The sequence below is a fragment of the Acinetobacter sp. SK-43 genome (assembly GCF_015351505.1).
Classification (GTDB): Bacteria; Pseudomonadota; Gammaproteobacteria; order Pseudomonadales; family Moraxellaceae; genus Acinetobacter; species Acinetobacter junii.
In genome coordinates this window covers 1-57671 of the sequence record NZ_JADKPY010000049.1, presented here as the reverse complement: position 1 = coordinate 57671, position 57671 = coordinate 1, and the positions used below count along the sequence as shown (strand labels likewise).

At 38.2% G+C, this 57671-nt stretch carries 52 protein-coding genes, 1 pseudogene and 1 riboswitch (1 of these 54 running past the window's edge); of the genes and pseudogenes, 24 read left to right on the top strand and 29 right to left on the bottom strand.

The window, feature by feature from the left end; translation table 11 throughout:
• The 4 genes from glnG to IRT38_RS10350 all read left to right on the top strand — a co-directional run.
• Positions 1–873, top strand: partial view of a nitrogen regulation protein NR(I) gene (glnG, locus tag IRT38_RS10365; protein ID WP_004915619.1) — the 3' portion only. The gene continues 627 nt to the left of window position 1, outside the view; only the last 873 of its 1500 coding nucleotides appear in the window; the start codon falls outside the window, past its left edge; it ends in the stop codon at positions 871–873.
• A gap of 132 nt (positions 874–1005) precedes the next feature.
• Positions 1006–1647 carry a TetR/AcrR family transcriptional regulator gene (locus tag IRT38_RS10360; protein ID WP_130575594.1) on the top strand — a complete coding sequence of 214 codons (642 nt, stop codon included), beginning with the start codon at positions 1006–1008 and terminating at the stop codon, positions 1645–1647.
• Between the two features lie 113 nt (positions 1648–1760).
• On the top strand, positions 1761–2681 hold the full coding sequence (argF, locus tag IRT38_RS10355; RefSeq protein ID WP_099948737.1) for an ornithine carbamoyltransferase: 921 nt from the start codon (positions 1761–1763) through the stop codon (positions 2679–2681).
• A 138-nt stretch (positions 2682–2819) separates the two neighbouring features.
• Positions 2820–3344, top strand: a complete 525-nt coding sequence (locus IRT38_RS10350) for a protein tyrosine phosphatase family protein (RefSeq protein WP_194597638.1) — start codon at positions 2820–2822, stop codon at positions 3342–3344.
• Here IRT38_RS10350 and ispF read toward each other — a convergent pair.
• Positions 3332–3823 carry a 2-C-methyl-D-erythritol 2,4-cyclodiphosphate synthase gene (gene ispF, locus IRT38_RS10345; protein WP_004915605.1) on the bottom strand — a complete coding sequence of 164 codons (492 nt, stop codon included), beginning with the start codon at positions 3821–3823 and terminating at the stop codon, positions 3332–3334. The genes IRT38_RS10350 and ispF overlap by 13 nt on opposite strands.
• A 98-nt stretch (positions 3824–3921) precedes the next feature.
• On the opposite strand from ispF, the gene IRT38_RS10340 reads away from it, so the two are divergent.
• Positions 3922–4569 carry a hypothetical protein gene (locus IRT38_RS10340; protein ID WP_194597637.1) on the top strand — a complete coding sequence of 216 codons (648 nt, stop codon included), beginning with the start codon at positions 3922–3924 and terminating at the stop codon, positions 4567–4569.
• A 47-nt stretch (positions 4570–4616) separates the two neighbouring features.
• Here IRT38_RS10340 and IRT38_RS10335 read toward each other — a convergent pair whose 3' ends face one another.
• From IRT38_RS10335 to IRT38_RS10320, 4 genes are all read right to left on the bottom strand, one after another.
• Positions 4617–5861 carry a D-amino acid dehydrogenase gene (locus tag IRT38_RS10335; RefSeq protein ID WP_194597636.1) on the bottom strand — a complete coding sequence of 415 codons (1245 nt, stop codon included), beginning with the start codon at positions 5859–5861 and terminating at the stop codon, positions 4617–4619.
• A gap of 180 nt (positions 5862–6041) precedes the next feature.
• A riboswitch (glycine riboswitch) is annotated at positions 6042–6131 on the bottom strand.
• Between the two features lie 137 nt (positions 6132–6268).
• Complete coding sequence (locus IRT38_RS10330) at positions 6269–6760, bottom strand: hypothetical protein (RefSeq protein WP_194597644.1); 492 nt, start codon at positions 6758–6760, stop codon at positions 6269–6271.
• 115 nt (positions 6761–6875) lie between these two features.
• Complete coding sequence (gene fumC, locus IRT38_RS10325) at positions 6876–8270, bottom strand: class II fumarate hydratase (RefSeq protein ID WP_194597635.1); 1395 nt, start codon at positions 8268–8270, stop codon at positions 6876–6878.
• Positions 8271–8387: 117 nt separating this feature from the next.
• Positions 8388–9395 (bottom strand): SDR family NAD(P)-dependent oxidoreductase, encoded by a 1008-nt coding sequence (locus IRT38_RS10320; protein WP_194597634.1) that lies wholly within the window; start codon positions 9393–9395, stop codon positions 8388–8390.
• A gap of 63 nt (positions 9396–9458) precedes the next feature.
• On the opposite strand from IRT38_RS10320, the gene tusD reads away from it, so the two are divergent.
• The 4 genes from tusD to IRT38_RS10300 are packed head-to-tail and all read left to right on the top strand — an operon-like array spanning position 9459 to position 10861.
• On the top strand, positions 9459–9827 hold the full coding sequence (gene tusD, locus IRT38_RS10315) for a sulfurtransferase complex subunit TusD (protein ID WP_004954585.1): 369 nt from the start codon (positions 9459–9461) through the stop codon (positions 9825–9827).
• 44 nt (positions 9828–9871) lie between these two features.
• Positions 9872–10222 (top strand): hypothetical protein, encoded by a 351-nt coding sequence (locus IRT38_RS10310; RefSeq protein WP_194597633.1) that lies wholly within the window; start codon positions 9872–9874, stop codon positions 10220–10222.
• Between the two features lie 13 nt (positions 10223–10235).
• Positions 10236–10520: a hypothetical protein gene (locus IRT38_RS10305; protein WP_004915591.1), complete on the top strand. Its 285-nt coding sequence runs from the start codon at positions 10236–10238 to the stop codon at positions 10518–10520.
• A 29-nt stretch (positions 10521–10549) separates the two neighbouring features.
• Entirely contained in the window at positions 10550–10861 is a 312-nt protein-coding gene (locus IRT38_RS10300; RefSeq protein WP_004915588.1) for a TusE/DsrC/DsvC family sulfur relay protein, read from the top strand.
• A 109-nt stretch (positions 10862–10970) separates the two neighbouring features.
• Here IRT38_RS10300 and IRT38_RS10295 read toward each other — a convergent pair whose 3' ends face one another.
• The 7 genes and pseudogenes from IRT38_RS10295 to IRT38_RS10265 form a co-directional block, all read right to left on the bottom strand.
• Complete coding sequence (locus tag IRT38_RS10295; RefSeq protein ID WP_075696448.1) at positions 10971–11453, bottom strand: winged helix-turn-helix transcriptional regulator; 483 nt, start codon at positions 11451–11453, stop codon at positions 10971–10973.
• A 178-nt stretch (positions 11454–11631) separates the two neighbouring features.
• On the bottom strand, positions 11632–12861 hold the full coding sequence (locus tag IRT38_RS10290; RefSeq protein WP_194597632.1) for a molybdopterin molybdotransferase MoeA: 1230 nt from the start codon (positions 12859–12861) through the stop codon (positions 11632–11634).
• Positions 12861–13784 (bottom strand): bifunctional molybdenum cofactor biosynthesis protein MoaC/MoaB, encoded by a 924-nt coding sequence (moaCB, locus tag IRT38_RS10285; protein ID WP_087539268.1) that lies wholly within the window; start codon positions 13782–13784, stop codon positions 12861–12863. Before moaCB ends, IRT38_RS10290 begins: the two co-directional genes overlap by 1 nt.
• A 15-nt stretch (positions 13785–13799) precedes the next feature.
• Positions 13800–14342: a molybdenum cofactor biosynthesis protein MoaE gene (locus IRT38_RS10280; protein ID WP_194597631.1), complete on the bottom strand. Its 543-nt coding sequence runs from the start codon at positions 14340–14342 to the stop codon at positions 13800–13802.
• Between the two features lie 2 nt (positions 14343–14344).
• Positions 14345–14596, bottom strand: a complete 252-nt coding sequence (locus IRT38_RS10275) for a MoaD/ThiS family protein (protein ID WP_004638937.1) — start codon at positions 14594–14596, stop codon at positions 14345–14347.
• Positions 14597–14617: 21 nt separating this feature from the next.
• Entirely contained in the window at positions 14618–15655 is a 1038-nt protein-coding gene (gene moaA, locus IRT38_RS10270; protein WP_409514095.1) for a GTP 3',8-cyclase MoaA, read from the bottom strand.
• Positions 15656–15926: 271 nt separating this feature from the next.
• Positions 15927–18209, bottom strand: a pseudogene (locus IRT38_RS10265) (molybdopterin-dependent oxidoreductase).
• A 406-nt stretch (positions 18210–18615) separates the two neighbouring features.
• Here IRT38_RS10265 and dsdA point away from each other — a divergent pair.
• A complete protein-coding gene (gene dsdA / locus IRT38_RS10260) occupies positions 18616–19947 on the top strand; it encodes a D-serine ammonia-lyase (RefSeq protein ID WP_194597629.1) in 1332 nt (443 codons plus the stop codon).
• Between the two features lie 42 nt (positions 19948–19989).
• Here the strand turns inward: dsdA and IRT38_RS10255 are convergent, their stop codons facing one another.
• The 5 genes from IRT38_RS10255 to IRT38_RS10235 all read right to left on the bottom strand — a co-directional run bounded on the left by IRT38_RS10255 (position 19990) and on the right by IRT38_RS10235 (position 29271).
• The gene (locus tag IRT38_RS10255) at positions 19990–20619 is read right to left on the bottom strand and encodes an NTP transferase domain-containing protein (RefSeq protein ID WP_099948751.1); all 630 of its coding nucleotides are present in this window, start codon (positions 20617–20619) and stop codon (positions 19990–19992) included.
• Positions 20616–23396, bottom strand: coding sequence for a nitrate reductase (locus tag IRT38_RS10250; protein WP_194597628.1), 2781 nt, complete (start codon positions 23394–23396; stop codon positions 20616–20618). Before IRT38_RS10250 ends, IRT38_RS10255 begins: the two co-directional genes overlap by 4 nt.
• 316 nt (positions 23397–23712) lie before the next feature.
• The gene (gene nirD / locus IRT38_RS10245) at positions 23713–25332 is read right to left on the bottom strand and encodes a nitrite reductase small subunit NirD (RefSeq protein WP_004761324.1); all 1620 of its coding nucleotides are present in this window, start codon (positions 25330–25332) and stop codon (positions 23713–23715) included.
• Between the two features lie 11 nt (positions 25333–25343).
• Complete coding sequence (gene nirB / locus IRT38_RS10240; protein ID WP_005402691.1) at positions 25344–27890, bottom strand: nitrite reductase large subunit NirB; 2547 nt, start codon at positions 27888–27890, stop codon at positions 25344–25346.
• A gap of 28 nt (positions 27891–27918) precedes the next feature.
• Positions 27919–29271 carry an MFS transporter gene (locus tag IRT38_RS10235; protein ID WP_409514094.1) on the bottom strand — a complete coding sequence of 451 codons (1353 nt, stop codon included), beginning with the start codon at positions 29269–29271 and terminating at the stop codon, positions 27919–27921.
• Between the two features lie 528 nt (positions 29272–29799).
• Here IRT38_RS10235 and IRT38_RS10230 point away from each other — a divergent pair.
• The 5 genes from IRT38_RS10230 to accC all read left to right on the top strand — a co-directional run bounded on the left by IRT38_RS10230 (position 29800) and on the right by accC (position 34388).
• The gene (locus IRT38_RS10230; RefSeq protein ID WP_004915545.1) at positions 29800–30390 is read left to right on the top strand and encodes an ANTAR domain-containing response regulator; all 591 of its coding nucleotides are present in this window, start codon (positions 29800–29802) and stop codon (positions 30388–30390) included.
• Complete coding sequence (locus IRT38_RS10225) at positions 30391–31404, top strand: ABC transporter substrate-binding protein (protein ID WP_194597626.1); 1014 nt, start codon at positions 30391–30393, stop codon at positions 31402–31404.
• 704 nt (positions 31405–32108) lie between these two features.
• Positions 32109–32558, top strand: coding sequence for a type II 3-dehydroquinate dehydratase (gene aroQ / locus IRT38_RS10220; RefSeq protein WP_004954622.1), 450 nt, complete (start codon positions 32109–32111; stop codon positions 32556–32558).
• Positions 32559–32584: 26 nt separating this feature from the next.
• Positions 32585–33007, top strand: coding sequence for an acetyl-CoA carboxylase biotin carboxyl carrier protein (accB, locus tag IRT38_RS10215; RefSeq protein ID WP_194597625.1), 423 nt, complete (start codon positions 32585–32587; stop codon positions 33005–33007).
• Positions 33008–33023: 16 nt separating this feature from the next.
• On the top strand, positions 33024–34388 hold the full coding sequence (gene accC / locus IRT38_RS10210; protein WP_194597624.1) for an acetyl-CoA carboxylase biotin carboxylase subunit: 1365 nt from the start codon (positions 33024–33026) through the stop codon (positions 34386–34388).
• A gap of 49 nt (positions 34389–34437) precedes the next feature.
• On the opposite strand, the gene IRT38_RS10205 is transcribed toward accC, so the two are convergent.
• Positions 34438–34914, bottom strand: coding sequence for a hypothetical protein (locus IRT38_RS10205; protein WP_194597623.1), 477 nt, complete (start codon positions 34912–34914; stop codon positions 34438–34440).
• Positions 34915–35118: 204 nt separating this feature from the next.
• On the opposite strand from IRT38_RS10205, the gene IRT38_RS10200 reads away from it, so the two are divergent.
• Positions 35119–36609 carry an amidase gene (locus IRT38_RS10200; protein WP_194597622.1) on the top strand — a complete coding sequence of 497 codons (1491 nt, stop codon included), beginning with the start codon at positions 35119–35121 and terminating at the stop codon, positions 36607–36609.
• Between the two features lies 1 nt (position 36610).
• Here the strand turns inward: IRT38_RS10200 and IRT38_RS10195 are convergent, their stop codons facing one another.
• Together IRT38_RS10195 and IRT38_RS10190 are read right to left on the bottom strand one after the other, a co-directional pair.
• Positions 36611–37783: an MFS transporter gene (locus IRT38_RS10195; RefSeq protein WP_194597621.1), complete on the bottom strand. Its 1173-nt coding sequence runs from the start codon at positions 37781–37783 to the stop codon at positions 36611–36613.
• A 180-nt stretch (positions 37784–37963) separates the two neighbouring features.
• Positions 37964–39352, bottom strand: a complete 1389-nt coding sequence (locus tag IRT38_RS10190; protein WP_194597620.1) for an amino acid permease — start codon at positions 39350–39352, stop codon at positions 37964–37966.
• A 354-nt stretch (positions 39353–39706) separates the two neighbouring features.
• Here IRT38_RS10190 and fahA point away from each other — a divergent pair, with 354 nt between their 5' ends.
• The 4 genes from fahA (at position 39707) to IRT38_RS10170 (ending at position 43301) form a co-directional block, all read left to right on the top strand.
• Positions 39707–41014 carry a fumarylacetoacetase gene (fahA, locus tag IRT38_RS10185; protein WP_194597619.1) on the top strand — a complete coding sequence of 436 codons (1308 nt, stop codon included), beginning with the start codon at positions 39707–39709 and terminating at the stop codon, positions 41012–41014.
• Positions 41001–41633 (top strand): maleylacetoacetate isomerase, encoded by a 633-nt coding sequence (maiA, locus tag IRT38_RS10180; protein WP_194597618.1) that lies wholly within the window; start codon positions 41001–41003, stop codon positions 41631–41633. The genes fahA and maiA overlap by 14 nt, the downstream gene beginning before the upstream one ends.
• A gap of 19 nt (positions 41634–41652) precedes the next feature.
• Complete coding sequence (locus IRT38_RS10175) at positions 41653–42201, top strand: VOC family protein (protein ID WP_004954640.1); 549 nt, start codon at positions 41653–41655, stop codon at positions 42199–42201.
• 320 nt (positions 42202–42521) lie between these two features.
• Positions 42522–43301: an IclR family transcriptional regulator gene (locus IRT38_RS10170; protein ID WP_125298634.1), complete on the top strand. Its 780-nt coding sequence runs from the start codon at positions 42522–42524 to the stop codon at positions 43299–43301.
• Positions 43302–43352: 51 nt separating this feature from the next.
• Here the strand turns inward: IRT38_RS10170 and hppD are convergent, their stop codons facing one another.
• Positions 43353–44408 (bottom strand): 4-hydroxyphenylpyruvate dioxygenase, encoded by a 1056-nt coding sequence (gene hppD, locus IRT38_RS10165; protein WP_004954650.1) that lies wholly within the window; start codon positions 44406–44408, stop codon positions 43353–43355.
• 512 nt (positions 44409–44920) lie between these two features.
• Between hppD and IRT38_RS10160 the strand changes: the two genes are divergently transcribed.
• Positions 44921–46591 (top strand): FMN-binding glutamate synthase family protein, encoded by a 1671-nt coding sequence (locus tag IRT38_RS10160; protein WP_194597617.1) that lies wholly within the window; start codon positions 44921–44923, stop codon positions 46589–46591.
• A 46-nt stretch (positions 46592–46637) separates the two neighbouring features.
• On the opposite strand, the gene IRT38_RS10155 is transcribed toward IRT38_RS10160, so the two are convergent.
• The 7 genes from IRT38_RS10155 to IRT38_RS10125 form a co-directional block, all read right to left on the bottom strand.
• Complete coding sequence (locus IRT38_RS10155; protein WP_194597616.1) at positions 46638–47276, bottom strand: hypothetical protein; 639 nt, start codon at positions 47274–47276, stop codon at positions 46638–46640.
• A 17-nt stretch (positions 47277–47293) separates the two neighbouring features.
• Positions 47294–48022, bottom strand: coding sequence for a hypothetical protein (locus IRT38_RS10150; protein WP_194597615.1), 729 nt, complete (start codon positions 48020–48022; stop codon positions 47294–47296).
• Positions 48023–48069: 47 nt separating this feature from the next.
• Entirely contained in the window at positions 48070–48594 is a 525-nt protein-coding gene (locus IRT38_RS10145; RefSeq protein ID WP_194597614.1) for a DUF4124 domain-containing protein, read from the bottom strand.
• A gap of 81 nt (positions 48595–48675) precedes the next feature.
• Complete coding sequence (locus IRT38_RS10140; RefSeq protein WP_194597613.1) at positions 48676–49704, bottom strand: alpha/beta hydrolase; 1029 nt, start codon at positions 49702–49704, stop codon at positions 48676–48678.
• Positions 49704–50840, bottom strand: coding sequence for a YdcF family protein (locus IRT38_RS10135; RefSeq protein ID WP_004915475.1), 1137 nt, complete (start codon positions 50838–50840; stop codon positions 49704–49706). Before IRT38_RS10135 ends, IRT38_RS10140 begins: the two co-directional genes overlap by 1 nt.
• Before the next feature lie 7 nt (positions 50841–50847).
• Positions 50848–51894 carry a UDP-N-acetylmuramate dehydrogenase gene (murB, locus tag IRT38_RS10130; RefSeq protein WP_260523782.1) on the bottom strand — a complete coding sequence of 349 codons (1047 nt, stop codon included), beginning with the start codon at positions 51892–51894 and terminating at the stop codon, positions 50848–50850.
• Between the two features lie 4 nt (positions 51895–51898).
• On the bottom strand, positions 51899–52411 hold the full coding sequence (locus IRT38_RS10125) for a low molecular weight protein-tyrosine-phosphatase (RefSeq protein WP_075696433.1): 513 nt from the start codon (positions 52409–52411) through the stop codon (positions 51899–51901).
• Between the two features lie 117 nt (positions 52412–52528).
• Between IRT38_RS10125 and IRT38_RS10120 the strand changes: the two genes are divergently transcribed.
• The gene (locus tag IRT38_RS10120) at positions 52529–53689 is read left to right on the top strand and encodes an iron-containing alcohol dehydrogenase (RefSeq protein ID WP_194597611.1); all 1161 of its coding nucleotides are present in this window, start codon (positions 52529–52531) and stop codon (positions 53687–53689) included.
• On the top strand, positions 53686–54126 hold the full coding sequence (locus tag IRT38_RS10115) for an acyl-CoA thioesterase (RefSeq protein WP_194597610.1): 441 nt from the start codon (positions 53686–53688) through the stop codon (positions 54124–54126). The genes IRT38_RS10120 and IRT38_RS10115 overlap by 4 nt, the downstream gene beginning before the upstream one ends.
• A gap of 39 nt (positions 54127–54165) precedes the next feature.
• Here IRT38_RS10115 and dnaX read toward each other — a convergent pair whose 3' ends face one another.
• Positions 54166–56211 carry a DNA polymerase III subunit gamma/tau gene (gene dnaX, locus IRT38_RS10110; RefSeq protein ID WP_194597609.1) on the bottom strand — a complete coding sequence of 682 codons (2046 nt, stop codon included), beginning with the start codon at positions 56209–56211 and terminating at the stop codon, positions 54166–54168.
• Between the two features lie 197 nt (positions 56212–56408).
• On the opposite strand from dnaX, the gene IRT38_RS10105 reads away from it, so the two are divergent.
• On the top strand, positions 56409–57569 hold the full coding sequence (locus tag IRT38_RS10105; protein WP_035338679.1) for a cupin domain-containing protein: 1161 nt from the start codon (positions 56409–56411) through the stop codon (positions 57567–57569).
• Positions 57570–57671 lie beyond the last annotated feature (102 nt).

Sequence of the window (57671 nt, the reverse complement as noted above, 5' to 3'; positions counted from 1 at the left end):
GAGTTATTTGGACATGAGAAAGGTGCTTTCACAGGCGCTAACACTCAACATCAAGGACGTTTTGAACAAGCAAATGGCGGCACACTATTCTTAGATGAAATTGGCGATATGCCATTTGAGACTCAAACTAGATTACTCCGCGTACTCGCTGATGGCGAGTTCTATCGTGTAGGCGGGCATGTTCCAGTAAAAGTCGATGTGCGTATTGTTGCTGCAACGCACCAAGACCTTGAAAAATTAGTGAATGAAGGTCGCTTCCGTGAAGACTTATATCATCGTCTAAATGTTATTCGCATTCATATTCCAAAGCTTGCTCATCGCAGCGAAGATATTCCGATGCTTGCTCAACACTTCCTTGCTCGTGCAGGCAAAGAACTTGGTGTAAGCCCTAAAATTCTTAGATCTGAAACCACAGATTATATGCAGCAGTTACCTTGGCCGGGCAACGTCCGTCAATTAGAAAATACCTGCCGTTGGTTAACTGTCATGATCACAGGTCGTGAAGTCTATCCTGAAGATCTGCCTGCTGAATTGAAGCAAGTTCCTCTCCAAAAATCGAACAATGATCCAACTGCATCTGTTGCAACGACTAGTCCTGCAATAGTAGACCGAATTGCTGTTCATCACTGGGATGAGTTATTAGGTCAATGGGCAATTCAAAAACTTAAAAATGGCGAAATGAAACTTTTAGACATCGCCACCCCAATGTTTGAGAAAACATTGATTAATGCAGCACTTCAACAAACTCGTGGTCGTAAACGTCATGCGGCTGAACTTTTAGGTTGGGGACGTAATACCTTGACCAGAAAGTTAAAGGAGCTTGGTATGGACTCTGCTGATGACGAGGATGATGACGACGTCCGCAGTGCATAAACCATAAAAAGCGAGTCAATATGACTCGCTTTTTATTTGAGACGTTTTGAAACATTGATCTAGCTCATAACCATACTTTACATAGGGTTTTTGATATACTATTAAAAATCCCGCTATATCTAAGCCAGAGTAATGACTGATCTTTGTTATCCAAGTTGTGAACAACCTCAAACTCGTCGTGGACAAGAGCGTCGACTTGCACTGCTGATTTGTGCAACTGATCTGTTCTTAGAACGCGGTTATGATGCTGTTTCTTTAGATGATATTGTTCATCATGCTGGCGGTTCAAAAACATCAATTTATAAGTATTTTGGCAATAAAGAAGGGCTTTTCACTGCGATCTGCGATTACCGCCGCGAAGTCTTCTTTAAAGATATATGTTTACCATACATTTGTAATGTTACAAACTTAAGAAATTACCTTGTACAAACGCTGCAAAGATTTTATCAACACATCATACAGCCTAAAAATATTGCATTCATGCGTATGTTTCTTGAGCAATCACAGAACAATACCGACCTTGCCCACTATCTTTATAATAAATGTGCGATGAACATTCAAAATAGTGTTTCACTTGCGCTAGAACAAGCTCATCATTCAGGTGAAATTTTTTGCGAAAAGCCACAATTTTCAGCCACGATGTATTTTGGAATTCTTCGGGATGTTGAATGGCGTATTTTGATGGGTCTAGATGCACCCGCTGAAGACAAAGAAATATTTGATTATATTGATTTTTCTGTTGATTTGTTTCTAAAAGCTCATCAAAAAGTCTAATTCTTTTGCTTTTTCTTGAGCGTATAGTATAGTAGTCAATTCCTTTTTTGTTCACCACCCATTAAACAACAATTAATTATTGTTTTTATTCAATAATTATTGTGGGAGTAATTATGGCGCTTCGGCATTTCCTGACTTTAAGAGACCTGTCTTCTTTAGAATTGCAACGCATTTTAGATCGTGCTCATGAACTTAAACGCATGCAACATAGCAATACGGTATTCCAGCCTTTTGTTGGTAAAGTTTTGGGAATGATCTTCGAAAAATCAAGTACACGTACTCGTATTTCATTCGAAGCTGGAATTTGCCAATTCGGTGGTAATGCCATTTTCCTATCTCCGCGCGATACCCAGCTTGGTCGTGGCGAACCAATTGAAGATTCAGCTCGTGTAATTTCAAGCATGCTAGATATCGTTATGATTCGTACATTCGGTCATGACATCGTAGAGCGCTTTGCGTCTTATTCTACTGTACCTGTAATCAACGGTCTCACTGACGATCATCACCCTTGCCAACTTCTTGCAGATCTGCAAACTTATGAAGAGCATCGAGGTAGTATCAAAGGTCGAACAGTTGCATGGATTGGTGATGGCAATAACATGTGTAATTCGTATATCGAAGCTGCTCACATGATGGGTTTCAAACTCAAAATTGCATCTCCAGAAGGTTACGAACCGAAACCTGAATTTTTAGCTGAATTTGCCGACTGTGTTGAAGTTTTCAATAAAGCTGAAGATGCAGCAGTGAATGCAGATCTGATCGTGACAGACGTCTGGGCAAGCATGGGGCAAGAAGAAGAGCAAAAATTAAGAGAAAAAGCATTTGCTGACTTCCAAGTAAATGAAGAACTCATGGATTTAGCACATCCAGACTGTTTGTTTATGCATTGCTTACCTGCTCATCGTGGCGAAGAGATTTCAGAAAATATGCTTGATCACAAAAACTCTGTGGTTTGGTCTGAAGCAGAAAACCGTTTGCATGCACAAAAAGCATTAATGGAATTCTTGCTTAATGAAAATTTAAAGAAAGACTAAATGAAAAAAACAGCATCAATTGATGCTGTTTTTTTTGACAAAAATTGAAGACTTGAAGTAAAAGACGTATATTAGATTAAATACTTTAGTGTAAATTTCTCATATTTTGAGAAGCAAACTAATTAAATAGTAGATATTATGACTTCCTTAGAACAAGCTTTATCACAAGTACCACACTTTTCCTTTGTCCATGAGCACTTATTTAACTCGGCGCAACCCACTATAGATCAACTTCATCATATTAAAGAATATGGGTGCAGTACCGTTATTAATTTATCTACTAGTAAATCTGCAGATCATCTCAATCACCAAGATCAAATTTGCTTAGATATCGGGCTGAATTACATACACATTCCAATTGACTGGGAAGTTCCAAGCTCTGATCAATGCTTACTTGTTTTAGATTTAATCGACCATCTTGTTAAAAATGAAATTGTCTGGCTACACTGCACGGAAAATATGCGTGCGAGTTGTTTGATCTATTTATACCGTCAGTATTATATGAATATGGATATGCCAACTGCCCAAGAGTTACTTCATCAGGTATGGGAACCTAATGAAACTTGGACTGGTCTAATTCACAGTGTTTCATTACAGCTACAAGGAAGAAAATCAACATTAGAATTAGAACAGTCACTGATTAACACAAATCATTTTACTTGATGAGAAATTAAAACTGTTGCTGTCGCTAAGATACCCTCTTGACGACCAGTAAATCCAAGCTGTTCTGTTGTTGTTGCCTTAATACTAATTTGCGTCACATCCACATCTAATACATCCGCGATAGATTGGCGCATTTCTAAATTATGCTTAGCAAGCTTTGGACGCTCACATGCAACTGTAATATCTGCATTATTTAGATGATAACCTCGATCTAAGATTAACTGATACACATGCTTGAGCAAAACTCGACTATCAGCACCTTTGTATCGTGGATCAGTATCTGGGAAATGCTGGCCTATATCGCCTAATGCTAATGCACCTAATAACGCATCGCAAAGCGCATGCAATACAACGTCACCATCTGAATGTGCTTTTAAACCCTGAGTATGTGGAATTTTAATACCTGCTAGAGTTACAAAGTCACCTTCTTCAAACGCATGTACATCGATCCCTTGTCCAATACGAATTTGAGCAACCATATGATTTTCCTTTTACAATATACCGAACAAATCTTGTATTCAGGCTTTCTATTTCGCTATAGTACGTTGAGCAAATTAGACTGAAAGTATAAGTGATTATGCTGTTTAACACTGTAAGAAATCAATTAAAGAAAACGGGTTACATTATTACATTGAGTTGTTTTTGCTCAACATTTGTGTACGCGAAATCTATCGATTGCACTAATAGCAAATTTCAAGGAAAGAAAATTTGCTTACAGCAACATTCGGATAATGTTCAAAAGCTAAATAATAAGTTTTTAACAGCTTATCTTGTTACAGATGCACCTTTGCAACTTTTACACGACACGCAAAAACTCTGGCTTAATCAAATTCAACAATGCAAATCAAAGACATGTTTTCAGCAACAATTTGATTTGCGTTTTGATGATTTGAACTTTTATACATCGATGAATCAAACACTCACGCAACATTATTTAAAATTTGAGAATGGTAGATTGTCTGAGCTTCCTGTGCATTTACAGATTCATCAACTTGATAAAGATAAGCTAAAAATTGAAGGTATAGCCTACCGCAATCCAAACAATCGCATTGAAACTCAAACTATGTCTCTGCTTGCATACAGCACACCCGAAAAAAAGAACCAAATTATTGATAATGAAAAGAAATGCCAATATCAGTTTGATTTTCAAAAAGCTCTACTTGTTATTAGAAGTGATCAAAAAGGATGTGAGCGTTTTACAGGAATATATCGTCTATACGATTAAGAAGAATTATGAAAAAATGCCGATGTATAAACATCGGCATTTTTAATTTAGTTTGGAAATTTTTGTGAGATTTCTTGACTAATAATCACAGCAGTAGCTGCCGATAATGTCCACCCTAAATGTCCATGTCCCGTATTGAAGAAAACACGTGATTGTCGACCTTGCTTAACGACAGGCAGCATATTAGGCATCATTGGACGCAACCCCGCCCAAGGTACTGAGTGCTCTGTAGAAATATCAAAATTTTGGTTAACCCAATTGATTAACGGTTGAATCCGATCAGCACGTATATCACGGTTATAACCATTAAATTCAGCTGTACCAGCCACACGGAACCGGTCTGCACCCAAGCGTGATGTCACAATTTTTGCACTTTCATCTAACAGACTGACCCAAGGTGCATTCTTCACACTACGTTCATCTTTGAGTTGCACTGTGATCGAGTATCCTTTCACTGGGTATATATTAACGCTATCTCCAAGCATATCTGCTAACTGATAACTTCCGACACCACCACACACAACAATCAAATCCGCTTCAATTTCAGTACGCGCTTCAGATTCAGCATCCATATTTTCAGAGCTTTTTTTACATTGAATAATCACTTTGTCTTGTAAACATTTTACGTCTACAACATCTAATCCAAAGCGATAATTAACACCATATTCTTCAGTTTTTTGTGCTAAGCCTACTGAATATTTATGGATATCTCCAGTCGCATCTCCAGCTGTGTAATATCCACCATAATAATCTCCAGTCAACGTAGGCTCTATTGCTCTCATTTCCTCTGGAGTAATTGCATTACGCTCAAGTTTTCCTTCTACTAAGATATCATTCACTTTTTTTGCAATTTCGAAATCTTCTTTTGTATGGTACATGTGCAAAATGCCACGCTTTTCAAGATCAAATGACAGATTCTCTTTTTCAGCCACCTCAAAAAGACGTTGTCTAGCCATAAGTGCTAAACCCACTGTTTCAATGGTATTTGCTTTGTAGTTTTTAATATGTGTTAAGAATTCGACCAACCAACGATATTTATGCACACTGAAAGAAGGATTGAGCAACAATGGTGCATCTTTTTTACTCATCCATTTAATGCCCTTTAGCACGGTTGCTTTTTGATTCCAGACTTCAGCATTACAAGCGGATAATTGCCCCCCATTCGCAAAAGAGGTTTCCATCGCTGGAAATAGATGACGATCAATTACCGTCACTTGATAACCTAATTTTATTAATTCATATGCAGACGTTACACCCGTAATCCCCGCACCAATAACAACAACATGAGGCATAGCTAACTCCTAGAAATGCAAAGCATTCCTTTTTTGTATAGCCCCATCTGTAATGGTACCTGAGAGTTTCGGCAGATGATTACCAATTAATCATTAAGCCTTCCCCTTCGGTGAGTGTTTTGTGTAGAAAAATAGATTGTGTTGTTTCTACATTAAGAGCACTGCTCTCCAGATTGTATTTATATTATTACAGTCCTTTTGCCTGAGAGTTTCCGGGGTCGTTGCTCCTTCGGCGAGTTCATTGAAGAACTTCTCTCCCGCAATAATATTTATATCCCTATAAGCAATATATATGCCGTAGTGAAATACGGACATGAATATGTTGTAATTCTTTGTAGCTCGTTCTTTATTCTACTCTAAATTTGCTCAAGAATAAAAAAAGCAGACGATTTGTCTGCTTTAGATTTTTAGAATTTGCATTGCAAAATTTGTTCAGAGAAATTTCCTTTCCAAAGTTCTCTTAACTTAGGTAAATAAAATTTTTCTCCAATCATTACTAATTCAGCATCAATCATAGCATGGATTTCGTGCATTAAAATATAATCAAGCTCAATCAATGATAACTGAGGATGCTTTTGGGAAATTTGCTTACGTCTGATCTGCGCTTTCTTCACTAAATCATTCGCAAAATTTTTATCTTTATATGTTGTGATTGCACTTAGGCGTAGCTCAATAATTCCCCAACCTTCAACAAGCTTTTTAAATACATCGAAATCACTCGATGTAGCTTCCCATGTTACGTTTTCTAAATTGTTGTCTTCAGGTAGTACAGGTAATAATAAATCGGCTGTACTAGGAAATATTTTTTTTAAATTTAACAGAAACTTAACAGGATTTTCATTTGGAATATCTGAAAATTGGATATGAGTTTGAGTATCTGTTAAATAGATTTTGAGCATAACAAAGCAACAGTCAAATAAATCAAAAGCGTATTGTACGCAGTTCACTTTATAAAAACTACTCATAAAAAACCTCAGCAAAGTGAGGTTTTCTTCTTGATATATTTAAAGTGCTTTATTTTGTGTTTGGAGAGACCATATTTTCTGGCTTAACTACCTCATCAAATTGTGCTTCGGAGACTAAACCAAGTTCTACAGCGACCTGCTTAAGGGTTTTATTTTCTTTATATGCTGTTTTAGCTACTTTGGCTGAATTTTCATAACCAATCACAGGATTAAGTGCTGTGACTAACATTAATGAATTATGCAAGAAATAATCAATTTTTTCTCGATTTGGTTCAATTCCTACTGCACAATGATCGTTAAAACTATTACAAGCATCGCCAAGCAATTGAATAGATTGTAAAAGATTATAGGCAATCACAGGCATAAAAACATTTAGCTCAAAATTACCCGATGCACCTGCGACATTGATTGTCGTATCATTTCCTAACACTTGAGCAACAACCATCGTCATAGCCTCACTTTGAGTTGGATTGACTTTGCCAGGCATAATGCTAGAGCCTGGTTCATTTTCAGGAATCAGCAACTCCCCAAAACCACAGCGAGGTCCACTGGCTAACCATCGAATATCATTGGCGATCTTATTTAGGCTGACAGCTAGCGTTTTTATAGCACCTGAGGCAAATACCGCAGCATCTCTTCCTGCCAATGCTTCAAACTTATTGGGTGCTGTTATAAAAGGTAGTCCCGTCAAACCACTTAATTGTTCAGCTGCTTTAACTGCATAATCTGGATGAGTATTCAGTCCAGTGCCAACAGCCGTTCCACCAAGTGGCAATTCATACAAACCAGCTAATGCTTGGTTTAAACGCTTAAGTCCATGTTCAAGCTGTGAGACATACCCACTAAATTCTTGACCCAATGTAAGCGGCGTTGCATCTTGTAGATGTGTACGTCCAATCTTCACGATGTCATTAAACTCTTGTGATTTAGCGTGCAGCGTATATTTTAACTTCTCAACGGCAGGGATTAATAATTCATTAATTTGAAGTGCGGCAGCAACATGAATTGCTGTAGGAAAAGAATCATTTGTAGATTGAGCTCGATTTACATGATCATTTGGATGTACAGGATTTTGGGCACCTAAAGCATGACCAAGCTTCTGATTTGCAATATTTGCAATCACTTCATTGCAATTCATATTACTTTGCGTTCCCGAGCCCGTTTGCCACACTACAAGTGGAAATTGATCATCCCACTTGCCTTCAATCACCTCTTCAGCAGCATCTACGATATATTGGCTTAACTCTTGAGGCAGTTGTTTTAACTCAGCATTAGTTATTGCTGCGGCTTTCTTTACAAGCCCCATCGCACGAATCATTGCTCTTGGTAATCTTTCATGTCCTATTTTGAAGTTTTGCAAACTTCTTTGAGTTTGCGCCCCCCATAAAGCATTGTTTGGAACTGCAACCTCACCCATCGTGTCATGTTCAATTCGCATTTGCATAAAACACCTCAAATTCAATCAATAAACTTTTATAAATGGGCTAGAGCGAATGGAGCTTTGGCTAATATTTCTATCCTAATGAAAGCAGTCATAAATGTAAATAAGAATCATTATTTATTAGTTACCCTTCAAAATATTGAGATAAAATCTCCATTCATCCTCAATCATCTGGGTTAAAGAACGCTTAGGAGTCCAATTCAATATTTTCGCAGCCTTATCGATATTCGCCCCAAGCTGACTAAGCTCCTCATGTTGATAAACAGCCGGCTGCACGCGTATCTCCATTTTGGTTACTTTACTAATTTCTTCAATTAATTTGCTTATTGAAGTTAAATCATTATGGGCGATATTAAAACTCTCTAAACATCCTTGTTGAGTTGATAACCAATGTAAAGATGCTGATACAGCATCACAAGCATCCAATACATGCAAAAAACTTCGCTCAACAGTACCATCAGTAGTATTTGCCTGATTTTGGAGTTCAATGCACTCTCTTTGCATCGCGGCAACCTGCAAAGCGAGTGGTACGATATTTTTGGGCAATTGCGGAACGTATTCCCCTAAAACCCCATGTTCAAATGCACCAACAATATTAGATAGTCTTAGATTTACCATTTTCCAATCATGGTCGACTTTGTAAGTGTCAGCAATAATGTCTTCAACCATTTGTTGCGAACGAATATAAGGATTTGAATAGGTATAATTAAATTCCGTATCCTCAATCAATTGATCATCTGATTTACCATAAACGGCTAAACTGGAAATATTAACTAGTTGCCGAACACCCATCCGTTGCATCGCACGGAGTAAACTCATAATACTACTAACATTATCGTTATAATATTCAAGTGGTTTTAACACGGATTCTTCTAAAGATTTAAAACTCGCCGTGTGAATAACAGTATCTATTGAGTATTGTTCAAAGACTTTATTTAATGCAGGTGTATTTCGGACATCGAGCTTGGCAAATGGTATATACATACCTGAGATATACTCTAGGCGTTCCAAAGTTTGCAATGTAGAATTAGCTAAGTTATCAACAATGACGATCTCATGACCTCGAGCCAATAAACTCAAGGCAATGTGGGAACCAATAAAGCCTAAACCACCTGTCACCAAAATCATTGTATACTTACCTTCTTTTTAATATGTCCATCATTTGCCGACTATAGCTATAGTGAATGTTCAATGAGTACACTACTATTAATTACCTCAGCACCAACGTCTATCATCGCTTGGCATGCTTTTGGTTTAGCTCAAGCATTGCAAGACAAGCATGAAGAGTTTCGTGTTTTCTTTTACCAAGATGGTGTTCAAGTCGCGAATGATTTTCAGTGGTTTCCTGATGATCAACGTAATTTGAAACATGAATGGCAAAAACTTGGTATTCGACTCCCTGTCTGTGTCAGTGCTGCTCTCGCTAGAGGAATCACTGATGCGGACAATGCGCAACGTCATTCGCTACAACATCACAACTTAGCTCAAGGATTTGAGTTAGTCGGTCTCGGTGAATTAGCTGATGCTGTGCAAAGCTGTTCGCGGTTAATTCAATTTTAATTCTAAGTTCTTTATTAGAGTGTTGCTTTTAAAAGGTAAATTGTGTGAAAACTGTACTCGTCATCCTAACGCAGCCTAATTTGACCAATTTGCAAATCAACGAAAGTTTATCTGCTACTATGGTTTTAGCAACCTTTGGTATATCTGTCAAAGTATTATTCAAAGACGCTGCAATTAGCCTACTAAACAATAAGCTACAATTTAATCAATTCCGTGATGCTTTTAAAATTGCATCCAATATGGTGGAAAGTTTTGAATTTTATGATTTGACACCAATTCTGATTGAAGAAAAAAATAAAGATCGTCATGAGGTTCAAAATTCTGATCAAGATATAGAACTGGTTAACCTGCTTCCTGAATTCGTTCGATCATTTGATCATGTCTTATATTGGTGATTGAGATTTCCCCATGAACAAAAAAACATTAATTATCATTCAGGCGCCATATAGCAATCTGGCGAAAGTTTGGAGCGAACTATATCAATTTGCATTAGTTGACGACCCGATCGTGATCATGGGTGAAGCTTTGTTAACTGTACCTGATGAAATTTTTAATAATTATCGGAACATATATTGTTTAGATTCAGATGTTAATTTACTAAATCAGACTAATCACACCCAAATCAAAATTTTGCAATACTCTGATTTTGCTGATTTAATTTTAGAATTTAATCATTGTATTACACTTAAATAAGATATTTTTAATTTTGCTTAGGCTATTTTATGCAATTAGAGCTAGATCAAGACGGACATTTAGTTGACTATACCGTTTGGAACCATGAAGTTGCTAAGGAGCTTGCTAAATCATTAGATTTGGAGCTTACAGAATGGCATTTTGAGGTTTTAAATGCTGTACGTCAGTTTTATCAACAGTTTGGACATTCTCCAGCTACCCGACCACTAATAAAATTTTTAATGAAAACGGTAAGCCCTGAGATTAACAATGCTGAACTACAGCAGAAGTTCAATACAGGTTTAGTTGCACGCCACTTAAGCCGATTGGCGGGCGTTCCCAAACCTGCAAATTGTTTGTAAACACTTATGATTAAAGATTTTTTTAGCATAGATAACAGATTAAACCCTAAATTTTTTGAAGTTCTATCTCACGTAATAAAACATGAGATAGAACAAGAAGAAACTTGAATTAAGCTGTCTTCTTCTTTTGCTCCACGAAAGCGAAATACCCTGGTCCAGCTGCAACTCTTACATCTTTTACATGAATAGGCTCTTCGCATTCAGAACAAACTACTTTGGGGCTTATTTTCTTGCCACAACTTTTATGTGTAAATTCTATCGGCTTACCCAACCCTTTATCCATCCACTTATCAGCCCACTGTACCATCGAAAGAATGATTGGATACAAGTCTAGTCCTTTTTCAGTAAGTTGATATTCAAACCGCTCTTGGCGTTCTACATAAGGAACTTTAACTAAAATTTCATGCTCTACAAGTCGTTTTAAACGTTCTGATAACACATGACGTGTTAGCCCTAAGCTGCGCTGGAAATCATCAAAACGGCGTATACCCATAAAAGCATTTCGTAGAATCAACATTGTCCAACGATCACCTAGAACCGAAAGTGTTCTAGCAACAGAACATGGTTGCTCACCGATTTCTTCCCATTTCATTATTATCACCTAATTATTTTTTAAAGTATTAAAAGACACCATCCATGTCTTGAACCGTATTATTTATAAGAACAACAATACTGACATTACACTAAACCAGTTTATTCATTAGATGCAATATCAGAACTCGTCAACAGCACCTAAAAAATAAATCTAGTTACATAATGTAATCAAAAAATTAAGTCACTATAAATACACCTGTTAATTCTTGTCCAATCTCAAGTTTAGTATTTGCAGGAACTCGAACCAAACAATTGGCTTGCATTAAATTACTGAGCATATGTGATTGTTGCTTAGCTAGACTTTTTAATTTTAATTGTCCATGTTCGTAATAAGCCTGCATTCTTAAAAAACGCTCACGTGCATCAGATTTAAGCTCGTGTGTTAATGTTCCACTAAACCAATTGATTGATTGATCTTGATTTTGTAATGCATCTAATAAAACCTTGCCATAGATTTGCATGCAAACATAAACTGCAGCTGGATTTCCAGGCAAGCCAAGTAAAAAACAGCGATGCTCATCTTCAATATATTGGGCGAAGAAAAGTGGTTTACCTGGTTTTTGTTTAACTTTCCAAAATATTTGTTCGAAACCTGCGTCAAATGAACAAGGACGGACAAAATCATAGTCCCCAACAGATACACCACCTGTGGTGATGATCACATCATATTGTTGTTTTAATTGGTTAAAACATTGAGTAACACGTTGAGACTCATCTGCAATGTGCAGAATATTTACCTCTATGCCGTAATCTTCAAACCATGCTTTTAATAAAGGTCCATTTGCATCAAAAACTTTGCCAGCTTTTAAATCTTCTGGTGTTTCAGCAACTTCATCACCAGTGACGAGTACAGCGACTTTAGGTAGTTGATATACAGCAATACTTCGTACACCGATCATACTCAATGCTGCAAGCGCACCAATATTAATTTTCTGACCACATTCAGCGATCTTCTGACCTAATTGAATTTCCTCGCCTGCAAAACGAATATCTGCTTGTTGCTGAATATGTTCAACTAAACGAATTTTATTATTTGATTCGATCTTTACAATTTCTTGTCTAGCGACATGTGTCGTTCCAGTTGGAACCTTACCCCCAGTAAAAATACGTATGGCTTGTCCCTGCAGAAGTTGATGATCAAGTTCACTTCCTGCTTTTATCTCTCCAATAACTTCAAATACTGAATCTTGAAGATTTTCAGAGGATGAACATATTGCATACCCATCCACAGCACTTTGTGAAAAAGTGGGTAAATCTACTCCTGAATACACATCTTGAGCCAAATAACGATTCAGACATTCGGTTAATGGTAATTGCTCTGCCGTCAATGCGCTAGGCGTTGACTGAATCAACGCCAAAGCCTCATCAATACTGATCAACCCTTTCTCAGCACCACATCCTGACATTACTCATATCCCCCTGGATGTGGCAAATCACGGCAAACATCAAAAATATGCACCAAGGCTGGCAAAATTGCAGCCATTGATTCACTTGCACCGCCACGACTACCAGGTAAAGTCACTACTAGCGAACGATCAATAAAACCAGCCACCCCACGCGACATAGCCGCATATGGCGTACGTTTCTGTCCAAAAGAACGTGCCGCTTCCATCAAACCATCTAATTTTCTTTCTAACAATGGCTCAAGCGTATCTACCGTTATGTCACGTTTCCCGATTCCCGTACCACCAACAGTCATAATGCATGCATAAGATTTGCTTAGCTCTAACACTAGATCCTTTAACTGATCAGATTCATCAGGCAGAATTTGATAATGAATTGGATCAAAACCAGCTTCTGTCAAAGTATCAACAACTGACTTTCCTGCCGTATCAGGTTTTCGACCAGCTGCCACAGTATCTGAGAGAACAATCACTGCAGCAGAAACAGGTTGACGTAAGGTACGTTTGAAATGTGATTTTCCGCCTTTTTTCTTGAGCAATTTACATTGATCTAAACAAAGCTCTTCTGGCTCACAATGCGGTTTTAACATGTCATATAACGTTAAACCTGCAAGACTAGCAGCTGTGAGTGCTTCCATCTCAACACCTGTAGGACCAATCGTTTCTACCGTGGTTAAAATTACGACATGATCATCATTTAATTCATATTCAACATCGGCACGATAAATCGGTAATGGATGGCAAAGCGGAATCAGCTCATCCGTTCGTTTCGCTGCCAATATACCTGCAATACGTGCAGTTTTCAGCGCATCACCCTTTTCAGTATTTCCGTCACGTAGGAGTTGAATACAATGTGCAGGTGCATGTAAGACAGCTTGTGCTTCAGCTACACGATAACTTTCGGGTTTCATCCCAACATTTTTCATTTTTACGTCCTAAATTTAATCGTGTGTATGGTCATGTGCACAATGTTCATGGTGCTGATGCATTGTTGATTCTGCTTTTGATAAAGGAGAACTCAAGGGCTTTTTCGATTGAAGATTATCAGTAGTATCTTTTCGAATACAACAGCCTTCAACGTAATGGCTTGTTCCATCTGTGAAAAACTCCTCTTTCCAAATTGGAACTTCATGCTTGACTCGTTCAACAGCTTCTTCGCAAGCTTGAAATGCTTCACGGCGATGCGCAGCATACGCAATTGCAATAATTGCGGTATCACTCACATCCAAAAAACCAATACGATGAATCACTCGAACATAAGAAACTTGATATTTATCTTTAATTTCCTGTTCTATCTCACGAATCATCTTTTCTGCGACAGGCGTGTAAGAGGTATATTTAAGAGCTTTTACCGCTTTTCCTTCATGATGGTTTCGTACTGTTCCAATGAAAACATCAATCCCGCCACATTCAGGAAATGACTGAATAGGATCAAAAATATCTAAACTTAATGCTTGATCTTGAACTCTTGAAAACTCACGCATTTCTAACCTCCAGCAACAGGTGACAAAAGCACCACTGTGCATGATGAATTTAGTACGGTCTGACGTGTCACAATATCTTCACCTATCGCGCAAGCACATTTATCCATCGCCTTTGTAGCATCTGGATAACGATCTACAATATGATTTAAAACATCTAAAATTAAACTTTCTTTAGCAAACTCAAATTGAAGTGGTTTGGGTAGTAATCTTTCTATCTCTCCAAAAGCTTCTATTTTAATTTCTATGGTTTGCATACCCTCTCCATATTTTTCAATCTAACCTCCAAGCATGTGCATACTAATTTTACGTACTTGTTGGTTTTGTATCGCGTGATAACCTTTAGCCTTATGCCAGATATAAGGTTTAATTTTTTGATCTAACATTTGATATGACACCTCAGATAAACCAACATGTTGTTTAATGGTGTTCAACAAATCGTTTTTAATATTCAAACCTTGTTGAGCAAATAAACAATTGAATAGTTCACCTTGTGCAGTTAGACGAATACGATCGCACTCACCACAAAATGAGTGGGTAATCGTCGAAATGATGCCAATTCGATAATCATCATCTAATCGATATTGGCGTGCTGGTTCATGATTTTGTTGAAGTAGCTCAATAGCATAATGAGGCTTTAATCGCGCTAATATTTCTGCTTCGCTCACTACAGCATCTTTTGTCCAATGTTGATCACCGTCTAGCGGCATAAACTCAATAAAACGTAATGGAATATTTTGATCTTTTGCCCATTTCACCATCGGTAGAATTTGATCATCATTGTGATCTTTCATTAAAACACAATTAATTTTAAAAGGGATTTCAGCTTTTTGAGCGGCTTTTATTCCTTCTAGTACAGGATTAAGTTCTTTCTTGGTTAGTGCTTTGAATTGTTTTGCATCAAGACTATCGAGGCTGATATTTAAATCATCCAAACCAGCAGCTTTTAATTGATCAGCGTACTTCGCTAGGTAATGACCATTAGTCGTCATTGAAATACGTTTTAAACCAATTTTTTTTAGTTGCTGTAAGTCACGGATGAAATGAACAACTCCTTGTCGCATTAAAGGTTCCCCACCTGTAATACGAATATTCTCAATGCCTTGTTTCACCATATAAGTACAAAAAACCAAAAGGGATTCGAAACTTAATAAATCTTGCTTTTTCATCCATTCAGGATGTTCAGGCATACAATACACACATTTAAAATTGCAACGATCCGTCACCGAAATACGTAACTTACGCTTAATACGACCATACTGATCTTGTAAGATCGGTAAATTCGTTTCAGGTATTTCATGCTTCATCATATGCACTCATATTGTGAATTTTCTCATCTTGTTCAGCACAAGTTGTGTGCGTATCTATTTTCCTGAACATATGAGAATTTTACTTAAGCAATTATTATTCCAATTTCTAAAATTCATCAATCATATAGTCTGTGTTTAGTTGAATGAACTTATCATTTTAATACTAGAACAAAATCTGATGATTTATAGCAGATTATGGTTAAATGAAATTGCACTATTTCAAAACATATATAAATTTAAATGCAATAAAATAGTGCAAAACAACTCAATCTATCAACTATGCCGCAGGCTTCTCTAGTCGTACCGGCACATATTTATGATATGGGGTTTTCGATAAAGGATCGCAATGCTTTAACGAAGTTAATCGATTCAATTCAGGTCCGATCGCCTGCCCCCCGTTATAACGTAAACCATAGCCATGTGGCAGCGAAACAACCCCTTTTCGCATTCCCTCATCGATCTCTACAACCACTGCAATCTGCCCATGTTCCGAAATACACTGTAATGAGTGACCTGTCTCTACGCCAAAATGAACTGCATCTTCAGGATTCATTCTCAAGCGACCTTCTGCATCAACCTTACGCCATGCTGGATCACGGTAGATTTGGTTTGCGTTATAGCTACGGCGCTCACCTGCCAATAAAACAAATGGAAACTGATCACTTGTACCTTGAGTTTGTTGATTCAATTGTGCTAACTCAATCAACATTTCAGGGATTGCTAAATGAATCTTTTTATCTTTATAAGCAACCAAATCCCAGACATCATCATAGTTGTGTTTAGAGAGAATTACGCCTGAACGTTTCTGCAATATCGCTTGGAATAGGTTTACGCCTAGAGTTAAACGATTCCCTTTATAACCCGCTTGTTTGACTGCTTTATAGTGTTGAGCCGAATACTGCATACATAGAGGCAATAATAAAGCCGTTGATGCGGCGTCATTTGGTAATGTCTGCCCAAGTGTTCGATAAAAAATAGATGCCGCAAATGGGACTAACTTTTTATTTTTCACAAAACTGGCAGCAAGTGCAGCAAAATAACATAGATATGCTGTTTTAGCGGAATCCTTTTGCGCGATCTTATTCAGTAAAGGAAACTGTTTTGGAATAGCACCCATGGCTTCAAGTAGGCGAGTATAGATTTCCGATTCTGGCAGCGTATTGCCTTGAGCTTTAAAAAGCGGATGAAGTAAATGGAAACCATTTTGTGGGAATTCCAAATTAAAGCCCGTAAATTCCCACTTTTCAAATTGACTATGCGCTGGCAATACATAATGGGCTAATCGCGCTGTTTCTGTCATCGCAACATCAACCACAACTAGCAACTCCAATGACTGGAATGCCTGTTCATAAGCTGCGGTGTCTGGATAGGTGAGCAATGGATTGCAACTATCTACAAAGACTGCACGTACTCGCTTATCACCTGCTTTTAAAATTTCGTCAGGTAAAATATTTGGTGGGAAAAAACCTGATATTGGAAACATCTTATGATGAACCGTACGACGATATTTAGGATTACGCTCATCAGTATTGGTCAAGATCGGAATAAACATAGTATGTAAGTTATTCGTTCCCTGTTTACCAAAATGCCCTACGAGTAAATAAAGTAGTTTTTCCAAATATCCGTTTAAGGTTGTGTTTAAAGTATGCTGAATCCCTAAATCAATACGAACACAACCACGCTTAGCTTTGGCAAAATCACGGACAATTTGATAGATCAATTCAACTGAAACATCTGCCTTCTCAATATATTACTCAATTGGGACGGCTGAAAATGCTTGTTTAACTTGCTCAAACCCATGCGTATGCTTTTGAATAAATGCTTGATCATACAAATCTTCGCGCAACATGATTGCAATCATTGCAGACATCAAATAGGAATCTGTACCTGGTTTTAATTGCACATGGATATCAGCTTGCTTAGCCGTTTCAGTAACACGCGGATTAAAAACCACCATTGTTCGGTTTGGATCTTTCTTGATATGTTTTAAAGTATCACGAGCATTTGGAATACCATGTGCTTGAAACGGATTAGTTCCAATAAATAAAACATAATCCGCATGTTCAACATCTTCAGTTGTGTGACAGGCTTGACTACCAAACAAACGTCCATTTACCCAGAAATCACCAGTTTTCTCTTGAGCAAGTGAGTTATAGGCATAAAAGCTTTTCATTGCATACAATAGTTGGCGACCATAAGCCGCCCCTAGATGATTGCCTTGTCCACCACCACCAACCGACGCAAATGCTGTTCCGCCATGTGCATCACGAATTTCAACCAATTGATCTGCGATTTCTTGGATCGCTTGATCCCAAGGAATTTCTTGAAATGAACCATCAGCTTGTCGCTTCAAGGGATGAGTTAAACGATCTGCATGTTGTTGATAATGCTGTAAACGCGCTGCTTTTTGACAAATATAACCTTGTGAAAATGGATGCTGCTCATCACCTTTAATTTTCTTAAATTGGTTGTTTTCAACTTCAACACTTAAACCACAGTTTCTCGAACATAAAATACAAGCAGTCACATCCTGTCTTGCAGCGCTAGTCGACATTGGCATTTTATTCTCCCTATGATTTGCAGTCTTATTCACTAAAGGTCTTTTGATTTTTAAAAGCGAATAAGGCTCAAATTACAAATGATGAAATAAGCAAGACAAGCACTTATCTCGATTATTTTTCTAAATTTTAATTGCCCAAACATGATCTTAAATCCTAATAAATTATTTGGACAACCACTTAAAATCCTATTAGTTCCAAAATAGAACTTATTTACTAGAAGATCAAGTACACTCACCCGAAATAAAACTAAAACTTGACTTAGCAGAGTTCTGATAAATGAATAAGATTATTGTCATAAAAATATAATTTTTATTGATCCAATCCCCTTAATACATGAATATCTAAAAAGAATGGAATTTCTTTAACGATTCCTCACCATAATAGAAAGATCTTATGAATAATCCAATGAACTCGAAACAAATTGAAGCCCTTGTTGCACAACACCCTGTTGTTGATGATCTCATTCAGCTTAAAGAAACAATTTGGTTGAATCCAAATTTTACGACCCTTGAAATGGGGCTACCTTTTGTTGGTCTTAATCAAAATGATATTGATGATGCCCGTGATCGTTTAACTCGCTTCGCTCCTTATCTGATGTCTGTATTTCCTGAGACTAAGATAAGCAAAGGAATTATTGAGTCTGAACTGGTTTCTATTCCAAAGATGCAGCAAACGCTTGAAGCTCATTTCAAACAAGATATCACTGGAAAATTATGGCTAAAAAAAGACTGTCATTTGCCAATCTCAGGATCGATCAAAGCACGTGGCGGTATTTACGAGGTGCTCTATCAGGCTGAAAAACTTGCCCTTCAAGCAGGTTTATTAACAATTGAAGATGATTATTCAAAATTAGATAGTGCAGAATTTAGAGATTTTTTTAGTCAATACAGTATTGCCGTTGGCTCTACAGGAAATTTAGGACTTTCGATTGGTATCATGAGTGCAAAACTTGGCTTCGATGTCACTGTGCATATGTCAGCAGATGCGCGTCAGTGGAAAAAAGATAAATTAAGATCACATGGTGTTACCGTTATTGAATACGCACAGGATTATGGTGTTGCAGTTGAAGAAGGTCGTAAAGCAGCATTAAAAAATCCAAATTGCTTTTTTATTGATGACGAAAATTCAAAAACTTTATTTTTAGGATATGCCGTTGCAGGTGAACGCTTAAAAGCACAATTAGAATCTCAAAATATTACGGTTGATCATGACCATCCTTTATTTGTTTATTTACCTTGTGGGGTTGGTGGTGGCCCTGGTGGCGTTGCATTTGGACTAAAAATGGCTTTGGGTGATCACGTACATTGTATTTTTGCAGAGCCAACTCATTCACCATGCATGTTGCTAGGTGTAGCAACAGGCTTACATGATCAAATCTCAGTACAAGACCTAGGCATTGATAACATTACCGCAGCAGATGGTTTAGCTGTAGGACGCGCATCTGGATTTGTGGGTCGAGCGATGGAAAGACTACTCGATGCTTTCTACACACTGGATGATCAAAGCATGTATAAATTATTGGGTCTACTCAATCAATCAGAAGATTTAAAACTGGAACCATCTGCCTTAGCTGGAATGTTGGGTCCAATCTTAATCAGTCAGCATCAAGAATATGCTGCTATGCATCAACTGACTGCACAACAAATGAATAATGCTAATCATATTGTTTGGGCAACTGGTGGTGGTATGGTTCCAGTTGAAGAAATGGAAATTTATCTGCAAAAATCCATAATCTAAACATCCATATCAACATCTAAATAAGAGAGCTTTTTTAACCGATCAGTTTGAAACAAACATCTGTTTAAAAGCTTTCATCTGCTTGTATTGTTGAAGCTCATCCAATGAATTGATGCTATGACAAAACAGGCTTTGCTTTTGAAAGACAACGTGTTGAGCGTGTAGTTGCCTAAAAGTTTCTCTTAAACTTAATTTATTTGCAGCGAGCTGGTGTTCTAATATCGACAAACTGGCTCTTTTTAACAAGCAAAATGGATACAAGGCATCGCCATTGATATTTACATACGCCACGGATGCTTGCGGATTTTTCTCTAAAGCTCTATGCAGCTTTGCAAGCACTTGATTTGGGATATAAGTCACATCACAAGGAATAAATAATGCATATTCTGCTTCTACACGCGACCATGCACTTTTCATTCCCATCAACGGCCCTAAAAAGCCGTTTTGATCATCAGAAAAACATTCAACAGTCGGCTCTATGCTTTTATAGATCGAGCTATCACGATGACTATTGACCCATATCTGCTGAACTTCCGATTTAAAGCGTTGACAAATTTTCGACAATTGAATCTGATCATCAAACTGTTGCAATAGTTTGTTCATCCCATTCATTCGTCGTGCCTGTCCTCCCGCCAAGATCACGAGATCTGTAGCGGGAAAATCTGTATTCATGCTTCCGCCTCCAACTGGCAGGTTTTAATCAAACCTCTGATCTCAGGTAAACAAGAACCACAATTACCACCCGCTTTTAGACATGCTGTCACTTGTTTCTCATGAGTAATATTCTGCGTTTTAATCGCTTCAATGATCTTATTTTTACCTACTTTAAAGCAGCTACATACCAATGGTCCATCATTATTCGCGGCTGACATCGGCATACCAGCAAGCAGTGCTTTACGATGTAATGCACTTAAACGCTCACGTTTGAATAAACTCGCAACCCAATCACGATCAGGCAACATATCCGATGGCGCAATATAAAGACTGGCAATCAAAATACCATCTTTCAGAATGATGCTATGACTCATTTGCGCTGAAACGTCTTCAATACTCAACCATTCATAGGTTTCATCTACAAAAGGTAAGAAACTTTTTAAATTCTTCTGCGTTTGATCAAAGTTGTGACGATCTGCAATTTCAAAACGAACTGCTTTGGCTATTTTAACTTTTGCCCACCATGCACATGTTTGCAATGAGGTTTTGATTTGTTGTTCAAACCCATCTCGGACATACAAAACACCTTGCCATGTCGTATGGAACGGCTGAATCGCAACAGGTGTGTGTTTAAACTCAGGTTCGCCTGATATTGCATCGACAACTGGATTAACCACTTTTCCAACACGGGCATCAGAGGCAACTTGCTCAGTCCAATGAATCGGTGCAAAAATTTGACCACGGCGAACGCCTTGAGCCAAAGTGACACGCAGAACACAACTGCCCCATTGTGACTTCACTTCAACCAATGCTTTATCACGAATACCAAATTTTAAAGCATCATTCGGGTGAATTTCACAGAAAGGTTCAGCTCGGTGAGTGGTCAGATTTGCTGATAAACCTGTTCGCGTCATGGTGTGCCATTGATCACGAATACGTCCTGTATTCAACACCAATGGATAATCTTCAGAAACTGCATGCACAGGATCAATTGCCACTGTCGGGATCAGTTTTGCTTTTTTGCTTTTATGGCTAAACAAGCCTTGATCAAATAACTGCTCAACCGCAGTACTTTGATCTTTTTCCCAAACGGGCCATTGGATCGGACGTAAATGATCATATTCATCCAAAGATAAATTCATTAGTCCTTTTAGGTTGAAATAACGAAAGTTTTCAACTTGATCACGTTGATCCAAACTTGCATTTTGATGCGCAGATAAGGCTGCGTGCTCATTAAAGATGTCACATGCATTGTTAAAATCAAAACCAGAAAAACCTAATTTTTTCGCAACTTCAGCAACGGCCCACCAGTCTGCTTTTGCTTGCTTTGGAGCAGGTAAAAAAGCTCTTTGACGTGAAATACGGCGCTCTGAGTTGGTCACCGTTCCATCTTTTTCACCCCAACCTAACGCAGGAAGCAACACATCCGCATAAGCTGTGGTATCTGTATCAGCACAAATATCTGAAACCACGACAAACTCACATTTGTTCAATGCGCGTTTTACTTGATCCGCATCAGGTAAACTCACCACAGGATTGGTTGCCATAATCCATATGGCTTTAATTTTCCCAGACTCTACAGCTTGGAATAAGTCAACTGCTTTCAGTCCCGCTTGATTGGCAATCACAGGACTGTTCCAAAAGTCTTGTACAAGTGTTTGGTGTGATGGATTATCGATGTCCATATGTGCTGCCAACATATTGGCTAAACCACCCACTTCACGGCCACCCATGGCATTCGGTTGACCTGTCATTGAGAATGGCGCAGCACCTAACTTACCAATTTTCCCTGTCAAAAGATGGCAATTGATAATGCTATTGGCTTTATTCACCCCTTGAGAAGATTGATTCACACCCATTGAAAATAAGCTCACAACTTTTTCAGTTGTTGCAAATTTTTCGAAGAAGAATTTTAGCTTTTCTGCTGAAATTCCCGTACGTTTCACGACTGAGTCAAAATCAGCTTCAGTCTGACTAGATTCTAGTAAAGTGTCTAAACCTTCTGTATGTGTATCGACAAAATGTTGATCAATAAAGTTATTCTTATATAAATACTGTAATAAACCATTGAACAATGCGACATCTTGTCCTGGTAAAATTGGAAGGTGCAAATCTGCTTGTTCACATGTACTGGTAAAACGGGGATCAACTACAACAACGAATAAATCTGGATTTTTACTTTTCGCCTGCATGATGCGTTGGTAAAGTACAGGATGACACCATGCAGTATTTGAACCCACCAACACCACCATATCGGTAAATTCAAAGTCTTCGTAACTTGCTGGCACGATATCCTCACCAAAAGCACGCTTATGCGCTGCAACTGCTGAAGACATGCACAGACGTGAATTGGTGTCGATATTGGCTGTACCTAGATATCCTTTCACAAACTTATTGACGACATAATAATCCTCAGTCAATAGCTGCCCTGATACATAAAATGCCACACTGTCACGACCGTGTTGATCGATACAAGCTTGGAATTGATCTGCGATTATTTCTATGGCTGCATCCCATGTCGTTACCTTACGATGGTTCTTACGACCAAACATCGGATGCAAAACGCGAGTCTCTAATCCTAGAGTATCCGCCAAATTACTGCCTTTAATACAAAGGCGTCCAAAATTAGATGGATGTTCCAAATCACCAGCAACCTGAACCGTTGTTCCTTGTGCTTTATGATTTACCGTGACATCAACACCACATCCAACCCCACAATAGGGACACGTTGTTTTTGTAATGATTGTTTCTGCTTGATCGGAGCGACTGTGTTCTAAATTTTGAATACTGTTCATGACTGCCCCTTTTACCTAGTTAATCCGCTGAACTCTACACTTAACTAAAAAATCATTCTGAGTTCTTCCCCAGTTTTAGCTTAGACCACAATTCTAATACTGGAATTTTCTCCTCAAACACTACCGTGACAGGCGGCATGGATGCCGCCTTGTTGGGCTGCGGTAGCAAGGACGTACCGTCAGCTCAACAAAGGATTTTTGTTACTTTTCATCCCTGAAAAGTAAGGCAATGCATTTGCAAAAAACATCTGCTCCTACACAACATATGTGGCAATGCCTTTAACGCTTAACCTAATCTTTACGAAAGGATTAGCTTTCATCCTGCTTTCTTCATTGCAAAATCCTTACCAAATAACAATTTATTTCTAAATGTTGAAATTGGTGTTTGATCTGCAATCAATTCCGCATACCACATGCCATCTTCAGTATCACCGAACAGTACCGCACCGATGACTTTATCTTTCTGAATAATGATACGCTTGTAAATTTGTCGTTTTTCATCATTCAGGATAATGTCTTCGTAATCTTCTTTCGGTTCAAAATTTCCAGCCGAGAATACATCAACACCACTCACTTTAAGCTGAGTTGGAACGGTTGGTGATTTGAAAGTTAAACTACCGTGTTCTGCCAAGTGTGTTGCACAGATAAATGCTTGTCCCCACAATGGTTCGACGAGACCAAAAGTCTGATTACGATGCTCAATACATTCACCCACTGCATAAATACTTGGGTCAAATGTTTGCATCGTATCATTGACCAAAATACCACGATTGCAACGTAAACCAGCACTTTGAGCCAAAGCAATATTTGGACGAATACCTACAGCAAATACGACAAGGTCGGCATCCAACACTGTGCCATCTTTCAGACGTACTTGGTTAACATGACCATCTTTACCAATCAATGCTTCAGTATTTGCCTCAGTGATAATATTAATCCCTTTTTCTTCAATGCTTTGACGCAACATACGACTCGCACGACCATCAAGCTGACGCTCCATAATGCGATCCATCAAATGAAGAACAGTGACATTCATGCCACGTTGCTTGAGACCGTAAGCTGCTTCTAAGCCAAGCAAACCACCACCAATCACCACAGCATTTTTCTTCGTTTCGCAATATTTAATCATGGTATTGACATCATAAATATCACGGAAGCTGATCACACCTTTCAAATCTACGCCTTGTACAGGTGGGATAAATGGAGATGAACCTGTTGCAATAATCAAACGATCGTAATCGACACTTTCGCCTTTTTGTGTATGCACTACTTTACGAGTACGATCGATTTTAATAGCAGGATCGTCAGCAATAAATTTGATGCCCTTATCGCTGTACCATGCATGTGGATGCAACATAATGTCATCAATAGTTTTCTCACCAGAAAGCACTGGTGAAAGCATGATACGGTTATAGTTACCCCAAGGCTCTTCACCAATCACCGTCACATCATAACGATCAGGTGCCATGTCGAGTAAATCCTCTAGACAGCGCATTCCAGCCAAACCATTACCGATCAAAACGAGCTTCAGTTTTTCTTGAGAAACACCATTATTGGTAATATAAGTTTTTTGCGGAACAGTACCTACCCAAACTCGACCATTTTCGATTTTGGTTGGAAAAACAGAAAGCTTTTGATCTTTATCTTCTAGGCATCGACCTGTTGCTAGACTGAAGTGCTGCTTGTAAATCGGTGAGGCAATAACACGCTCACCTTGCAAATCACCAATAATACCGCGCGCCATTACATTTGCTTGGCTAAACGGATCTTTATTACTTAATGCATAAATACGTTTTTCGTTCCCTACGCGGAATAAAGCAACGGATTGACCCGCAATAAGTGCACCTACACCTGTATTTGGCGTGATGTCATCAAGATGACACACATCAATCCATTGATTTTCTGGAAGCATATTCATGTCTTTTAGATTTGTCATTTTGATTCTCCTTATGCTTCTACCATCGGGATACGATCAACTGAACGCTCAGCTTCATTTAATGGACGGATCTGATCACGCACTTCAGTAAATTGAATATATGGATCAGCTTGCTCTTCAGCGCTTGCGTTAATGTAAGTTTGGAAGCGTTTACGAATCTCAGGATTCTCTACCGCAGTACGCCATTCGTCTTGATACGTTCCAATGACATGCGCCATGCGGTTTTCAAGTTCTTCTGCAAGACCAAGCGAATCATCAACAATCACAGCTTTGAGATAATCTAAACCACCTTCCATGTTGTCACGCCATACACTGGTACGTTGTAAACGATCAGCAGTTTGGATATAGAACATAAAGAAGCGATCGATATAACGAATCAAAGTTTCAGTATCTAGATCAGAAGCTAAAAGCTCTGCATGGCGTGGTTTCATTCCACCATTACCACACACATACAAGTTCCAGCCTTTTTCTGTCGCAATGACACCAACATCTTTACCTTGTGCTTCAGCACACTCACGCGTACAACCCGAGACAGCCATTTTTAGTTTGTGCGGTGAGCGTAAGCCTTTGTAGCGATTTTCTAATTCAATCGCTAAACCAACAGAATCATCTACGCCATAACGGCACCACGTGCTACCTACACATGATTTCACTGTACGTAATGATTTACCGTAAGCATGACCTGACTCGAAGCCTGCTGCATTCAACTCTTCCCAAATAAATGGTAGCTCGTGTAGTTGTGCACCAAATAAATCAACGCGTTGACCACCTGTAATTTTGGTATACAGGTTATATTTTTTAGCAATTTGACCTACAGCAATCAAACCATCTGGAGTAACTTCACCACCTGCCATACGCGGTACAACTGAGTATGAACCATCCTTTTGGATATTTCCCAAGTAGTAGTCATTACTGTCTTGTAGACCTGCGTGCGTTGGTTCCAATACAAAGTCATTCCAGCACGATGCCAAAATGTTCGCTGTCATTGGTTTACAGATATCACAACCTAAACCATGACCATGTTGTTGAATCAAATCATCAAACGTTTTGATTTCATTTACACGGACTAAGTGATAAATCTCTTGGCGTGAATATGGGAAGTGCTCACAAACATGGTTATTAACCGTTACACCTTGACGTTGTAACTCAGACTTTAAAACTTGAGTAACTAATGGCGCACAACCACCACATGCTGTTGCTGCTTTAGTACATTTCTTTAAAGCACCTAAAGAGGTCGAACCATCACAAATCGCTTGGCAAATATCTGCTTTCGACACGTTGTTACATGAACAAATCGTTGCACTGTCTGGAAGTAAATCCACACCGCTACCGCCCGCTTTCGCACCAGAATCAGCAAATCCTGGCATGATTAAGCTTTCAGGTGTTTCTGGCAATGCGATACCATTCAACATCATTTGTAAAAGATCGTTATATTCTTTTGCATCACCAACAAGTACTGCACCCAGTAATTTGGTTTTATCTGCATCTACGACGATTTTCTTATAAACTAATGCATCTTCATCAGCATAGAAATAGCTAAGCGAATTCGGTGTCATGCCATGAGCATCACCAACCGATGCCACATCTACACCCATCAATTTCAACTTAGTGCTCATATCAGCACCAGCGAAACAATGTGTTTCTTCAGCTAAGATATGTTTGGCTGCGATACGCGCCATGTCATATCCAGGTGCAACCAGACCATAAATTTTATTGTCCCAAAGCGCACATTCACCAATTGCGTAAATATTTTCATCAGAGGTTTGGCAGTAATCATTGATCTTGATACCACCACGCTCCCCAAGTGCTAAACCGCTTGAACGTGCTAATTCATCACGTGGGCGAATCCCCGCAGAGAACAAAATCACATCCGTTTCAAGCTCACTACCATCAGCAAATTTCATTACATGCTTAGCATTATTGCCAGCTTCAATACATTGCGTTGCTTTTTGTGTGTGAACTTTTACACCTAAGTTTTCGATTTTACGGCGTAATACTTTACCGCCCAAATCATCGATCTGAACCGCCATCAAACGTGGAGCAAATTCAACTACATGTGTTTCAAGATTTAAATCACGTAAAGCTTTAGCCGCTTCCAAACCGAGTAGACCACCACCGATCACTACACCTGATGTCGCGTTTAGGCTTGCAGCACGGATCGCATCTAAATCTTCGATGGTACGATATACAAAGCAATTTTCACGATCATTACCTGCAATTGGCGGAACGAAAGCATATGAACCAGTTGCCAGTACAAGTTTGTCGTAACTGATGACATCACCCATACTAGTAGTCACAGTTTGTTCTTTTGTATCAATTGCAATGGCTTTGGTATTTAGTCTTAAATCGATACCATGAGCATCGGCAAAATCGAAACGAGCAAGTGATAAATCTTTCGCTGATTTACCTGAAAAATATTCAGTCAAATGTACGCGGTCATATGCAATACGTGGTTCTTCAGCAAGAATTGTTATCTCTAATTCATCATCAGCTTTCTCTAAGATGGCTTCGATGAATTTATGACCCACCATACCGTGACCAATCATCACTAATTTCATTGTGTTTCTCCTAAAATCTAATCTGAGATTAAGCTGCGCTGTTTTGTTCTGAGCCACGTTCTAAAATTGCTTGTTCAAATAAACGTTGTTCTTTTTCTTTATGCTCTACCGAAAATCGGATAAGCATGACCGAACTCGCAGCAATGACCACTAAGCCACCTAGAACCATTAAACAAGTTTGAATATCCAACATACCTTTCAGTAAGAAACCTGCTGCCACTGCACCAACGTTTCCACCTGCACCGATGATGCCTGCAACACCACCTAGCGCTTCACGATCAATGAATGGAACAAGCGCATAAGTCGCACCACATGCCATGTGTGTGAATAATGCAAATATCGTCATTACGAGAATAGCGAGTACAGGTCCATTCATTTGCGAGAACAACATTAAGAAAAGCCCTTCGCCAAGGATCAATCCAAACAGTACTTTAGTACGACCATCCAAGCCTTTTTTGAGTGCAACTTTGTCTGAAAGAATCCCACCCAATGCACGGGCAAATAATGCGAGCAAACCAAAGATACCTGCTGCTAAACCAGCTTCTTTTAATCCGAAACTAAAGTGTTCGACGTAGTACATTGCAATGATGTTATGGATAAAGATTTCGATACCGAAACAAGCTGCATATGAGAAGAAGAGAATCCATACGCGGTAGTTACGTGCAGCATGTATTAAGATTGCTAGACCACCTTTTTTATCGCTGCCAACAACCACACCTTGAGCACGTAACTCTTTGAAATCACCTTGAGGACAATCTTGAGTAAACTTCCAGTAAAGGAAACCTACGATCACCATCATGAAACCTGGGACGATTAGTGCGAGTCTCCAACCAAATGCTTGCTCAACACCAAACATCACCAATGCTGATAGTAATAACGGCATGAGTGCTTGTGTTGCCCCACCACCAGCATTACCCCAACCAGCTGAGGCTGCGTTTGCAGTTCCCACGACATTTGGAGCAAACATGATGCTAGTGTGGTATTGCGTAATCACAAAACTCGCACCAATTGCACCAATTAATAAGCGAAAGAACAGAAATGATTCATAACTATTTGCAGAAGCGACACCAAAAACGGGGATACTACCGATAATCAACAAAGCGGTATATGTTTTACGTGGTCCGTACTTGTCACATAAAGGACCAACGATCAAACGGACTAAGATGGTGATTGCGACTGCTGCGATATTGATATTTGCGATTTGATCTTTAGTCAGATGAAATTCACCTGCAATGACTGGCATTAAAGGTGCACATGCAAACCAAGCAAAGAAACAAACGAAGAAAGCAAGCCAACTCATGTGGAATGCCCGCATCGCTGGTGCAGAAAAGTTAAATAACTTTATTGATGTGGCTTTTTTTGCCGATAAATCTAAAGACATTGCCATCTCCCATACTGAACGTATATTGCTTTGTTGACACAGCACTCTGTGTGAACAAACCGATCAGATCGGACATCGTTGGCCGTCTTACAATTTTTTGGAAAGTCGTCTTTGACTCAATAAATATTTAGCAAATGCTATGCCAACTTTAAGAAAGCAAAGCAAGAAATTATATTAATTATTGTTTTTTAATGATTTTTATAAATAAAAATAGCTTAAGCACTACATTTTACCCCTATACAAAATAGGGCTTTATGAGGATGACCCGTTTTAAAGCACAATTCTTTCTGCTTCAAAAGAACTCATTTTACGCACCAAAACAATACATTTTATGGTTTTAAAACATAGTTCTAAATTTTCTTTGGTTCTGAAATCAATGAACGATACAATAAAGCGCATAATGTAGATGCTAAATGAGCGATTGCACCGAATAAGAATAACTCCAATGGCACCAATTTTGCTTTTAAAACAACATTCATCGTGCATCGTCTTAAATGCACACACACTTATCGTTTGATCTTTATACTTATGCCGAAACTCAGAATCGCACTTATTGATGATGATCAAGCCCGAGCTGAATACATCAAAACTTGTTTAATTGAACATGATTTTGATGTTGTTGCTTGCTTTACTCTTGATCACCTGAATATTTTCAAATTGGAACATCTTCAAGCAGATGTCATTTTGCTCGATATGGATCATCCACATCGTGACGTTATTGAAAGCTGTGTAAGTAACTTTGACCTACCCACTGTACTCTTTACTAAAAACACTGACAAAGACACCATCAAACAAGCAATTGATGCAGGCATCACTGCCTATATTGTTGATGGTATCGATCCAAGTCGTTTACATACCATTCTGGACATTTCGATTGAGCAATATAAAAAGCATAAAAAACTTGAATGTGATCTAAAGGATGCGAAAACAAAACTCGCAGATCGAAAAGATATTGAAAAAGCAAAAGTTTTACTGATGCAACTTCACGGTCTCACTGAAGATACAGCATTCCAATTATTAAGAAAAAATGCGATGAGTCATCGTATGACCATCGGTGAAATGGCACGTCGTCTACTCGATGCACAAGAGCTTTTAAACAATCAACTAAAGGATGAATAAATGAGCAGTTTAGAAAAAACAGAATTGCAACTTGGTTATATTCCTTTACTTGATTGCGTAGCACTGCTTTGGGCTAAACAACGCGGTTTTTTTGATGAAGAAGGATTAGATGTTCAGCTGATCAAAGAAGCTTCCTGGGCAAGTTTACGTGATCGGCTGGCATTTGGTTTACTCGATGCTGCACATTGCTTATCTGCTATGTTACCTGCTGCCGCAATTGGCAATGATCAGATTGGTATCCCCTTACAAACACCATTGGTCTTAAGCGAGAGTCGTGCTTTTATTAGCCTGAGTCAGAAACTATGTTATCAATTACAGATTCAAAAAGACGATACTGCGGAACAATCTGCTCAAAAGTTAGTAGATTATCTAAAAGAAAATCATCCTGTTTCACTCGCGCATGTGTTTCAACATTCTATCCATCATTATTGTTTAAAAGAATGGCTTGCTTTGGCAGATAGGGAACTTGCAAAAAACATTCAAGTAAAAACCTTACCGCCATCGTATATGGTAGAAGCACTAAGCACTCATTTAGTCGATGGTTTCTGTGTGGGTGAGCCTTGGAATACCCAAGCTGAATTAGCAGGATTAGGACAAATTGTATGTTCAAGTCAGCAAATTATCCCAAATGTCGCAGATAAAGTGCTTGCTGTGACGCATGATTGGGCAGAACAGCATCCGAGTACATTAATCGCACTCACTCGAGCTTTAATCAAAGCACAGCAAGAGCTTAAATCGATTGAAGACTTTGCGCCAATTTGGGACCTTTTAGTCGAATTCGATATTATTCAGTTTGAATGTTCTGAAGAAGTGCATGTGGAGAAATATCATGCCATACAAAATATAGTTCGCCATCTGATTGAAAATGATGCACAACCCAAAGTGACTGACTTTGAATGGTTGTTTGAGCAAATGCAGCAATGGAATGCCTTAGAATCATCATCCGAAATATCTACTGAGCTCGCTCAAAATTGTCTACTGCCTCAGATTTATAAAACAGCAGCAGTAAATTAAAGACAAAAAAAAAGCTGTCTTCAATCGAAAGACAGCTTTGAAAGACCCATAAGAGATACTACGCCAATCGAAAGTTGTCTCTTAAGTACGAAGTATATTATCGAAGCAATAGATATCTTTTTCGGACATTTTCATGTCATTAACTGCCATAACAAATGTGAAAATTCATCATTTTTGCCAACTTACAATTTATACGAATCTACTTAATTGTCTGAGAGAAATACAATTTGAAAAGAGAATGTTTTATAAGCTTTCATAATTTTCTAATGTCAAAAAGCTATTTTCTCATACTCGATTGCAGTAGACAAAAGCACAATACAAATCCCTTTAAAACAATGCTTTAATCTTAAGACATGTTTAACTCTCGCCTCAATCATGTTTAAAAAACCAACACTTTCACTCACTTAAGTTATGATCAAAATAAGACTTATAAGTGATTGACTCATCAGTTACACAAATCTCATGAACGATTCGGGTGAGTTCGGTTTAAAATGTTTTAAAAATAAATAAACCTATTTTTTTGTCATATTTTAACATTGCGATTTCCTTGCAAAGTTTTCATTATATGCACCATGCTTGGCATGCAACTTTCTTCACTCAGTAAAAGAAATTATAAAAAAATTGCAGAATTTTGTGCCATAATAAGCAAACTTTGCAGACATCTTGCAAATTAAATTTGCAATTTTAAAATTGGAGCAGGCTAAATGAGCTCAACCATTTTGGTGATTCACGGACCGAATTTGAACTTGCTAGGTAAGCGAGAACCAGAAGTATATGGTTATCTCACGCTAGACGATATTAACCAACAATTAATTGCTCAAGCCAAAGATTCATCTCTTACATTAGAAACATTCCAAAGCAACTGGGAAGGTGCAATTGTTGATCGTATTCATCAAGCACAAACTGAAGGTGTAAAGTTTATCATCATTAACCCAGCTGCACTCACCCACACTTCTGTCGCTTTGCGAGATGCGTTACTGGGTGTTGCAATCCCTTTTGTTGAAGTTCATTTGTCCAATGTTCACGCTCGTGAAGCATTCAGACATCACTCTTTTCTATCCGATAAAGCCATTGGCGTAATTTGTGGCCTAGGTGCTAAGGGTTATTCCTTCGCACTCGATTACGCTATTGAAAAAATTCAATCTTCTAACTAATTTAGACATTGTAGGAACATGCACTCATGGATATCCGTAAAATCAAGAAACTCATCGATTTGATGATTGAATCTGACTTACAAGCCATTGAAGTTAAGGAAGGAGATCAATCTATTTCATTGACTCGCCCTACTCCAGTGTATGCTGCTGCACCTGTGGCGGCTGCGCCTACAACGGCAGCTCCAGCGACTCCAGCAGCAAAAACTCCTCGTGGTGCTGTTGAAACATCACCAATGGTTGGTGTGTTCTATGCCGCTGCAAGCCCTGGTGAAGCACCATTTGTTAATGTCGGTCAAACCGTTTCTGCTGGAGAAACACTCGGAATCATCGAAGCAATGAAAATCATGAACCCGATCGAAGCAACCAAGAGCGGTGTGATTGAAGAAATTCTTGTAAAAAATGGTGAAGTCATCCAATTCGGCCAACCGCTTTTCCGCTACCGCGCTTAATAAGTTGGGGATTTCTATGTTGCAGAAAGTATTAATTGCAAACCGTGGTGAAATCGCCTTACGAATAACTCGGGCTTGTAAAACACTTGGTATTAAAACTGTCGGTATCTATTCAGACGCGGATAAAGATTTAATGCATTTACGCTTTGTCGATGAAGCGGTATGTATTGGACCAGGTACAAGTAGCGAAAGCTATCTGAATATTCCTGCAATTATTACTGCCGCAGAAATTACAGGTGCTGATGCGATTCACCCTGGTTATGGCTTCTTGTCAGAAAATGCTGAATTCGCAGAAATTGTTGAAAACTCAGGCTTCATTTTCATTGGTCCTCGACCTGAGCATATTCGTTTGATGGGGAATAAAGTCTCCGCGATTATTGCAATGAAAAAAGCTGGCGTACCTACAGTTCCTGGCTGTGATCACGCTGTTACCATTCACAATGCATTGGCTGAAGCACGCGAGATCGGTTTCCCATTGATCGTGAAAGCGGCAGCTGGCGGTGGTGGTCGTGGTATGCGTATTGTTGAACGTGTCGACACATTACTTGAGTCTGTTCAAGCCGCTCAACGTGATGCTGAGATGTGGTTTGGCGACGATACAGTTTATATGGAACGTTTCCTGCAAAAGCCTCGTCATGTTGAAGTACAAGTACTAGGTGATGGTAATGGTCATGCGATTCATCTATATGATCGTGACTGTTCATTGCAACGTCGCCATCAGAAGGTTCTAGAAGAAGCACCTGCTCCAAACTTACCTGAACAAGCGCGTGCGGATATTCTTGAAGCTTGTGTAAATGCTTGTAAGTTAATGCAATATCGTGGTGCTGGGACATTTGAGTTCTTGTTTGAAGATGGTGAATTCTTCTTTATCGAGATGAATACACGCGTTCAAGTGGAACACCCTGTTACTGAAATGGTGACTGGAATTGATATCATTGAACAACAACTTCGAATTGCTGCAGGTCTTGGCCTAGATATTGAACAGCATGAAGTTGAAGTGAAAGGTCATGCGATCGAATGCCGTATCAATGCAGAGGATCCAACTACATTCCTACCATCACCTGGTAAAATTGAAAGTTTTTATGCACCAGGCGGCGCAGGAATTCGCTTAGATTCTCATATTTATCAGGGTTATAGCATTCCACCATACTATGACTCGATGATTGCAAAACTAATTTCATATGGCAAAGACCGTGAAACATCTTTAGCTCGTATGCGTCAAGCACTTGATGAAATGATTTTGACAGGCATCAAAACCAATATTCCATTACACAAAGATTTAATCTTAAAAGATAAAAACTTTTGTGAACAAGCAATGGATATTCACTATTTAGAAAAACATTTGTTAAAGCAGCTTGAATCGCAAGCTGAGAAAGCATAATAAAAAAGCCTCTTAGGAAATTAAGAGGCTTTTTTATATCAACTACAAATTATGGCAACACACGACGCAAGGTCGCAAAACACTTCTCACCTTTCTCATTAGCACAGAAATCAATCGTATGTTCGTTTGACCATTTCACGAAATATTGAGAAACCTCTCCAGTCTGATCCTGTTTTTGTCCTGAGCAATCAGTTTCGTTATTATCATATTTAATTTGCAAAATTAAAGCAGGTAATCGTTCTTTGTGATCTTCTGAAGGTTGATAATCATATAAGCCATATGACCACTCATTACCGCTTTTAATCACAACATCGCTCATTCCTCGAAAATTGTAGTATTCGGTACACTTCTCATTATTTGGAATTTCCATTCCCCACAACCCCATAATTTCAGGGCGTGTAGTTACACGGATCGCATTTGCTTTCGCTGCTTGTTGTACTGTTGTTGCTTTATCAGTTACGACTGTATCCGCCATAGTCCATGTCGAGCAAGCCCATAATAATCCAATAATATAAATATTTTTCATAGATTTAATAAAGTCGTCATCTTAACGTCGCATAGGCTTAACTTAGCATATTTTTATTTAAAATCACCCAATCATAACCATATAAACACAATATTTTTTATATGGATTTTATTTGATTGTTATCCGATTTATTTCGGGTATTCTAGATATTTAAAAAATAGATATCGTTTACTTTATAAAGAGTTAGCTTTAGGGATAAAAGCCATGAATTTTTCTGAATATGTACAATATGATGGTCTCGGACTAGCCGCATTAGTCAAAAATAAAGAGATCCATGCTTCTGAACTTTTGAAGATTGCATTGGAGCGTAATGAAAAGGTAAATCCTAAACTTAATGCCATCATCATTCCAATGTATGAACAAGCCAAACAACGCGCTCAGCAAGAGCGTCATGGGGCGTTTGCTGGTGTTCCCTTTTTAGTTAAAGACTTATTTCAAGAATACCAAGGTGTTCCAACGTCATATGGAAGCAATTCACTAAAGAAGTTCAACTATACGCCTGACTTTAATGCAGAAATTGTCAATCGCTGGGAAAATGCGGGGATTATCACTTTTGGGCGCACGAATACCCCAGAGTTCGGAATCAAAGGAATTACTGAACCTGAAGCTTGGGGCGCATGCCGAAATCCATGGAACTTAAAACATAATAGCGGCGGCTCATCGGGAGGGTCTGCTTCTGCTGTAGCAGCTGGAATCGTTCCTATTGCTGGTGCTGGGGATGGTGGTGGATCTATTCGCATTCCTGCATCCTATTGCGGACTATTTGGATTAAAACCGAGCCGAGGACGAACTCCTTGGGGACCTCAATATAGTGAAGCAATGCATGGTGCTGCAATGCAGCATGTTTTGTCTAAATCAGTCCGAGATAGCGCAGCAATGCTTGATGCAGTGCATGGGCCAGAACAAAGCTCTCTGTTTAGGATTCAATCCCCTGAACAAAAATATGTAGATATTATTCAACAAGCTCCGAAGAAATTAAGAATAGCTTTTAATACCCAATCCCCAATCGGCACCAAGGTCTCGAAAGATGCGATTCAAGCCGTCGAACATACAGCAAAACTATTAGAATCACTTGGGCATATTGTTGTTGAAGATCGCCCACAAATTAATGGACTTGAACTCGCAAAAGATTTTATAACTACATGGTTCAGTCAATTCTCATACATGCAAGCACAGATCAAATTAATGTCAGATACGACCGATGATGATTTCGAACTTGATTCGGTGGCTTTGGCAGCGTTTGGAGCAAAAACGAGTGCAACCGAATATATTCATACTTTAAATAATTGGGGAAGCTACAGTACACAGATGAACTTGTTCTTTGAGCAATATGATCTGTATCTAACCCCCTCAACAGCATCTGTTGCTCCTAAAAATGGAGAAATTGTTACTCCTGCTTGGCAAAAGCCGATTTTAAAAGCTTTGCTCAAAGTAGGAAAAGCACATTATTTAGCACAAGGAAAACTCGTCGATAAAATGGTTCAGGATAATTTGAGCTGGGTTCCATTTACTCAATTAGCAAATGTCACGGGCTTACCTGCTATGTCCGTACCGCTATATTGGAATAAAAATGGTTTGCCTTTAGGGAGTCAATTTATTGGGCCGTTCGGACGTGAAGATCAATTACTGCAACTAGCAGCACAATTAGAACAAGCACAACCTTGGATGCCTCAGTATCAAAATATTAAAATTTAAATTAACTTTTGGCTGCTGTTTCCACCCGATTCGGCAGCCAATAGATCAGCAATAATCCGAATAACACCACTACACTTGCATATAAAAAAATTGTTGCGCCAGTTAATTGTTGCCAATAATGCCCTGCCAGTAAACTTCCTGAAGCCACTCCAAGTCCCCACATCGTACTGTATAGTGCCTGCCCGCGACCTTGTTGCTCAGGTGAAAAGTTTTGGAAAATCACTTTCATTGCAATTAAATGGAATAAACCAAAACTAAATGCATGAAGACATTGAGCTAGAAACTGCCCGAAATAATTGGTTGTAAGAACACCAACCAAAAACCAGCGCAAACTGGTCAAAATTAGACATACTGCCACTAATGAACGCCATGAAAACCGTGTGAAGAACAACTTTTGCGCTACAGCAAACATCACAATCTCAGCGATCACACCTGCTGCCCATAAACTGCCAATTTTAGTCGTGCTAAATCCTATTTCTTTCAAGAAATTACTGTAAAAGCTATAAAAAGGTGCCTGAGAAAACAGTAAGATAAACTCAATCGTAAAAAATGCTGCAACGGTCGGCTTTTTTAATACAGGAATGAGTGACTCTAATTTCTTTTGTGAGCTCGGCGCATGTATAGGCTCTTTAATACTAAAAGACCATAAAAATGCAAGAAATGAAACAGCTAAAAGCAAAATCGGCAACATAGAAATTGGAATAATTTCCAACAACGCACCAATCACAAAAACACCTACAATAAAACCGACAGAGCCCCACTTCCTTACTTTTCCATATAGTTCCGCTCTTTTTTCACCCAACCAAAATAAAGTGACACCCTCAAATTGAGCCAAGATCGCATTTTGAAAAAAACTAAAGATCAACATCAGCAAAGCAACGGATTGAAAACTGTTTGGAATCACAAAAATTGCAAACCAAATACAAGCTTCCATCCACGTTGCAATCCGAACCAACAGCATTCGCTTACCAGACTTATCAGCGATCCATCCCCAGATTAATGGCGCAAAAAAACGCGTAATAATTGCGATAGAAGACAAAATCCCAATTTCTTGATAATTAAAGCCTTGGTCTTGTAAATACAAGTTCCAATACGGCATGAATGTTCCAACTATCGAATAGTAAAACAGATAGAAACCACCCAGTCGGGTTTGAATGTTTAAAGACTGGAACAATGCAAATGCCTTTTGCTATTTAAAGATTGAAATGAACAACTAACATGTTCATTTTATAAGGCTCAAATTTTAACGTATTTCTACTCAATAGATATAACAACTCTAACTGGAAAATACACAAATAAAAAAAGGACCGAAACTTCATTCAGTCCTTTTTTAATTCATTATGAAACGTACTATTTAAACATCTGGATTCAAAACAACGTTTGGTTCAGCATTGCGCAATTTACGCAACTTCACTGCATACGCAAGCATTAGACATAAAATCCATGCAGGTATCATCATCACTGCGATACGCATATCTGCTGTCAGTGACATGACCACCAAGATACCCAACATAAATACGATGCACAAATAGTTACTGAATGGATATGCAATACTTGGGAATTTAGTTGTTTCACCTTGCGCCTGAATAGCTTTACGGAATTTTAAATGTGTCCATGAAATAACAATCCAGTTGATCACAATCGCTGCAACCACAAGCATCATCAATAAACCAAATGCTTTTTCAGGGAAAATATAATTCAAGATCACGCATAATACTGTTACGAATGCTGAAACCAATACGGCGTTTGTTGGAATACCATTTTTATTGATTTTCTTTAAGAACTTCGGTGCATTACCTTGCTGAGCCAAACCCAATAACATACGGCTGCTGCAATAGCTTGTACCGTTATAAACAGACACTGCTGCAGTCAAAATAACGAAATTGAGCATCGTAGCTACGCCTTGACTATCCAATGACGCAAATACCATGACGAATGGGCTACCGCCTTCTGCCATTTGGTTCCAAGGGAATAATGCAAAAAGTACAAATAGCGTCGCAATATAGAAAATCAGAATTCGATAGATAATTTGATTCACCGCTTTTGGCAATGTTTTATCTGGATCACGAGCTTCAGCAGCTGTGATACCGAACAATTCAATTCCACCGAATGCGAAGATAATCACAGCCATTGCCATTACTAAACCTTCAACACCAAATGGAAAAAATCCACCCAGAGCCCAAAGGTTACTAATGCCAGCTTGAGGTCCTGCTGTACCTGTGGCTAACAAATAAGATCCAAAGCCAATCATTGCTAAAATAGCTAGAATTTTGACGATAGAGAACCAGAACTCCATTTCACCAAAAAGCTTAACATGCAATAAATTGATACCGTTAATTAAAAGGAAAAACACCAGTGCGGATGCCCATGTCGGAATTTCTGGCCACCAATATTGGATATAAAGTCCAATCGCACTTAATTCAGCCATACAAACTAAAATATTGAGTACCCAATAGTTCCATCCTGACATAAAGCCAGCAAATGACCCCCAGTACTTATAAGCAAAATGACTGAATGAACCACTTACAGGTTCTTGTACAACCATTTCACCTAATTGTCGCATCATCAAAAAAGCGATAAATCCAGCAATTGCATACCCCAGGATGACTGATGGTCCTGCTAGCTTGATTGATTGTGAGATCCCAAGAAACAATCCTGTACCAATTGCACCACCAAGTGCAATAAGTTGGATATGCCGATTGCTTAAACCGTGTTTCAGGTTTCCTTGCTCAAGTTTTGACATATGATTATTCTCATCCTTGTCACGTAATTTTCTTGTATTAAATTACGTATATCATAAATTAATCACTATTGCCTATATGAAATAGAAAAATATTTAATCTACTTTTCTCGTAAGTGCGCATCTAAGCAGAAAATCAAAGAAATAACAATAATTATGATATAAGTAATTAAATTATGTATTGCGTAATTATAATTTTTAAGTATGATGGAAGATATTCAGCAAACTTTAGTGGTTTGATTAAGATTTAAAGTTCATTAAAAACACTTCTATATCTATGTTTTTAATAATATTAGTCAAACTCAAATGCATTTTTTCGCTACGACATAGCAAAATTAAAGACAAGGAAAGTAGATGATGGCTCAAAAACTTACTTCATTTATTGAAATTGACCCTCAATCAGATTTCACAATTCATAATTTACCTTACGGTATTTTTAGTAAAACACCTGAGGGTGAAAAGCATGTCGGTGTAGCAATCGGTGATTGGGTACTTGATTTGGCAGAGCTTGCTGAACAAGGGCTATTAGAAATTAATGGAAAAGAGAATTATTTTAATCAACCAACTTTGAATAAGTTTATCGAATCAGGTAAAAGTTCGTGGCAATCCGTACGTAAAGCTTTACAAGCTCTTTTATCTGCTGAGAATCCATTATTACGAGATAATACTGAACTTAAAGAACGCGTCTTAATCAAACAAGACAACGTTATTTTATATTTACCTATTCATGTACCAGGTTATACAGATTTCTACTCATCTAAAGAGCATGCAACCAATGTAGGTACCATGTTCCGTGATCCTAAAAATGCACTACTACCTAATTGGAGCGAACTTCCAGTCGGTTACAATGGCCGTGCAAGCTCAGTGATTGTGAGTGGTACAGATATTGTTCGCCCTTCAGGACAAATCAAGTTACCTAATGACGAACGCCCTGTTTTTTCTGCGACTCGTAAACTTGATTTCGAATTAGAAACGGCATTTATCGTCGGAAAACCTACAAAACTCGGTCAACCTATTGCGATCGAAAATGCTTGGGATCATATCTTTGGTATGGTTTTACTCAACGACTGGTCTGCACGTGATATCCAACAATGGGAATATGTGCCATTAGGACCTTTTAACGCAAAAACCTTTGCGAGTGCGATTTCACCATGGGTTGTGACGATGGAAGCACTTGAACCGTTTAAAGTCAAAGGACCTGTTCAAGAACCAAAACCGCTTTGCTATTTACAAGAGAATGTTGCAAATAGTTTTGACATCAAACTCAGTGTAGAAGTTCAAAGTCCCCGCTCAAAAGAAACAGACCTCATTTGTGAGACTAACTTTAAATACATGTATTGGTCGATGGCTCAACAACTGACACATCACACTATTGCAGGATGTAATGTCCAAGTTGGTGATTTGATGGGCTCTGGCACAATCTCTGGACCGACTGAAAATTCATATGGCAGTTTGCTCGAATTGACGTGGAATACAACTAAACCTCTAACGCTTTCAAACGGAGAAAAACGCGGATTCCTTGAAGATGGCGATCGCGTCATCATGAAAGGTTACTGTGAGAAAGACGGCATTCGCGTTGGTTTCGGTCAAGTTGAAAATACAATATTAGCAGCACATACATTTGCGTTCGCTGAGCATGAGGCTGAACAGTATGAAACTGTATAGTTATTTTCGTAGTTCAGCAGCATTTAGAGTCCGTATTGCATTGAATCTAAAGGGTTTGAGCTACGAGACTGAAGCAATTCATTTAGTTAAAAATGAACAACGTAGTGCTGAATATCAAGCTTTAAATCCAAGCTGTCTTGTACCTACACTTGTAGACGAAGACCAAGCATTTTTACAATCTTTGAGTATTTTGGAATATTTGGAAGAGCGCTATCCAGATACTAACTTACTTCCAAAAAACTTAATTGAACGCGCAAAAGTTCGTGCTTTTTCACAAGCCATTGCATCGGATATTCACCCGTTAAATAACTTAAGGGTTTTGAAATATTTACAAAATGAGCTTGATTTAAACGATGAACAAAAAAGTCATTGGTATAAGCACTGGATTCTAGAAGGCTTCCATAGTCTCGAAGCACAGTTGCAAGCTTCCAATGGAAAGTTCTGCTTTGGTGAGCGTCCTAGCTTTGCAGATTGCTGCTTAATACCACAAGTTTACAATGCCAAGCGTTTTAAAGTTGATCTTACAGCATTTCCAAAAATCGAATCAATTTATCAATATTGCCTGACACTGCCAGCTTTTCTTCATGCTGCTCCAGAACAACAAGCAGATTGGGAATAAGGATAAAAGGAGTTTAATGATGACATTCCAAATTAAAAAAATTCATCACGTTGCTTATCGTTGTAAAGACGCAAAAGAAACCGTGGATTGGTATAAACAGATGCTCAATATGGATTTCATCCTAGCATTCGCAGAAGACCACGTCCCTTCGACTAAAGCTTTTGATCCTTATATGCATTTATTTTTGGATGCAGGACAAGGCAATGTATTAGCATTTTTTGAATTGCCTACTCAACCTGAAATGGGACGTGATGAAAACACACCACAATGGGTTCAGCATATCGCATTCGAAGTTGAGGACCAAGCAACTCTATTACGTGCTAAAGAGCATTTAGAAGCAAATGGTGTCAAAGTTTTAGGTGTAACGAATCATGGTATTTTCCATTCGATCTATTTCTTTGATCCAAACGGACATCGTTTAGAGTTAACTTATAACGATGTACACGCCGATGCAAAAATTGCCCGTATCACAGAAGAAATGAAAGTCGAGATGCTTGAGGAATGGAGTCGTACCAAACGTGCACCACACCATACACATTTCTTACATGAGGAAGAATTAGGTGCATAAAGAAATTTGATAGGTATATTCTGATCAAACTCTGAATGACTTAAATAGACATCTAATCGGTATTGAGATAAGTGCTCAATACCGATTTTTAATGCAAAAAATGAGTAAATTTAATTCATTTAATGTCATGCTATCATCTTGAAAATCAAATATGATCTACGCTCAAACCACTGTATGCTTATACAATTCTTTAATTTGAGTCATTTAAAAAGATGATTTCAATTTTGCATCATGCTCAGGCATTATTTAATCGAAATTCTGATGTATTTATACAAATTTGACCATTACTGCTAGATAAAATTTAAATGAAGGGTTGTTGAATGATTGAAGAAAAATTATCTGGTGGGGTTCAATCGCTTGAAGTCGGTTTATCCGTATTAAACGCGCTGTTAGAACATAATAAACCGATTATTTTAAAGGATTTATCAACTAAGCTTGATATGCATCCTGCTAAAGTTCACCGCTATTTAGTAAGCTTAATTCGTATGAATTATGCGAAACAGCTTGAAGATGGTCAATACGCTCTAGGCGATCAAGCATGGCGTTTAGGTTTGAGTTGCATTCAACATACTGATGTTTTGCAATTAGTTCAGCACTTGATCTATAACCTTCAAAGTAAAATTGGTTGTGGTATCCAAATCAGTAAATGGTCGCCTCAAGGGCCACTGGTTGTACAGTCAATTGAATCTAACCATCCCATTTCAATCGTAACCAAAGTCGGTTCAATCATGCCATTAGTCAATTCGGCAGCGGGTCGAGTTTTTGCTTCTTATTTACCTGAAGCTGTGGTGAAACCATTAATGGATGCAGAGTGGACTAAAGCTGCACTCAACCACTATCCAATCAAACCACAAACATGGAATGATTTTTTAGTTTTGAAAGACAAGATTTTGCATCATGGAATGGCGATCGCTCAAGGAGATCTACTTGTTGGGATCAATGCCGTTGGCTTACCTATTTTCAATGCTCAACGAGCGATGGAATTTTGTATTGTGGCACTAGACAGTGAAATGTTTCTACCGCTACACGAAGGCAGTGAAAAACTTGAACTGTTTAAGAATGAAGTCGCAGCAATTAATCAATTCATTCAAACTAGATAGTAAAAAAAAGCCAAGAATTTGATTCTTGGCTTTTTTGTTCATAGCAGCTAATTACTTCGCTTCTAATACACCACGACGAATTTGATCACGCTCAATCGATTCAAATAAAGCCTTGAAGTTACCCTCACCAAAGCCATCATCATCTTTACGTTGAATAAATTCAAAGAATACTGGCCCGAGCATATTTTGCGAGAAAATCTGAAGAAGTAGTTTCTTCTGACCATCTTTGGTATTGCCATCGAGCAAAATACCACGCTTTTTCAACTCTTCAGTTGGCTCACCATGCTCAGGTAAACGCTCTTTCAACATCTCGTAATACGTTTCAGGTGGAGGAGTCATGAACTCAAGACCAAGCCCTTTTAACTTATCCCACGTAGAAAGTAAATCATCTGTAATAAATGCGATGTGTTGAATGCCTTCACCATTAAAATCAGCGAGGAATTCAGCGATTTGGCCATTTCCTTTATCTGAATCTTCATTTAAAGGGATACGAATCATACCATCTGGTGCTGTCAATGCTTTAGAAGTAAGACCTGTGTATTCGCCTTTAATATCGAAATAACGAATCTCTTGGAAGTTGAAAATCTTTTCATAGAAATTCGCCCAATACTCCATACGTCCTTTATAAACATTATGAGTTAAATGGTCGATTTCATTTAGACCCGCACCCTTTGGATTTTTCTCAACATCATCAAAGAATACAAAATCGTTTTCGTAAATATCACGATCTACAAGGAAGATTGGCATACCACCAATTCCTTTAATCGCAGGAATATTGAGTTCCATTGGACCAGCTTGTGAATACATCGGTTCTGCACCAAGTTCGATTGCTTTCTTGAAAGCTTTCGCTGCATCACGTGTTCTGAAACCCATCGCACATGCTGATGGTCCATGCTCTTTATAAAAGAATGAAGCATAAGATTCAGGCTGATAATTCAAAATAATATTGATATTACCTTGGCGCCATAAATAAACTTTTTTAGATTTATGCTTTGCGACTTTGGAAAAGCCTATTGTTTCAAAGATTTGATCTAATCCATTTTCCGTCGAAACAAACTCAATAAAAGCAAATCCACATAGCTCTAATGGGTTATCTAAAATGTCCATCTAGTTTCCCTTATTTAGATAAATTCATCCGTTTTTAATACTGTACAACATGTTTTGTTAATTTTCGGTTGCAATAACTACCTTTAACAAATCATGTGAACTATCGATCAAAGAGTTGGATAGATAGAATTGTTTTCAATCATCCATGTTCTTTTCACGGTCCTAAAACTAGCCAGAACAACACAAAATTGTTTTGGTTTTCTACGATGAATTAATGCTACAAGAAAGCTTAAATTTATGCAATACATAATTAAATTATGTTATGTGTAATTTAATTGCTTTTTTCAGTACTAATAAATGATTCAAAATCATTTCGATCTTCTTAAAATGCTACGAACTGGTGATATTTTTTCACATCAAAACCTCGCTAAAAAGTTTCAAAGCGTAAAAATTGATGGAATATTAAAATATTCTAGAGAACAATTCTCATATCTAACAATTCATTACTTGAGGTCATAATCAGTTCTTGGCATGGTGCTATTATCAAAAATGATTAAAAGGCATGATTGTTTATGGCTAGCCCAGCCCAAGCGATAAGACATAAATTACTCAATACATTCTTCTCTAGACATTCAATTTGGTTTCTTTGCATATTTATTGCACTTAGCATTACGTGGTTTAAAACAATCTACACGCCACATAGTATTTACTACTTCATTTCTGACACTTTATTAAATGGCTTATGGCTGGTTACGAGCCTGTTAAGTATGGTTGGATTGTATGATTTACTTCAAAAAAAACATGCCATTTTAAGAAACTACCCAATCATTGGTCATTTCCGTTTCTTTTTCGAAGATGTCCGTCCTGAAATTCGCCAATACTTTATAGAAGCGGATCAGGATGCCTTACCTTTTTCTCGTATGCAGCGAAGTTTGGTTTATCAACGTGCAAAAAATGAAAATGCTGATAAGCCCTTTGGTTCAATTATCGATGTATATGAGCCAAACTATAGATTTATTGTGCATTCGATTGCGCCGTGCCCACCTGCAGATACAGAAACATTTCGTGTACTGATTGGAAATAACCAATGTAAACAGCCATATAGTGCTTCCATCATGAATATTTCCGCTATGAGTTTTGGTAGCTTAAGCGCAAATGCCATTAGAGCTTTAAACAAAGGCGCCAAATTGGGTAACTTTTATCATGATACAGGTGAAGGCAGTCTCAGCCCTTATCATCTAGAACATGGTGGTGATATCGTTTGGCAAATTGCTAGCGGTTATTTCGGTTGTAGAACAGCGGAAGGACTTTTCGATCCTGAAAAATTTGTTCAACAAGCTAAAAATCCTAAAATCAAAATGATCGAGTTGAAACTATCTCAAGGTGCTAAGCCTGGGCATGGTGGTATATTACCCAAGCATAAAATCACAGAAGAAATTGCACAAATACGAGGAGTTTCAAGAGAACATGATTGTATCTCGCCTGCAAAGCATCCTAGTTTTAATACGCCTATTGAGATGATGCATTTCATACAAAAGTTAAGAGATTTATCAGGTGGTAAACCTGTCGGTTTTAAACTTTGTATCGGTCAACCATGGCAGTTCATGGGTATTGTTAAGGCCATGTTAGAAACTAAAATTGTTCCTGATTTTATAGTAGTTGATGGTTCAGAAGGCGGAACAGGTGCAGCACCGATTGAATTTAGTGACTATATTGGCACACCCTTAAGAGAAGGATTGCGATTTGTTCATAATACACTTGTAGGCGCAGGTCTACGCAGCCAAGTTAAAGTTGGTGCGAGTGGAAAAATCATTAGTGCTTTTGACATTGCAAGTACATTTGCTTTAGGTGCAGACTGGGTCAATTCTGCACGCGGTTTTATGTTCGCTGTTGGTTGTATTCAAGCTCAAAGTTGCCATACCAACCAATGTCCAGTCGGAGTTGCAACGCAAGATAAAGATCGCCAGAAGGCAATTGATGTTCCAAGTAAAGCTGAACGAGTGTTTAACTTCCACAAAAATACATTGCATGCATTATCAGAAATGATCGCTGCGGCAGGACTCAAACATCCATCAGATATCAAAGCGCATCATCTCGCTCAGCGTATGAATGATCGTGAAATCAAAAATTATGCACAGATTCATTTCTTCTTAAAAGAAAATGAATTGCTACAAGCTGATTTAAACGATGATGAGAATTTCTATTATCGTATGTGGAAATTAGCTAATGCAAAAAGCTTCTAACGAAATTGAGCCACTCTTTGAGTGGCTCTAGTTTAAAGAATATAGTTTAGCGGCTAACTAATCGATATATGGCAAAAATTGGAATCATCAAAATTACAAGGAATTTTAAATAATACGTCCAACTATAAAGACTACCCTTACCCTGCCAAATTTGAACTTCTACAGATTGAAACTGAATATTCGATGCCTCCATCAATTCAGCATGAACATCGTAGTGAACACCATTACTCTGTTCACTGATGGAAAATGGATCTGAACTGGCAATTAACAGTACAGGTTCATTCATCTCATACTTATGTTTATCATCTGATTGAAAGATTTGCGGTTGATATCCATTAGAGGTTTCACTCTGGACTCCTCCTATCCACTTTAAATTGACCTCACCTTCATTTGGTGCAATACCTTTAGCAACTATCACAAACCGATAAGGATTATTATTCGATTCCCCAAGAAAACCAATAGCAACACTTGGACGATCAAACGTATCTTTGGGTTTATTAATAACAGCTTGATTCAGTTGCTCTAGTTCACTAGATGTCAGACGCACTGAATTGACCAATGCTTCTCCATATTCCCCAACCTTTGGTTCATGCGTTGTTTTACCACATGCCACCAATCCTACAAGAATAAATAAAACAGCTAGAAACTTTAAACTTGTCTGTTTAAGAAATAAATTTTTAATCATTTTTATCTACAATCTTATTAAAAAATGCCTACAGAAATATGCTTATCTAAAAACCAGCGTATCACAGGACCTTGTTGTTCTTGCGGTAGTGAAAGAATGTATTCAAAAGTCCTCACCACAACTTCACATTGTTTATTCTTATCCTCAGCAGTTTCACCTGAATTGATTAAATCTGCTTCAGCACCGTAGTCTTGTCTAAGCTTATCAGCAACCTGAGACCATGCCTCTGGCGCTTGCATACGATCAACAACTGAACGCTTTCCATTATGAGTCAATATATAAGTTAATGCTTCACTAGACTGCTGCTGAGTGTTCTGACTTAATAAAGCTCTGCGTTGTTGCGGTGAAGTTCTACTATATAAAGGGAATGAAATTGGGAAACAATCGCCTTTCCGTTTGGCATCATACAGTTGTTGAAGATAAGCATTCGCCCATAAACGTTGCCCCTCATCATCTGCTTTTTTCTCTATAATTTCTCTAAGCTTCCACCACAATGTACTGCTCACGCTTGCTTCAATCTCATTTACATTTACGACACCATTTGCCGTTTGCTTTATAGATTCATAATCTTTGCTGGCATATTGTTTGAGTGGTTGCAACAAAACGATTTGGTCTAGAATATTCTGTCGTTGCTCAATTGGATTATTTGCATCTTGAGTATTTGCAGGTAGCTCCTGATGAGAGCAACGATTAAGCATAAAAAAAACTAGAAAAATAAATCCTATAACAATAAACACAACTTTCATTGCATATCCCCATATTCTTAGTATAAAAATAATTTGCTGCTAAATATCTAAGTTCCCTTGAATGGACACGTTGAACTTTTTTGGGTGAGCAATGTGTTCGTAATTGCATTACAACTCATATAGACGCTACCTTCAGCCGTACATATTCTTGCTGCATACATCTGCCGACTATTCTCGATGATCTGCATCTGTCTACCAGCATAACGCGCTAAGCGTTGTAAGGTATCTATTCGCTGTTTACATTCAGGAAATTGCACAATGCCTCGTTGAAACTCAGAAGACTGATCTATAGCTACCTTAGTTTTATTTAGTGCAGAATCTTGAGTGTAGGCATTTCTTTCATTCTCAGTTGTGCGTTGCCGCTGAAGCTCGCTCTTCCTACAATCATGCTCAAAGCCATTTGAAATCGAGCCCATACACGCAGTTTTTTGAGTAGTTTTCGCAGCACAAGGATGACTTTGATAAGTTGTGCCCTGTGGAGAAACACACTTGTATAGATCTTGAGCAAAAACAGACGTAGAAAAACATAAAAGAATAGAGCTAAAGAAGCTCCAAGATGCACCCCTTATCATGCATACCCCTATGATTTAAATTTTCATATTTTTTATATTGTTAAAAATTGTATCATCTAAATCATTGGTAAAAAAGAAATATTAGTAATAATAATGATTTGGCTTAGCATGTAAAAAAGCTGGAATTAAACCTGTTAGTGCAGCACGAATATCTGCACGTTCATTGATTAATTGATGTGAACCTTCTTCTAGCATCAACAAGGTTTGTAGTCTAAATTTACGACGTATATATTCAATGTTATAGCGCCAATCTACAGTTTGATCGAGTGCACCCTGTGCTAGCCAAACAGGAATACGACAAGCTGGACGTTGTTCCATTTCCAACATCCATTTCGACATCGCAAGAATCCAATCCATTCCCATCATTCTTGGTTGCAATGGATCTTTTAAACGCACAAATCGCAAAAATTCAGGATTATGATTATTGCGACGGAAGTGTCGAGGGACTTGGCTTTTTATACGGCGTATAATCCCTAACCCAACAGAGTTATGCCACCAAGCCGTTTTCGCTGGACGTATTAATGGTGATAATAACAATACGCGATCAACTATTGGATCTTCACGTCGCTCGGCAAATTCTAATAGATGATGCATCCATATTGCACCGCCAGTACTTTGCCCGATTCCCAACCACGGACGTGGCAATTGTTTTGCATGATAAACTGCATCATAAACAGCATTAAGAACCTGTTGGTAATGATCAAAGTTCTGAATACTAGCAGGTGAACCATTACTTAAACCGTGACCAGGAAGATCATAGGTAATTACACTAAATCCTTGATCCAAGATTTCTTTGATAATCGGTTGGTAAATCCCACTATGTTCCAGATAACCATGTAATAAACACACAGTACCCTGAATTTTTTCTATTTTGGGTTGAAAGACCTGTACATGTAAACGAAACAATCGCATTTCTACATAGCCTTGCCAATGCTCACACTCCAACAAATGCAAACCATACAGCTTACGATATGCTTGTAATGGCTTAGTTGGTTCAAAACTTACTGTCAAATCTAGTGGTTCAAGAACTTGAGGAGTGGTTTCTCGATTTGGAATAGGTAAATCAAGTTGCTTTAAGATCGTGGGATTTAGAAATGGAATATTTGACATTATGGTATCTCCCGACAATCACTAGAGCCAAACAACATATCACGAATTGTAGCTAACATCTCATAGTTTGCTCGTCGACTATGATCATAATTTTGCTCACTAGGACGCCATTTCGTTAATTGCGTCGGCATAGGCGCAATCACTGGAACAGTCTCAATACCATTTAATGCAAATAAACGACGTGTGCGAGGCATGTGGTATTCATCCGTGATCAAAAGTACCGTTGGCGCCCCGCCTTTTTTTTGTAATAACAAAGAACTAAACCGAGAGTTTTCGCAGGTATTCATACTTCTTTTTTCAAGTAATTTTGCTTCAATGCCTCGTTCATTTAACCAAGCTTGCATATACGGTGCTTCAACACCACTCAGCACAATCGGCAAATCATATTTTTTCTCTATTTCTAATGTCTTTTCCAAGCGCAGGCGTGTGTAATTATTTACCACAATATCTTTGCCATTTGCGCCTAGTGTCAATCCACCACCCAATACAACAATCGCATAAGGCTCAGAGCTATTTCTTGAAGTCTTTGTCTCAACTTTATTTTTTTTCAACTCGAGCAAATCTGTATTTGTCTGCTCAGCTGAATCCTCAGAAGCAGATAAATCAATAGGATAGCTTTGTAAAAAGTCTAAATACTTTTCCATTTGTATTTTGGTATTGGCTGTATCCGATTGCAAAAAATCAAAAGGTGTACTTGCTGCGCTTGCAGAACTTTCTTGCTCTTGAACCGATGATGCTGCCTGAGCTAACAGAGGAATTTCCTGCTTGGGTTCTTCAGCATTTTCTTTTTCTTGCTCTTCTAATATTAACTGTTGCAATACTTTGTAACGCGCTTGAATTAGACCCAAATCCTCAGGTTTTTCTGATTGAAAGGTCTTTTCCATAAGCTTTAAATAAGCTTGTCTTGCAATCCATAGATCTGAACCAGGCTCTAAAGTTTCATGCTCACTCAACGCAGCAGATTTTTGGCTTTGTGCTGCAACTTGATTAACTTCTACAGGAACAAAGTAATTTAATCCTTTGACGATTAACTGAGAATAAAATGGTGAATATAAAAAAAGTACAAAACAGCCTAATAGTACAAAAAGTATTGTAAATACTCGTACTAAACTCACCATCCAATGTACTTTCGCCATATTCTCCTCATTCACCGTGTGGTTGGATCAAACCTTGCTCGTCATACAGCACTGGTTCAGGTTCTAAACTTATACTGAATTTTTGCTTTACGTCATGTTGCACGGCTTTATATGCATTTTTTACATCAGTCAAAGTTGCATCAGCATAATTGACTAAAACTAAGGCTTGTTTGTGAAACATTCCAACAGAACCTAATTGTTTACCTTTCCAACCTGTTTGATCGATCAACCATCCAGCGGCAACTTTAACACTACCATTTGCTTGTGGATAATGAGGAATGTTTGGAAATTGTTGTGCAATTTTGTCAAAGCTCATTTGACTGAGAACAGGATTCTTAAAAAAGCTCCCCACATTTGGATACTCTTTAGGATCAGGCAACTTACTTTGTCGAATCAAGATAACTTGCTTTTGCAAGTTTTCAGCGCTTTGTTCATCACCAACAGCTTGTTTTAGATCACCATAATTCAGTTTTAAATCAGCTTGCTTCAATAGCTTAAAGGTGACAGCAACGATGATATAACGATTCGGAAAATCTTTAAAAATACTATGTCGATATGCGAATTTACAATCTTCAGAGGAAATAAAGGTAAATTGCCCTAACTCACGATCATAGACTTGAACAGACTCAATAAATTCACCAACTTCAACACCATAAGCACCAATATTTTGTACAGGTGAGGCCCCAACTAACCCAGGAATTAATGCAAGATTTTGTAAACCAAACCATTGCTGCTTTGTTGTATATAAAACGAAATCATGCCAAGACTGCCCTGCACCAACATTTACAGTAACTGTGTGATTATCTTCACGAACAACCTCAACACCTTGAATATTTAAGTGCAGTACGAGAGCTTGAATATACTGAGGCAACAACATATTGCTCCCTCCAGATAACACTAAAACATTGAGATTATTCTGTTTAGCAAAATCTAAAGCTTCAACGACTTCGTTGGCATGATTGATTTGCACATAGTGTGATGCTGTAGAATCTAAGTTCAGGGTATTCAATGATTTAAGCTGTATGTGCTCTTGTATATGCATATTGTGTTGAATCCTATTACCCTGCACTGATTTGATTTTTTAAAATATTGACCCAAGCCAAACTACTTGATTCGCACTGATTAAGTACGCGATCAAAGCCTTCCGCTCCCCCATAATAAGGATCAGGTATAGCTTGCCGTGTAAATTCAGGATCATGCTCACTCATTAATGCAATTTTTGAACGTACTTGATTAGAACCAAACTGATAAATTGCCTGAGTCTTCAAATGTTGCACATCTTTGAAATTCTCATGATCCATTGCCAAGATCAAATCGAAATCAAGAAAATCATTCAATGTAATTTGTCTAGCACGTATAGTCGATAGATCGTAACCGCGTTTACTTGCATGCTGTTGGCTGCGTAAATCTGGCGCTTTATTTGGATGGTAATTGCTAGTTCCAGCAGAATCGACAATCACATCTAAACCATGCACATCACAATAATGTCTGAGAATCGCTTCTGCTGTTGGAGAACGGCAAATATTTCCTAAACAGACACACAACACCTTATATGGCGTTTTGGATGGCATAATCACCTCATTGGTACACTTTAACAGGCGTCTTATGTTAATTTATTTAAGTCCTGAAACCTATAGCCACCACATATAAAAATGTTGTATTTATTATGAAAAAATAAGGATATATGTATGAACCATTTCCAATTTCAAACTGTCCCAAACATCATTGCAGGGCTAGGTTCAATACAAGAGCTAAAAAATGTTCTATCTCAACATCAGTACCATAAAGTTTTATTAGTTACTGATGCTGGTATGTTGCAGCATAAACTTCATTTACCGATATTAACCATTTTAGATCAACTTGGTCTGGACTTTGTAATCTATTCAGATATTCAAGCAGATCCCCTTGAACATATCGTGTTAGAAGCTGTGGATTTTGCTCGACAAGAAAAAGTAGATGTTGTAATCGGATTTGGTGGCGGTAGCTCCATGGATGTCGCAAAAATCATCGCTTTACTTGCACATCCGAATCAAAAACAAAATTTAGGTGAGATATATGGTATTAACCAAGCAAAATCACCACGTTTAGCACTTATTCTTGTACCTACCACTGCTGGAACAGGCTCTGAAGTCACGCCTATTTCTATTGTGACCACTGGCGCTACCACAAAAATGGGCGTTGTTTCCCCAATCCTATACGCAGATGTTGCCATTCTGGATGCAACATTCACCCAAGGTTTACCTGCACACATCACAGCGGCAACAGGTATTGATGCAATGGTACATGCGATAGAAGCTTATACATCAAATATTAAGAAAAATTTCTACGCAGATATGCTGGCAAAGAACGCATTAAAACTCCTCAATCAAAATTTAGCCAAAGTCCTAAAAAATGGTTCAGATATGGAAGCACGCCAAAACATGTTGGTTGGCTCAATGCTTGCGGGACAAGCATTTGCAAACGCACCAGTCGGTGCAGTTCATGCACTTGCCTACCCATTGGGTGGACATTTTCATTTATCACATGGGCATACAAATGCTTTAGTTTTAGTTGAAGTACTTAAATTCAATGCACCTAATGCGAAGCAACACTATGCTGAATTAATGCAATTGCTCGACCCTCGCAGTACAGGTTGTACGGATGGCCTATGTGATCTGTTTATCGATCATATGCAAAACCATCTTGACCAAAGCGGTTTAACTTTAAAACTTAATGAATTGAACATTCCAGAAGCTAAACTTCCACAACTTGCCAAGGATGCGATGCTTCAAACAAGACTCTTGCAGAACAATCCAAGAGAAATGACCGAACAAGATGCACTCAATATTTATCAGGCGATTTATGCATGAGCAAACCGACTTTAAAACGACGTGACCAATTCAAGTTCTTTTTCCCAATACAAACCCGTTGGGCGGACAATGATATTTATGGACACGTCAATAACGTGACTTATTACAGTTATTTTGACACCGCTGCGAATTCATTACTGATTCAAAAAACAGGTTTCGATATCCACAACAGTGAAATCATTGGTTTGGTGGTGGATTCAGCCTGTAGCTTTCAACAGGAACTTTCTTTCCCAGAAATTATTGAAGTCGGTGTTGCGATTGGCAAAATCGGTAATTCATCGCTCAGATATGAACTCGCAATTTTTAAACAAAATCAGGATGAAGCAGCAGCCCAAGGACATTTTGTGCATGTATTCGTTGACCGTAAAAGCAGAACAAGTACGGCTATTTCAGTAGAAATGAGAAACGTACTTGAACAATATCAACTTATTAGTTAATAACTAAAACGATTTTTACTTTAGTTATTACTTTCTGAATTAGGGCTTGAGCTGAACATTGGCTAACTCTGCATCAAAAGTTTCTATCAAACTTTTAATTGTAGGCTCTTGATTGAGTAGTTCCACGGCCCGATCAAATGCTTTTTGTTTCCGTGTCGCTTGCATAACGAAAGGTGTCACGGAATCCATCTTCCTATATTGCACAGAAAATTGCGTATTAATCCATTGCGATTTCAAAGCATCTTCTAGTGCATGTTGAAGCTGAGTTAGCATTCCCTCGTATTCTTGAGGAATATGAAATACAGACTTGCCATTAATCTCACCAGTCATTAATCCATGCTGTGCGAGTTCTTGAACAGCAGGTGACAATTCACTATTTCTAAACCAATATTCCCACTTTTCTAAATTCCATTCTCCCTCTAGAGATTGTTCTTTAAGTTTTAAAATCTCTTGAGGAGATAAATTAGATATTGGCTCATTTTCATGGGACTGCTTTGTTGTGGCAATTACTGTGTTGTAAGGCTCAACATCTTCAACAACCGGTATATTTTCAAACAATTCTAAATCATGAGTTATTTGAGTATTTATATCCAAATCTGAAACTAAAGAATCTTGTACTGCTTCATCTGGTGATACTGGAAATACAAGAAAATCTTCAGTTTCACTTAAGCCTGAATTTGATACAGGTTTTTCTAAAAGCGATGTCGTTTCTAACCCTATCAACTGACCTTCAGCAGCATCAAATACCATGACACCACTCTCTGCAACTGGTTCAGGTTCAGGTTCAGGTTCAGGTTCAGGTTCAGGTTCAGGTTCAGGTTCAGGTTCAGGTTCAGGTTCAGGTTCAGGTTCAGGTTCAGGTTCAGGTTCAGGTTCAACATTAACCATTTCTGACCGAACAGCAAGCAGGTTCTCTACTTTTACATTTTCTGAGAACTGTTGAGTTTCATTTATCGAAATTGGCGTGACAGAGGTTGTCTTGACTGTCACTTCGTTTAACTGCATCGGTCTAAATGCGAGCAACCGTAGAACAATCATTTCGAAACCTTGCTCTTGTGTAACAGCAAGTTGAATATCTGAACGACCTTTACATGCAATTTGATAATAAAGTTGTAAATCTTGCGCCGAAATTAATTTTGAAAGTTGCAAAATCTTTCGATTGATTTCTTCACTATATTTCAGAGCTAAATCAGGTAGATATTGTAATAAAGCCAACTCGTGCAAGGTAGAAACCAATTGATCTAAGACCAATGATACATCTAAGGCTTGCTGTCTAAATTGCAATAATAGCTGACTGACACGAGCTTGTTGATTCTGATGAATGGCTAAAATCAGATCGTAGATAATTGTACGATCAATTAGACCAAGCATTTCTTTAACATCTTGATGATGGACAGCACCCTGACCATACGCAATCGCTTGATCTGTTAAAGATAATGCATCACGTAAAGAACCTTGAGCAGACTCAGCAATTTGCCAAATTGCATCACGATCAGCATTGATACTTTCTTTATCTAAAATTGTTGTTAAATGCGTTGTAATCTCATCGACAGCCAAAGGTCTGAGCGTAAACTGAAGACAACGAGAAATAACGGTAATTGGTAATTTTTGGGGATCAGTTGTCGCAAAAAGAAATTTTACATGTTCTGGCGGTTCTTCTAATGTTTTTAACAATGCATTAAACGAATGCGTCGAAAGCATATGCACTTCATCGATAAGATAAACTTTAAAACGACCTTGTGTTGGTGCATAAGGAACGTTATCAAGCAACTCACGTGTATCTTCAACTTTCGTTCTTGATGCCGCATCAATTTCAATTAAATCAATAAAACGGCCCTCGTTCACAGCTCGACATGTTGCGCAAACTTCACAAGGGGTTGAAGTCACACCTGTCTCACAATTCAAACACTTGGCTAAAATACGTGCAATCGTGGTTTTACCGACACCACGAGTACCTGTAAATAAATAAGCATGATGCAAACGACAACGTTCTAATGCACTTGTTAAAGCGCGAGAAACATGGTTTTGCCCCACTAACTCATTGAAATTACGTGGACGGTATTTTCTTGCCAGTACTTGATACATGTATGCTCCTTATTGCGTCTTTAGCATACTTTGTTTTTGAAACGCTGTGAATGAATACAAAACTGTTTGATCAAGATTAAATAGTTTGATCATGCACCACTTCTTACAGAGTTAAAACAATCTTGCGCATCAAAGCTTGCAACCAAAATCAACTCAAAGGACAATATAGATCTTTTGTAGATTTGGCTTTTAATCCTATGTCACACGCTTTAGATGTTTTAGGTGGTATCACCGCAGAACAATTTTTAACTGAATATTGGCAGAAAAAACCGTTATTGGTCCGTAATGCCTTACCAGAAATCATAGGATTATTAGAACCAGATGATGTTAAAGAGTTAGCGCTTGAAGAAGATGTGAGTGCTCGACTCATTCGACAAAAAAATAAAGATCCAAATGAATGGCATGTCAAATCATCTCCCCTAACCAAAGGTGATTTTCAAAAGCTACCTAATCTTTGGACGATCTTAGTACAAGCTGTAGATCACTATTCTTTTGATGTTGCTGAATTATGGAAAAAATTTCCATTTATTCCACAATGGCGTCGTGATGACATCATGGTGTCTTATGCACCAAAAGGTGGATCTGTAGGTAAACATTTCGATTTTTATGATGTTTTTCTCGTTCAAGGCTATGGACATCGTCGTTGGCAGCTTGGTCAAATGTGTGATGAATCAACTCAATTTATTCCTGATCAACCTTTAAAGTTGTTGGCTGACATGGATGTTCAGTTTGATGAAATCCTATCTCCTGGTGACTTACTTTACGTTCCACCTGGTCTCGCACACTACGGTGTCGCAGAAGATGACTGTTTAACGTATTCTTTTGGCTTTCGCATGCCAAATCTTTCAGAAATGATTGATCAGGTGAGTGATAAATTTGCTGAAAATGCACTATTAAAAAATCCTTTAGTGGATGTAGCTCGCCAACAAACCGCGAATATCGGTGAAATAAATTCGACTGAATTTTCTTATTTAAAAGCTGAATTATTGAACTACCTCTCTCAAGCACCTGAGTTTGATGCGGCGATTATGTCGTATATGAGTCAGTCAAATTATCCAAATAGCATTCCTGAACCTGATGAAATCGCAGCAGAAGATTTAATTGAAATTATCGGTACAGGTTATCAACTCATGCTTGAACCAGCCTCAAAGCTACTCTACAGAACTCAAGCTGATGGTTTAGATTTTTGGGCAAATGGTGAAAATGTTTGTATTTCCAAGTCATTTGAAAACCAGCTAAAACAAATTGCTGATGGACAAAGCATTGCATTTGATGAAAATCTAAATCAACCAGAATATTTAGAAGATATTGCTGAACTTTTAAATAATGCTGTTGTGATGTTGCTCCCTCCAAACTAATCTCATCAGCGCCTCTAGATGAGATTATATTGATCGGAAAAATTCAAAAAGTTTAAATACTTGATTACGATCATATAATTTCTTCTAGAAGGTAAAAATTAT

What these genes read in the sequence shown, in the direction of transcription:
- aroQ (WP_004954622.1), top strand. Translation starts at nt 32,109, where the DNA reads ATGAGCTCAACCATTTTGGTGATTCACGGACCGAATTTGAACTTGCTA.
- fahA (WP_194597619.1), top strand. Translation starts at nt 39,707, where the DNA reads ATGGCTCAAAAACTTACTTCATTTATTGAAATTGACCCTCAATCAGAT.
- IRT38_RS10170 (WP_125298634.1), top strand. Translation starts at nt 42,522, where the DNA reads ATGATTGAAGAAAAATTATCTGGTGGGGTTCAATCGCTTGAAGTCGGT.
- IRT38_RS10300 (WP_004915588.1), top strand. Translation starts at nt 10,550, where the DNA reads ATGCAATTAGAGCTAGATCAAGACGGACATTTAGTTGACTATACCGTT.
- IRT38_RS10350 (WP_194597638.1), top strand. Translation starts at nt 2,820, where the DNA reads ATGACTTCCTTAGAACAAGCTTTATCACAAGTACCACACTTTTCCTTT.
- IRT38_RS10360 (WP_130575594.1), top strand. Translation starts at nt 1,006, where the DNA reads ATGACTGATCTTTGTTATCCAAGTTGTGAACAACCTCAAACTCGTCGT.
- ispF (WP_004915605.1), bottom strand. Translation starts at nt 3,823, where the DNA reads ATGGTTGCTCAAATTCGTATTGGACAAGGGATCGATGTACATGCGTTT.
- IRT38_RS10250 (WP_194597628.1), bottom strand. Translation starts at nt 23,396, where the DNA reads ATGAACAGTATTCAAAATTTAGAACACAGTCGCTCCGATCAAGCAGAA.
- IRT38_RS10190 (WP_194597620.1), bottom strand. Translation starts at nt 39,352, where the DNA reads ATGTCAAAACTTGAGCAAGGAAACCTGAAACACGGTTTAAGCAATCGG.
- IRT38_RS10280 (WP_194597631.1), bottom strand. Translation starts at nt 14,342, where the DNA reads ATGCGTGAGTTTTCAAGAGTTCAAGATCAAGCATTAAGTTTAGATATT.
- IRT38_RS10235 (WP_409514094.1), bottom strand. Translation starts at nt 29,271, where the DNA reads ATGTCTTTAGATTTATCGGCAAAAAAAGCCACATCAATAAAGTTATTT.
- IRT38_RS10105 (WP_035338679.1), top strand. Translation starts at nt 56,409, where the DNA reads ATGTCACACGCTTTAGATGTTTTAGGTGGTATCACCGCAGAACAATTT.
- IRT38_RS10175 (WP_004954640.1), top strand. Translation starts at nt 41,653, where the DNA reads ATGACATTCCAAATTAAAAAAATTCATCACGTTGCTTATCGTTGTAAA.
- IRT38_RS10150 (WP_194597615.1), bottom strand. Translation starts at nt 48,022, where the DNA reads ATGAAAGTTGTGTTTATTGTTATAGGATTTATTTTTCTAGTTTTTTTT.
- IRT38_RS10125 (WP_075696433.1), bottom strand. Translation starts at nt 52,411, where the DNA reads ATGCCATCCAAAACGCCATATAAGGTGTTGTGTGTCTGTTTAGGAAAT.
- IRT38_RS10340 (WP_194597637.1), top strand. Translation starts at nt 3,922, where the DNA reads ATGCTGTTTAACACTGTAAGAAATCAATTAAAGAAAACGGGTTACATT.
- IRT38_RS10255 (WP_099948751.1), bottom strand. Translation starts at nt 20,619, where the DNA reads ATGAATACAGATTTTCCCGCTACAGATCTCGTGATCTTGGCGGGAGGA.
- moaCB (WP_087539268.1), bottom strand. Translation starts at nt 13,784, where the DNA reads ATGAAAAATGTTGGGATGAAACCCGAAAGTTATCGTGTAGCTGAAGCA.
- nirD (WP_004761324.1), bottom strand. Translation starts at nt 25,332, where the DNA reads ATGACAAATCTAAAAGACATGAATATGCTTCCAGAAAATCAATGGATT.
- nirB (WP_005402691.1), bottom strand. Translation starts at nt 27,890, where the DNA reads ATGAAATTAGTGATGATTGGTCACGGTATGGTGGGTCATAAATTCATC.
- IRT38_RS10155 (WP_194597616.1), bottom strand. Translation starts at nt 47,276, where the DNA reads ATGATTAAAAATTTATTTCTTAAACAGACAAGTTTAAAGTTTCTAGCT.
- IRT38_RS10140 (WP_194597613.1), bottom strand. Translation starts at nt 49,704, where the DNA reads ATGTCAAATATTCCATTTCTAAATCCCACGATCTTAAAGCAACTTGAT.
- IRT38_RS10320 (WP_194597634.1), bottom strand. Translation starts at nt 9,395, where the DNA reads ATGATTTTGGTGACAGGTGGTTTAGGCTTTATTGGTTCCCACATTGCC.
- accB (WP_194597625.1), top strand. Translation starts at nt 32,585, where the DNA reads ATGGATATCCGTAAAATCAAGAAACTCATCGATTTGATGATTGAATCT.
- IRT38_RS10295 (WP_075696448.1), bottom strand. Translation starts at nt 11,453, where the DNA reads ATGAAATGGGAAGAAATCGGTGAGCAACCATGTTCTGTTGCTAGAACA.
- dsdA (WP_194597629.1), top strand. Translation starts at nt 18,616, where the DNA reads ATGAACTCGAAACAAATTGAAGCCCTTGTTGCACAACACCCTGTTGTT.
- hppD (WP_004954650.1), bottom strand. Translation starts at nt 44,408, where the DNA reads ATGGACATTTTAGATAACCCATTAGAGCTATGTGGATTTGCTTTTATT.
- maiA (WP_194597618.1), top strand. Translation starts at nt 41,001, where the DNA reads ATGAAACTGTATAGTTATTTTCGTAGTTCAGCAGCATTTAGAGTCCGT.
- IRT38_RS10115 (WP_194597610.1), top strand. Translation starts at nt 53,686, where the DNA reads ATGAGCAAACCGACTTTAAAACGACGTGACCAATTCAAGTTCTTTTTC.
- IRT38_RS10305 (WP_004915591.1), top strand. Translation starts at nt 10,236, where the DNA reads ATGAACAAAAAAACATTAATTATCATTCAGGCGCCATATAGCAATCTG.
- IRT38_RS10200 (WP_194597622.1), top strand. Translation starts at nt 35,119, where the DNA reads ATGAATTTTTCTGAATATGTACAATATGATGGTCTCGGACTAGCCGCA.
- IRT38_RS10290 (WP_194597632.1), bottom strand. Translation starts at nt 12,861, where the DNA reads ATGTCAGGATGTGGTGCTGAGAAAGGGTTGATCAGTATTGATGAGGCT.
- tusD (WP_004954585.1), top strand. Translation starts at nt 9,459, where the DNA reads ATGAGTACACTACTATTAATTACCTCAGCACCAACGTCTATCATCGCT.
- IRT38_RS10230 (WP_004915545.1), top strand. Translation starts at nt 29,800, where the DNA reads ATGCCGAAACTCAGAATCGCACTTATTGATGATGATCAAGCCCGAGCT.
- IRT38_RS10225 (WP_194597626.1), top strand. Translation starts at nt 30,391, where the DNA reads ATGAGCAGTTTAGAAAAAACAGAATTGCAACTTGGTTATATTCCTTTA.
- IRT38_RS10160 (WP_194597617.1), top strand. Translation starts at nt 44,921, where the DNA reads ATGGCTAGCCCAGCCCAAGCGATAAGACATAAATTACTCAATACATTC.
- argF (WP_099948737.1), top strand. Translation starts at nt 1,761, where the DNA reads ATGGCGCTTCGGCATTTCCTGACTTTAAGAGACCTGTCTTCTTTAGAA.
- IRT38_RS10330 (WP_194597644.1), bottom strand. Translation starts at nt 6,760, where the DNA reads ATGCTCAAAATCTATTTAACAGATACTCAAACTCATATCCAATTTTCA.
- IRT38_RS10145 (WP_194597614.1), bottom strand. Translation starts at nt 48,594, where the DNA reads ATGATAAGGGGTGCATCTTGGAGCTTCTTTAGCTCTATTCTTTTATGT.
- fumC (WP_194597635.1), bottom strand. Translation starts at nt 8,270, where the DNA reads ATGCAAATGCGAATTGAACATGACACGATGGGTGAGGTTGCAGTTCCA.
- IRT38_RS10275 (WP_004638937.1), bottom strand. Translation starts at nt 14,596, where the DNA reads ATGCAAACCATAGAAATTAAAATAGAAGCTTTTGGAGAGATAGAAAGA.
- dnaX (WP_194597609.1), bottom strand. Translation starts at nt 56,211, where the DNA reads ATGTATCAAGTACTGGCAAGAAAATACCGTCCACGTAATTTCAATGAG.
- IRT38_RS10205 (WP_194597623.1), bottom strand. Translation starts at nt 34,914, where the DNA reads ATGAAAAATATTTATATTATTGGATTATTATGGGCTTGCTCGACATGG.
- IRT38_RS10120 (WP_194597611.1), top strand. Translation starts at nt 52,529, where the DNA reads ATGAACCATTTCCAATTTCAAACTGTCCCAAACATCATTGCAGGGCTA.
- IRT38_RS10335 (WP_194597636.1), bottom strand. Translation starts at nt 5,861, where the DNA reads ATGCCTCATGTTGTTGTTATTGGTGCGGGGATTACGGGTGTAACGTCT.
- IRT38_RS10135 (WP_004915475.1), bottom strand. Translation starts at nt 50,840, where the DNA reads ATGGCGAAAGTACATTGGATGGTGAGTTTAGTACGAGTATTTACAATA.
- accC (WP_194597624.1), top strand. Translation starts at nt 33,024, where the DNA reads ATGTTGCAGAAAGTATTAATTGCAAACCGTGGTGAAATCGCCTTACGA.